The organism is Nitratireductor sp. J20-h4, assembly GCF_056780505.1.
On the sequence record NZ_CM165557.1, the window covers coordinates 3,260,513 to 3,316,683 of the forward strand.

Sequence of the window (56,171 nt, forward strand, 5' to 3'; positions counted from 1 at the left end):
TCGACTGCTCGGTCGACCAACAGCGCGCAATCTATGATCGCATGTGCCGTGAATTCCATGCCGGCTATCCCGACGGTATCAGCGCGCAGACGGCCGCGATTGCGACCCCGTCCCACGCCATCCCGATCCGCCTCTATCGCGCCGCCACGCCCGATCCATCCGCGATGGTGCTCTATTTTCACGGCGGCGGCTTCATCCTCGGCGGGCTGGAAAGCCATGACGATGTCTGCGCCGAACTGTGTCAGCGCACCGGCTACGACGTCGTCTCGGTCGACTACCGGCTTTCGCCCGAGCATCTCTACCCGGCTTCGCACGAGGACGGTTATTCCGCCTTCGAATGGGCCGCGCGCGGCTATCGATGCCCGATCCTGCTCGCCGGCGATTCGGCCGGCGGCAATATCGCCGCCGCCGTCGCCGGGCGATACCGCCACCATCCGCGCGCGCCGGCCGGTCAGGTGCTGATCTATCCCGGCTTCGGCGGGGACCACACCAGGGGCTCCTACATCACCCACGCAAACGCGCCGATGCTGTCGACGCGCGACATGGCGTTCTACCAAAAGATGCGCACCGGCGGCGCCGACGTCTCGCGCGATGCCAGCTTCGCGCCGCTGCGCGACACCGACTTTTCCGGCCTGCCGCCGACCGTGATCGTGACGGCCGAATGCGACCCGCTCGCCTCCGACGGACCCGATTACCGCGACCGCATCGTTGAAGCCGGCGGCAGGGCCTGGTGCCACGAGGAAAAGGGCCTGGTGCACGGCTATCTGCGCGGCCGCCATATCGTCGACCGGGCGCGGCGGAGTTTCTCGCGCATCGTCGATGCCCTCAAGGCGCTCGGCAGGGGCGAATGGCCTTATTGAGGCACCACATCCAGGGCTTCACCAAAAGGCCGGCCCGTTCTAAACCGGTCCTCATGAACAGCGAATCCCTGCCCATCCTGCCGGTCGACGCCGGGGCCGAACCGGCAATGCTCGCCCTCAACAACCGACACGCCGTGGAACTGTCCTTTCTCGAACCGGAACGTCTCACCCGCCTGCTCGGCGCTGCATTCTGCGCGCGGCGGATCGGCCAGGTCGAGGCCTTCCTGATCGCCTTCGACCAGGATGCCGATTATGACAGTTCCAATTTCCAGTGGTTCAAGGCGCGCTACCCGCGCTTCGTCTATGTCGACCGGGTGGTCGTCGACCCGGCCGCGCGCGGCAAGGGCCACGCCCGGCGGCTCTACAGCCATCTGTTCGACAAGGCCGCGGCCGGCGGCTATCCGCTGGTCACCTGCGAGGTGAACGAACAACCGCCCAACCCGGCTTCCGACGCCTTTCATGCCGTGATGGGATTTGAGGCGATCGGCGCCGCCGCCCTGCCGGGCGGCGTGAAGTCGGTGCGTTATTTCGCCCGCCCGATCGGGGCGGATCCGCCCGCTTCGACCTGACGCTCAAGCCGCGCGGTCACACCCGCTCGAGCGCGATCGCGATGCCCTGACCGACGCCGATGCACATCGTCGCCAGCGCCAGCTTGGCGTTGCGTTCGCGAAGCTCCAGCGCCGCCGTGCCGGTGATCCGGGCCCCGGACATGCCGAGCGGGTGGCCGAGCGCGATCGCCCCCCCGTTCGGGTTCACGTGCTCCGCGTCCTCGGCAATACCGAGATCGCGGAGCACGGCGATGCCTTGGGAGGCAAAGGCTTCGTTGAGTTCGATTACATCGAAATCGGCGGGCTGAAGGCCGAGCCGCGCGCACAGCTTCTTGGTCGCGGGCGCCGGGCCGATGCCCATGATGCGCGGCGGCACGCCGGCGGTCGCACCGCCGAGGATACGGGCGATCGGCGTCAATCCGTATTTTTTCGCCGCCGCTTCGGAGGCCACGATCAGCGCCGCCGCGCCGTCATTGACGCCGGACGCGTTACCGGCCGTCACCGTGCCGCCTTCCTTCTTGAACGGCGTGCCCAGCTTGGCCAGCGTCTCCAGCGTGGTGCCGGCGCGCGGATGCTCGTCCTTGTCGACCACGACCGGATCGCCCTTGCGCTGAGGAATCGTCACGGGAACGATCTCCTTGGCCAGCCGGCCGTTTCCCTGCGCGGCGACGGCCTTGGCCTGGCTGCACACGGCGAACGCATCCTGATCGGCGCGCGACACGTTGAACGCCTCGGCGACGTTCTCGCCGGTCTCCGGCATGGAATCGACCCCGTACTGCTTCTTCATCAACGGGTTGATGAAACGCCAGCCAATGGTGGTGTCGTGGATTTCCGCATTGCGGGAGAAAGCAGTCGCCGCCTTCGGCATGACGAAGGGCGCGCGCGACATCGATTCCACGCCGCCGGCGATCATGATCTCCGCCTCGCCGGCCTTGATGGCGCGCGCCGCGATGGTGACGGCGTCCATGCCCGAGCCGCACAGCCGATTGACGGTCGAGCCAGGCACGTCGATCGGCAGACCGGCCAGAAGTGACGCCATCCGCGCCACGTTGCGGTTGTCCTCGCCGGCCTGGTTGGCGCAACCGTAAAACACATCGTCGATCGCCTGCCAGTCGACCGTGCCGTTGCGCTCGATCAGCGCGCGGATCGGGGCTGCGCCGAGGTCGTCGGCGCGTACGGAAGAAAGTGCCCCGCCGAAGCGGCCGATCGGTGTGCGGATATAGTCGCAGATAAAGGCTTCAGCCATCTTTCGATCCATTCTTCGCGCCGGAACCGGACGTCCCCTTATGGGCCGCCTCGGTGCGCGCCTTCAAGTCGCGCAACGTCTTCAGTTCCAGTGCGGTCGGCGCGGGCGTCTCGTCAAGCCTGTCGGCGAATTTCACCGTCCAGCCGCAGGTTTCCTGAACCTGCTCGCGGCTGACGCCGGGGTGCAGCGAGACGACGGTGAACTCCTTGGTCTCGGGGTCGGGTTCCCAGATCGCCAGATCGGTGATCAGCAGTGCCGGCCCCTCCGTGTCGATGCCGATGCGGCGGCGATGGTCGCCGCCCTCGCCATGTCCGAAGGAGGTGTAGAAATCGATCTTGTCGACCATGCCGCGCTTCGACTGGGCCATGGTGATGTAGATCTTCTGCGCCGAACTCGCGATCTCCGGCGCGCCGCCGCCGCCGGGAAGCCGGGTCTTGGGATGGTCGTAATCGCCGATCACCGTGGTGTTGATATTGCCGAACCGGTCGAGCTGGGCCGCGCCCAGGAAGCCGATGGTGATGCGCCCGCCCTGCAGCCAGTAGCGAAACATCTCCGGTACCGAGACCGTCGTCACCGCCGTCTCGCACAATTCCCCGTCGCCGATCGACAGCGGCAGAACGTCGGGCGCGGTTCCAATGGTTCCGGATTCATAGATCAGCGTGATGTCCGGCGCGTGGGTGAGACGCGCCACGTTGCAGGCGGCCGACGGCGCGCCGATGCCCACGAAGCAAACGTCGTCGCCCTTCAGGGCGCGGCTCGCCGCGATCGTCATCATCTCGTTGGGAGTGAAGTCTCGGTCGCTCATCACACCGCCCTCAGCGTTGCGACGCGGGCGGCGAAATCCTCCGCCGTCGCCTTGATCACGTTTTCGTCCATCCACGCGCGAAACAGCTCGCGGTCGGCGGCGATCCTGTCCCATTCCAGATAGCTGGCATTGTCGCGGGCATAATAGCCATGCGTATAGGACGGGTGCGCGCCGCCCGGCACCACCGCGATCGCCGTCACCGTCCAATGGGGCAGGATGGTCAGGTTTGGATGCAGGTCGGAAAAATCCTCCACCACCTCCTCGACCGTCACCACCGCGCGCTTGGCCGCCAGCACCGCTTCCTTCTGGATGCCGATAATGCCTTCGATCAGCACGTTGCCTTTGCGGTCGGCCTTCTGGGCGTGGATGAAGGTGACGTCGGGCCGCACCGCGGGGACCGCGGCCAGCGTCTCGCCGGAAAAAGGACAGGTCACCTGCTTGATATTGGCATTGACGCGGGAAAGCTCGGCGCCGAGATATCCGCGAAAGATCGCGCAGGGCAGCCCGGCCGCGCCGGCCTCGTAGGCATTGGCCATTGCCGCGTGCGAATGCTCTTCCAGCTCGATCGGGCGCGGATAGGCGTTCTCGACCGCATCGCGCATGCGCCTAAGAAGCCCGACGCCCGGATTGCCGGCATAGGAAAACACCAGCTTCCTGGCCAAACCCATTCCGATCATCTGGTCGTAGACGACATCGGGCGTCATGCGCACCAATGTCAGGTCCTTGACCCCCTGCCGGATCGCCTCGTGCGCGGCAGCGGTCGGAATGAGGTGCGTAAAACCTTCGAATGCGGCAATATCGCCGTCACGCAGATTGTCGGCCACCGCCTGCTTCAAAGGCACAAAAGTCGCCATGTCGCATCCTTAGCAAAGTTCGTATTGCGAACCTTTGTTTTGTGTGCGATACTGGTTATATGGATGCCTCGCCTGAGTCAATGCTCTCGGACCCCCAGTCGCGCGACCTCGTCGGCTCGCTTGGGCGCGGTCTGGCGGTGATGGAAATCCTGGCCGCGCACCCGGCCGGCATGACCCTGACCGAGATGGCCGAAAAGGCCGGCATAACCCGTGCCGGCGCGCGCCGCTTCCTGCACACGCTGGTGGCCGCCGGTTATGCGACCCAGGATGGCCGCACGTTCCGGCTGTCCTCGCGGCTGATCTCGGTCGCGCGCACCTGGCTCGGCAACGCGTCGCTGTGGTCCTTCGCCGAGCCCTTCATGCGCGCCGTCTCGCACCGTTTTGGCGAGGCCTGCTCGGCCGCCGTGCTGTCGGGCGAAAACGTGGTCTATGTCGCGCGCGTGCCCGGCCGCCATATTCTCAGCGTCGGCCTGCAGGTCGGCACCCGCCTGCCCGCCTTTTGCACCTCGATGGGGCGGGTTTTGCTGTCCAGCCTGCCCGACGACGAACTCGACCGGTTCCTGGCCGGCGCCGAGCTCAAGCCGCTGACGCCGAAAACCCGAACCGACCCGAAAACGCTCGCCGCGTTGATCCGTGCCGCCAAAGACGAGGGTTATACGCTCATCGACGAGGAACTCGAGCCGGGACTGCGCTCGATCGCCGTTCCCGTGCGCGACGGCAACGGCGCTATCGTCGCCGCGATCAACGTCTCCACCCAGACCGCCCGGCTGTCGGTCGCCGAGCTGAAAAGCGAAGTTCTGCCCGCGCTCAACGACGCGACGGCGAAGATCCGCGACTTTTTCGCGGTTCAGTAGGCCGCTTGCCGCAGATCGGCGTTCAGAGTGCGGTCTCGACCTCCAGGCGCCGCCCGTCCAATCCGCGCCCGACAAAACCGAGTTCCGGCCGGCCCCTGCCGCTCCAATTTTCCTCGACTGCCAGGCGGACGCGGTCGCGATCCCAGATGCCCCGGCACGATAACAGCGAGGCGTCGCGGTCGCGATAGCCCCAGCCGAGCCCATCGTCGAAAAACAGCGCCCGCTCCGTCGCGCCCGCGCCGGAACCGGCGAACAGGGTCAGTTCGACCCGAGTGAAATCGTGCGGCGCCTGCTCCGGCCAGTCGGTTGCAAGCGGCAGGATCGCGCCCGAGCGCACCAGCACCGGCAGCCGGCCGAGCGGCGCATCGATAGAGACGCGCCGCCCGCCGGCATGAACCGTCTCGCCGTGCAATTCGTGCCAGCCGCCCTCGACCCTCGGCAGATAGACATCCACCGCCCGCGCGCCTTCCTCGACCGCCGGCGCGACCAGGACGTCCGGCCCCAGCATGAAGCAGTCCGCCTCGGCCCGGCATTCCGGCTCGTCGAAATGATAAAACAGCGGCGTTATCAACGGCGTGCCATCGCGATGGGCGGCGTGGGCGAGGTGGTAGAGATAAGGCAGGAACCGGTAGCGCAACCTCAGCGCCTCGCGCACCGCGTCCGTCACCTCGGCGTGCATCCACGGCAGCGTCGCCGGATCGTCGAGCTGCGGCTTCCATGAATTCATCACCGCGCGCGGATGCAGCGACATCATCTCCACGAAACGCACCAGAAGCTCGGGACCGGGTCGCGGCCCGTCGAAACCACCGATATCATGGCCGGTGAACGGCATGCCCGACAGGCTCATCGACAGGCCCTGGCGCAGATTCCATTTCAGCGTATGCCAGCTCGTGCGATTGTCGCCGGTCCAGGTTTCGCCGTAACGCGCGATCCCGATCGGCCCGGCCCGGCTGATCGTGTAGGGGCGTTCGACCGGCCGGTGCTCGCGCGTCGCCTCGAAGGTTGCGCGTGTCATCAACAGCGCATGCACCGGCCGCATGTCGATCGCCGGCAGGCGATGCCCGAATCCGTCGACAGTGGCGGTCTCGTCCCACAATTCGCACTCGTTGTTGTCGTTCCAGCCGGCGCCGAAGCCGGCGTCCAGAACCTGCGCGGTGATGCCGGCCTTCCACCACGCGACGGTCGCGGGGTTGGTGAAGTCGAGGCTCGAGCCGTCGCCGCCCCAGAACATCTCGACGGCGGGCTGGCCGTCGCTGCGCCGCACGAACCAGCCCTCGCCCGCCGCCCTCGGATAGGCCGGGTGTTCGGTCAGCAATACCGGCTTCACATTGGCCGCCGTGCGGAACCCCAGCGCGCCGAGACTTGCGAAGAAGCCGTCGCGGTCGGGAAATTTCTGCGCGTTCCAGGTGAAGACGTAGCGCCGTCCGTCAGCGCGCGTCGTGTAGCCCGAGCCGCAATGGATGGCGCTGATTGGGATAGCATCCGCGCGGCAGCGTTCGGCGAACCCGGTGATGACGGCCTGCGCGTCGGGCGCGTCGGCGTGATGCATGGTGGTGAAGGCGAAGCCCATCGACCAGCGCGGCGGAAAATGTGGCTGGCCGGTCAGCGCCATCAGCCTGGGAACGATGTCGCGCACTTTCGGGCCGGCGACGACGTACACCACCATGCCCTTCTCCTGCAGATCCACATGCCGGTAGTGCGGGTGGTAGTTTGAATGTTCGGCACCCAGGTCGAAGGTCGCCTCGGCGAGCGTATCGTAGAGCAGTCCCGCCGCCGCGCCGCCCGGCTTCTCGGCGATCACGAATGGAACATGTTTGTAGAGCGGGTCGGAGGTCTCGGCATTGTAGCCGAGCGAATCCGTCTGCAGGCATCTGAGCCGGCGCCCGGTCCGGTCGAGCGGGCCGGTCTTGTCGCCGAGGCCGTAATGCCGCTCGTCGAGCATCCGGGCCTGGACATGGCGAAAGACGCCGCGCCCGGCAAACCATTGATAGGCGCCGGTCGGGCGATCGGCAACGACGCATTGCCAGCCTTCGGCCACGCGCCGTTCGACCGTCAGCGCAAGCGGCGCCGGCTGGACGACGACACGCCAGTCCCGCCCGAAATACGTCGTTTCGCTTTGCGCATCATGACGCGCTTCGAGCGGCGCGAAGCCTTCGACGGACAGTCGGTCTCGCCCCGGCCAGGGCACGTCGCCGCCGGGCGCGATCATCCAGGTGCGGTCGACGGCAAACCCGTTCTCGGGAATGACGGCGATCCGCAGCAGCCAGTCCGACAAGGCCTCCACGCGCAGCGAAAACCCGGCATCGAGCGGAGCGACGAGACCCGAGGCGGTCGCAAGGGCGGGCCCGGTCGTGGTGAGAAAACTCATGGCGCAAACATATCCTGGGTGAAGGAAAGCCCGAACGGGCGCTACGGGCGACGGCGACGGTGCTTGCCGGCCTCTCCGCTTTGGCGGCGCGCCGGCATCGCCCCGCCTGCACGACAGGGCGCAACGCTGCCCATCACACCGCTTCTCCGACCACCAGCCGTTTCATGCCGAGCCCGTCCGACGTGCGAAACAGGTGGGTATAGTCCGGCCTGAACACGACATGGGTGGTCTCGCCCCGCCGGATCCCGGTCTGGCCGGCCAGATGCACGGTCAGCGGCGTTCCCGCGCCGGTCTCGCAATAAAGATAGGACTCGCCGCCGAGCTGCTCGACCGACTGCACGGTGACCGCATGGCCGGCCGCGTCGCCGACGATCAGATGATCCGGCCGGATACCGAGCTCGGCCGCATCGCCCGGCTTCAGCCCGTCGGCGTTCACCGCGGCCCGGTAGTCGTTGCCGGCCGCGTCCGACACCATCACCCCGTCAGCGCGGATCTCGCGGACGGTGACGTCGACGAAATTCATCCGCGGCGAGCCGATGAAGCCGGCGACGAAGCTGTTGGCCGGCTGGTTGTAGAGCTCCAGCGGCGTGCCGGCCTGTTCGATGCGCCCGTCGCGCAAAACCACGATCTTGTCGGCCATCGTCATCGCCTCGACCTGGTCGTGGGTGACATAGATCATCGTGTTGCCGAGCCGTCGGTGCAGCGCTGCGATCTCGCCGCGCATGGTGACCCGCAATTCAGCGTCGAGATTGGACAGCGGCTCGTCGAACAGGAACACGCGCGGCTCGCGCACCACCGCCCGCCCGATCGCGACGCGTTGCCGTTGCCCGCCCGAAAGCTGTTTCGGCCGCCGCTCGAGATAGGGACCGATCTGCAGCATGGTCGCCGCCGCCTCGACGCGACGCGCGATCTCCGGCCTGGGCGTGCGGATATTCTCCAGGCCGAAGGCCAGGTTCTGGCGCACGGTCATATGCGGGTAGAGCGCATAGGTCTGAAATACCATCGCCAGCCCGCGTTCCGACGCCCGCTGCTCGTTGACGCGTTCCCCGTCGATGCGCAGCACGCCGCCGGAAATCTCCTCCAGCCCCGCGATCATGCGCAGCAGCGTGGATTTCCCGCATCCCGACGGGCCGACGAAGACGCAGAACTCGCCATTGTCGATCGTCAGATCGACACCGTGAATGGCGCGGACGTCACCGTAATCCTTGATCAGTCCGTCAAGTTCGAGAACCGCCATCGTTCACACCTCTTTCCCGGACGTCGGCATCATTTCACCCCGGACTGGGCGATGCCGGTGGTGATGTATTTCTGCAGGAAGGCAAACACGATCGTGATCGGCAGCAGGGTCAGCACCGTCATCGCCAGGAGGTTCGACCAGCTGGTCTGCAGGTCGCCCTGGAAGGAATTCAACGCAAGCTGCAGCGTGAACTGCTCGGAGCGGGTCAGCACGATCAGCGGCCACAGAAAATCGTTCCAGCGCCACATCACCGAAAAGATCACCAAAACGGCGAGCGCCGGCGCCGATAGCGGCAGCACGATGCGCCAGTAGACCCGCCATTCGGACGCATGGTCCATGCGCGCGGCGTCGAGCAGATCGTCGGGGATGGTCAGCATATATTGGCGCAGCAGAAAGACCCCGGTCGGCGTCGCCACCGCCGGCCAGATCACCCCCCACGGCGAATTGACCATGCCCAGTTCCGACACGACGAGATAGATCGGCACGAGATTGATCGTCGGCGGGATCATCAGCGTGGCGATGATCAGGATGAAGACGAAGGTCCGCCCCCGGAACCGGTATTTCGACAGCGCGAACGCCGCCATCGAATTGAACAGGATGGTGATGACCGTTGCGATCACGGTGATGAAGACCGAGTTCCAGAAATAGAGCGCGAAATTGAACCGCTCGAACAGGGCGGAATAGTTTTCCACCGCCAGCGCGAACTCGCGCTCCGGCACGCGGTCGTTGATGTTGACCTGCAACCGCTCGCCCGGATTTTGCGGGTCGACCATCTGGCTCATCAGCCCGATGCGACGCACCTGCGCCAGAAGCTTGCCTTCGTGCTCGCCGCCCGTCACCCGAAAAAGCTGCAACGGCTCCTCGTACCCTTCGACCTCGACATGGATCGGCGCCAGCGGCAGCAGCGAGGGCGGATATTCCTGCAACGCGGATTCGGTCTTGAACGACGACAGCGCCATCCAGGCGACCGGCCCGAACATCAGGACGCCGGCGAGCGCCAGATAGCCGAAGGTCAGCCAGTCGGTGAGGTCGAGCCGGCCGCGGCCGCGCGTGCGTGTCAGGAAGGAGCGCAACATCGCCTAGTCCTCCCCGCGGCCGCGCGCGGCGCGCAATTGCAACAGCGTCAGCACCATCAGTACCGCCGCCATCAAAAGCGAGGCCGCAGCCGCCAGACCGTAAAGCTGCGGCCGGAAGGCGAAGCCGGTCTCGTAGATGAACTGCAAAAGCAATAGCGTCGCCGAGCCGGGACCGCCGCCGGTCAGAACGAAAATCTCGTCAAAGGCCTGCACGGCGCGGATCAGCGACAGCACCAGCACCACAACCATGGTCGGCATCAAAAGCGGCATGGTGATCTTCGAAAACACCCGCCATTTCGACGCGCCGTCCATTTCCGCCGCCTCGTAGACATCGGCCGGTATCGCCTGCAGACCGGCAAGCAGGATCAGCGTGTAGAAACCCATATGCGCCCAGATCGACACGAACACGATCCAGAAAAACGCCCAGTCGGCCTCGACCAGCCAGTTGACGATCGGCAGGCCTTGCGCCTCCAGCCCGGCATTGAGCACGCCGTAGCGCTGCAGCACCCATTTCCAGATCAGCGCCACCACGACCGGCGACAACAGCACCGGGTAGAAGAACACGCTGCGGAAAAAGCCGCGCAGCGGAATGTTGCGGTTCAGCACGAGCGCCGTGACCAGCGAGAACAGGATCATGAACCCGACCTGCAGCACCACAAACCAGCTCGTATTGTGCACGGCGCGCCAGAAAATGTCGCGCTGGCAGCTATTGGGGTCGAGATAGTTTTCGCAGGCAAGCAGCGAGGAAAAATTCTCCAGCCCGACATAAGGCCGCTCGGACAAGAGGATGCGGTCGCTGCCGGAGGTGGCGTAGAAGAAGTTCAGGAAGATCGGCAAAAAGGTGAACAGGCCGAAAATCAGGAGATTGGGCAGCAGGAACACCCACGCGATCTTCTGCGCGCCGGTCATCTTTTGAATGGCCAGCATCGGTCGTTCGAACAGCTCGAAGGCTGCCCGGTAGAGGTAGGATGCTGCCGTCGTCACAGGTGCGAGCATCGCGTACGCCTCGTGGCATGGGTTCTCGGGCGCCGCCGCCCGCCCGCTTTTCCGGGCGGACGAGACGTTCCGTCGCCGGCCTCACCCAAGACGGGGCAAAGGTCGGCGAACGGACCGGGCGATCGGGTTACTGGGCTGCCGCGACCGCTTCCTTCACGTCGGCGTCGATGCGGTCCAGCGCTTCGTCCAAGGACAGTTCACCGACGATCGCCTGGGTGATGCGGGTCACCGTGGCGTTCATGATCGCGCGGTTGTTCTTGTAGCCCTGGAACTGGAAGGCGACCGGCGAAAACCCGGCAAGCGCGTTGCCGAACGCGGTCAGGGCCGCCTTTTCGGCGTCGGTGGCGTTTTCGTAGTCGATGCCCTTGACCTGCAGCGCCTGGTTGGCGGGAATGTTTTTGGTCTTGGCCAAAACCTTGGCCTGCACGTCCTCGCGCGCGATGAAATCGAGCAGCTTGCCCAGTTCCTCCGGCGCCTTGGTATGCTTGAAGGCGGCGATCGCCGCGCCGCCGGGAATGCCGGTGCAACCGCCGGGACCGCAAGGCGCCGGCACGGCCACCCAGTCGAAGGCGTCACCGATATCGCGCCCGAAACGGCCGATCTGCCAGGAACCGGACAGATACATCACCAGCGAACCGTTGGTGAATTCCTTGGCGGCGTCCTGATAGGTCGCGCCGCCCGCGCCGGCCCACACTTCCTTGGCCACGGTGCCGTCCTCGTTCCAGGCAACGAACTGCTCGGAAAAGGCGCGGAACCCGTCATCGACCGTGATCGGATCGCCCTTGTCGTCGAACAGCTTCGCCCCGTAGGAAATCGCCGGTCCGGCGTAGCGGTGGCCCGAGCGGTCGAGCGCCATCGGATAGGGGGTCTGGGTCGCCTCGGCCACCTTCTTGGCCGCCGCCGCCCACTCCTCATAGGTCGCGCCCTCGCCCGGCATGTCGACGCCGGCCTGATCGAATAGCGTCTTGTTGACGAAGGGCCCGGTCGCTGTCTGCTGGTCCATGATGGCATAGATGCCCTTGTCGTCTGGCCCGTTGACGCGGGTCCAGGCGAGCGTCTTGCCGTATTGCTCTTCCAGCTTGGCGGCGTCGGCGACATAGGGCGTCACGTCGAGCATATATTTGGCCAGTCCGCCGAGATCGGTCACGCGGGCGAGGTCCGGGCCTTCGCCCGAAGCGAGCTGCAGCGGCAGGCTCTCCACGATCGACTTGTAGGGCACCACGTCGACGGCGACGGTCGTGCCGGGATTTTCGGCCTCGAACGCCTTGAATTGTTCGGCCCAGGCGTCGCATTCCACGCCATCCTGATAGCAGGCGAAGCGCAGTTCGGCCGCCGAGGCGGACGACGCAGCGACAAGCGCCGCGAAGGCAATTCCGGAAAGCAGATGTCTCGATTTCATGACTTCCTCCCTGATCGATGCACGCTGAGTTGGACGGTCGGGGTCGCATGCTGCGATGCGTCGAGATTGTACTCTTATATCTTATATAAGATACAATCTGAGCACCTACCCCGTGCCGCTGTCAAGGTCCCGACGCGTTCAGGACCGTCTCGATATGGCCGACCATTTCGGCCTCCGCTCGATCGGCATCCTGGGAGCGGATCGCCGCCAGTATACGCATATGATCGTCGAAGGCGCGCTGTGAGCGGCCATGGATGGATGACATCAAGATGAAGCGCTCGCGATCGACATGCGCCTTGACCGTCTGGGCGAGTTGCCAGGCGCCGGGCACCCCGGCCATGTCGGCCAGAACTTCGTGAAACAGTTCGTCGGCCTCGAAAAAGGTGACGTAGTCGTCGACGCGTGCCGCCGCTTCCTGGCGCGCCAGGACCGGCGCCAGGCGGTTTTCGTCGAGACCGGTCTGCGCCAGCCGCCGCGCGATCCGTCCTTCGATTGCCGCGCGGATGAAAAGCGCCTCCAGAAATCGGGCGCGGTCGCGCTCGGCCACGATCGAGCCGACCTGCGGACGGGTCACGACCAGCCCTTCGCTGGCGAGTTGCTGCAGGGCGGCGCGCAAGGGTGTGCGCGAGACCAGGCACAAGGCTGCGATATCGCTCTCGTGGATCGGCGTTCCGGCGGGAAGCCGGCTGTCGACGATGCGCTGGCGCAGGGCCAGATAGAGCTGCCTGGCGATCGGTTGCGCGCGATCGATCTCGATGCCGGCCAGCGCCGCGGCGAGATCGAAGCCGTGCGGGACATGTTTCACGCGCGGCATGGCATCGCCTCTCGCTCTATCGCCGCTGCGATCCCTTCTTCCACAACACGCGCCAGCTTGGTCGCGACCGCGTCGCGAAAGGGACGGGCCTGCGCCAGCCGCGTCGGCATGAGCCCGTCGAGCCCGACGACGGCATCGACGAGCGCGCCTGCATCGCCGGTTTCGCCGTCGGTCGCCGCCGCCAGCGCCGGCGCGCGCGGGTCGCGCAGCGCATAGGCCAGGCCATCTTCGGTGCGGCCGCGCGCAAAGGCGATCCACATCGCCGTGGCGAAGGCGTAGCTGTCGAGCGACCAGCCCGCCTCGTAGGCCGCGAGCGCCGGCTCGAAAATACGCTGCGGCAGTTTTTGCGTGCCGTCCATGGCAATCTGCTCCGTGCGGTGCGCGATCGCGGGATTGGCGAAACGTTCCATCAGCCGCGCGGCATAGTCGGGCAACACGATCCCGGGAACCGGCTCCAGCGTGCGCGCGGCATCGCGCAAATGCCGTTCGACCAGCACTCGCATCGCACCGTCCGCCATCGCGTCGCGCACATCCACGTGGCCGGCGAGAAAACCGGCATAGGCGATCATCGAATGCGCGCCGTTGAGCATGCGCAGCTTCATCTTTTCGTAGGGCGCGACCGATGCCACGAACAAAGCCCCGCCGGCTTCCCAATCGGGACGACCGGCAGCGAAATCGTCCTCGATCACCCATTGCGAAAATGGTTCGGTCTCCACCGCGGCCTTGTCGACGCGCCCCGTCGCCCGCTCCGCCTCGGCCAGGGTTTCCACGCTGCTCGCCGGCGTGATCCGGTCGACCATGGTCGAGGGAAACCGCACCGTCTCGGCGATCCAATCGGCCAGGTCGCGATCCAATTCCCGCGCGAACTCGAGCACCAGCCGTCGCACCAGCTCGCCATTGCCCGGCAAATTGTCGCAGGACAGCACGGTCAGACCGGGCGCGCCGCGCGCCCGGCGCCGGACGAGCCCGGCGACCAGATAGCCGACGACGCTCGTTGGCCGGGCTGGCGTGGCAAGATCGGCGATAATCTCCGGCCGGGTGCGGTCGAGCCCTCCGCTCGCGGGATCGAAGCCATAACCCTTTTCGGTGACGGTCAGGCTGACGATGCGGGTCGACGGCGCGGCCAACGCGTCGATCACCGCGGCAGGTTCGCGCGGCGCGGCCAGCACCGTGGCGATCGACCCGACGACACGCGCCGAAATCCCCTCGCCCGCGCGCACCAGCACGGTATAAAGACCCGATTGCGGATTGATCGAATCGGCGACATCGCACGAACGTAGGCTGACGCCGGTAATCATCCACTCGCCGCCCGAGCGGGCCAGCGCGTCGTCGGTATAGACCGCCTGGTGGGCGCGGTGGAAGGCGCCGACGCCGAGATGGACGATGCCCGCGCCGCGCTCCCGGCGCTCGAAGCCCGGCATGCGGACCGTGGCCGGAAGATCGTCAAGCGTGGTCAGCCGCGCGCTCATATACGTTGCCGGTGACGACCGAGAACCGCCATCACGCCGCGCAGTTCCGCCAGCCCCTTGAGACGCCCGATTGCCGGATAGCCCGGCTGCGCGCCGCGCGTAAGGTCGTCGAGGATTTCCTGGCCGTGATCGGGCCGCATCGGGATCTCGGCGTCCGCCCGCCCCTCCTTGCGACGTCGGCTCTCCTCGGCAAGCAGCGCCGCGACGACCGCCACCATGTCGGTCTGGCCGGCGAGGTGTTCGTCCTCGAGGAAGGAGCACGGCACCGTCTCGGTGTCGCGCCGTACGTTGCGCAGATGGGTGAAATGGATGCGCGGACCGAGCCGGGCCGCCATCGCCGGCAGGTCGTTGTCGGGTCGCGCGCCCAGAGACCCCGCGCAGAAGGTGACGCCGTTGGCGGGCAGGTCGACCGCATCGAGAACGACGCGGTAATCCGCCTCGGTCGACATCACCCGCGGCAGGCCGAGCAGCGGGAACGGCGGGTCGTCGGGGTGACAGCACAGCCGCAGCCCGAGCTGCTGCGCCAGCGGCGCCACCTCCGACAGGAAATCGATCAGGTTCTGCCGCAGCCGCGCGGCGTCGATGCCGGCGTAAAGGGCGAGATGGCGCGACAGCCCTTCCAGGGACCAGTGCTCGACCGCGCCGGGTAGTCCGGCGGTGATGTTGGCGGCCAGACGCTCCGCACCGGCCTCGTCGAGCGCGCTGAACCGCGCCTTCGCGGTCTCCACGGTCTGGGCATCATAGTCGGCGGCAGCGTCCCGGCGTTTCAGCACATGGATGTCGAACGCCGCGAAATCGGCAAGGTCGAACCGCATCGTCGTGCCGCCATTTTCGAGCGGCCAGGCAAGTTCGGTGCGGGTCCAGTCGAGCACCGGCATGAAATTGTAGCAGATCGTCGGGATGCCGGCGCGAGCCAGGTTTTCCAGGCTGCGCTTGTAGTGAACGAGTTCGGCGCGCCAGTCGCCCGTCTGCGTCTTGATCGCCTCCGAAACCGGCAGGCTTTCCACCACCTCCCAAGCGAGATGGGTCATGCTGCCGTCGGGATGGAACGCCACCTCGCGCTGGCGCGCCTCGATCTCCTCGGCGTGCCAGACCGCTCCGGCCGGAATGTGGTGCAACGCCGTCACGACGCACGACGCCCCCGCCTGGCGCGCATCCGCCAGCGAAACCTTGTCCTGTGGACCGAACCACCGCCAGGCTTGACGCACGCGCCTGCCTCCGTTTTTTGGTACACTAGTATCCCAGTTTATCGCGCTCGGATCAAGCCGCGATTTGGCCACATCCGGAAAGGCCCGGTCTCTCCTGACAGAGTGCTGTCGGGCGTGCATGCTAGGAGGGGCCGAACCCCGCTTCCAAGGACACACCGACACCGATGACGGAACCCAGCGCGCCACTGCTCAAGGACATTCTGGACCACGAGCGCATGCACGGGATCGCGCGGCGCATGGCGACGCTTTGCCCGGATTTCGCGACCGACCGCTTCATCGCCCATGTCACGGACGGGCTCGACCAGCGCGGCATCATGCAGCGCGTGCGGCGGATCGCGACCGGCCTGCACGCTGCCCTGCCCGGCGGCTTCGAGAACAATGTCAGGCTTCTTCTGGCCTTCGCGCCCGACGCCGGCCATCCCTTCGTCGCGATCGCCCTGTCGGACTATGTCGCGCTCCACGGCGCCGACCGCTTCGAGCAATCGATGGCGGCACTGAAGGAGCTGACCCGCTACGGCTCGTCGGAATTCGCCGTCCGGCCGTTTCTCGACCGCGACTTGCACCGCACCTTGGCCGTGATGGCGCGATGGGCGCGCGATCCGGACGCGCATGTGCGCCGCCTTGCCAGCGAGGGCTGCCGGCCGCGCCTGCCCTGGTCGTTCCGGCTCAAGGCGCTGATCGCCGATCCGGCGCCCGTCGCCGCGATCCTCGACACTCTGAAGGCCGATCCGAGCCTCTATGTGCGCAAATCGGTCGCCAACCATCTAAACGACATCGCCAAGGACCATCCAGACTGGGTGCTCGATTTGGTCGCGACATGGCCGCGCGACGATCCCCGCACCGCCTGGATCGTCAGGCACGGCCTGCGCACGCTGATCAAGCAAGGCAACAAGCGCGCCCTCGCCCTGATCGGCGCCGGCGCCGCGCCGGTAATCGCTGTCGAGCGCTTCGCCGTCACGCCGGCCGCGATCGTGCTTGGCGCGCCCGTCACGATCGAAGCGCGGCTGGTGTCGCGCGCTGACACCGGCCAGCGCCTCGTCGTCGACTATGCGATCCACTACGTCAAAAAGAGTGGCGCAACGTCCCGAAAAGTCTTCAAGCTCAAACAAGTCGAACTCGCGCCCGGCGACCGCGCCGAGATGGCAGCCGTCCGGATGGTGCGCGACTTCACCACCCGCAAACACCATACCGGCCGCCACCGGGTCGAGCTTCTGGTCAATGGCCGGTCGCTCGCCGAGACGGTTTTCGACCTCGCGCTGACAGCCGGCTGAACCGCGACATCGCTGCGCCCGCGCTCACACGTAGCGGTTGACGACATTCTCCAGATATTCCTGGCGTCCGGAATGCGGGGCCGGCTCAATGCTGTCCTTCACCACCCGGTCGGCGATCGCCTCCAGCGTGCGCTCACCGGCAAGCATCGCGCGCGCCTCGGCCCGGTTCCAGCCGGCATAACGCTCTTCAAGTGGCCCGGCGAGCGCCTCGTCCTCGATCATCGCCGCCGCCGCCATGAGCCCGCGCGCGCAACAATCCATCCCGCCAATATGCGCATGCAGCAGGTCGGCGGGGTCGAGCGACTGACGCCGGAGCTTGGCGTCGAAATTGGTGCCGCCGCTGGTAAACCCGCCCCCCAGCAGGATCTGGTAATAGGCAAGCGCCATTTCCGGCACATTGTTGGGGAACTGGTCGGTATCCCACCCTGACTGGTAGTCGTTGCGGTTCATGTCGATCGAGCCGAAAATGCCGAGCGCGTTGGCGAGCGCCAGCTCGTGTTCGAAGGAATGGCCGGCCAGAATGGCGTGGCCCTGTTCGATATTGACCTTGACCTCGTTCTCCAGCCCGTAGCGTTTCAGGAACCCGTAGACGGTGGCGACATCGTAGTCGTATTGATGCTTGGTCGGCTCCTGCGGTTTCGGCTCGATCAGGATCGCGCCCTTGAAGCCGATCCGGTGCTTGTAGTCGACGACCATCGCCAGAAAACGCCCGAGCTGGTCGAGCTCGCGCCGCATGTCGGTGTTGAGCAGCGTCTCGTAGCCCTCGCGCCCGCCCCACAGCACGTAGTTTTCACCACCGAGCTTCCGGGTCGCGTCGATGCAGGCCTTCACGGTCGCCGCCGCATAAGCAAACACGTCCGGATCGGGATTGGTCGCCGCGCCGGCCATGTAGCGCCGGTTGGAAAACAGATTGGCCGTCCCCCAGAGCAGCTTCACCCCGGTCTCGTCCATCTTGCCGGCCAGGTAGTCGGTGATCTCGTCGAGCCGCGCCACGCTTTCGCCAAGCGTGGCGCCTTCCGGTCGTATGTCGTGATCGTGGAAGCAGAAATAGGGCGCGCCGAGAATGGAGAACATCTCGAAGGCGACGTCGGCCTTGAGACGCGCCTGCGCCATCGAATCTGCCGGGAACCAGGGCCGCTCGAAGGTTTCGCCGCCGAACGGGTCGTTGCCGGGCCAGACGAAATTATGCCAGTAGCAGACCGCGAAACGCAGATGGTCCTCCAGCCGCTTGCCCATCACCACCCGGTCGGGATCGTAGAACCGATAGGCAAGCGGATTGGTGCTGTCCGGCCCTTCGTACCCGACCTTGCCGATATCGCCGAAAAACCCGGTGCTCATGTCGTTGCTCCTTTCGATTTGACGCCGGCGCGGTTCACATCGTCCCCCGGATCGCCGGATAAAGCGCCCGGAAACGCGCATAGGCCTCGTCGAAGGCGCCGCGCAGCCGGCTTTCCGGCTCGATCGTCGCGACGGTCGGCGGGGGCGCGCACACCGCATGGGGATCGGCCCCCTCGGTCGCGATCAGTCCCAGCCGCGCGGCGCCGAACGCAGCCCCGAAATCGCCCTCGGCGGGCAGGTCGACCGGCAGGCCGAGCGCAGTCGCGATCGCCTTCAGCCAATAGACCGAGCGCGATCCGCCGCCGATCGCCGTCACCTGCGAAAGATGCGTACCGGCCGCCTCGAGCGCTTCGAGACTGTCGCGCAGCGCGAACGCCACGCCCTCCAGTACGGCCCGCGTCAGCGCCGCGCGGTCGCTCTCATGGCCGAGGCCGCAAAAGACGCCGCGGATGGCGGCATCGTTATGCGGTGTGCGCTCGCCCGACAGATAAGGCAGAAAGGACACGCTGCCCGGCGCCTGCAGCGTTTCGCCGAGTTCGCCCGTCAGATCGCTGGCCTGCCGGCCGGTGATCCCGGCCAGCCAGTTGAGCGAATCCGTCGCCGACAGGATCACGCCCATCTGGTGCCAGGCGGCCGGCAGCGCGTGGCAGAACGTGTGGACCGCGCTTTCGGGATTGGGCAAATACCGCTCATTGGCCGCGAACAGGACGCCCGACGTGCCGAGCGAGACGAAGGCCTGTCCCGCCCGCACCGCGCCCATGCCGCAGGCCGAGGCGGCATTGTCGCCCGCCCCGCCGGCAACGATCACGTCCGCGCCCATGCCCCATTCCGCCGCCAGTTCCGCGCGCAGCGTGGCGGTGGGCTCGGTGCCCTCCACCAGGGCCGGCATGTGAGCGGCGTCGAGCCCGGTGGCCGCCAGCAACGTATCCGACCAGCGCCTGTTCCCGACGTCGAGCCAGGCCGTGCCGGCCGCATCCGACATCTCGGAACAATAAGCGCCGGTCAGCCACAGACGCAAATAGTCCTTCGGCAACAGCACCTTGCGCACGCGCTCGAACAGCGCCGGCTCATTGTCCCGCATCCAGGCGAGCTTCGGCGCGGTGAAACCGGGAAAGACGATATTGCCGCTGATCCTGCGAAAGCGCGGATCGGCGTCGAGCACGGCCGCCTGCCGATGGCTGCGCGTGTCGTTCCACAGGATCGCAGGCCGCAACGGCCGGTCGTCCGCGCCGAGCGCGGTTGCCCCGTGCATCTGGCCCGAAAGGCCGATGCCGCGCACGGCGGCAAGCGCGGTCGCATGGTCCGATTTGAGCCTGCCCAGCGCCGCCCGCGTCGCCGCGATCCACCAGTCCGGCTCCTGCTCCGACCAGCCCGGGTGCGGTCGCGACACCTGAAGCCCTCCGGTCGCCGACGCGATAACGGCCTGGCTCTCGTCGATCAGCAGCGCCTTGACCCCCGACGTGCCGAGGTCGAGCCCGAGATACATGCGTCCGTCCTCCCGCCGACGCCGTGCCCGATGGCGCGAACGTCGTTTTCGCGCGCCTATCTGGTCCGACCAATTGCGCCCCGCACAGTCATAGCAAATCTGCCAGCGATGAAAACTGGTCAAACGTCGATTCGCGCTATTTTTTTCGTGTCTCGGAAAAAATCAAGGGCCCGCTGCCGGCAAAGCCTGGGCGCGACGCAGCAGAAGATCGGAAAACGGGCTTTGCGGCCGGAGCGCCTGTCGTTCCACCGCCAGGGCGCTAGCAAGCGCGCGCTCCCCGCCGCGCAGAGCCGCCTCCACCAGCGTCAGGTCGAGCACGTCGCGCTGGGCGTGGCTGCCGCCGAAGCGGTGGGCGATCGCCCGGATCGGTTTCAGGAGGCCGATCGCGGTCAGGTAGTCGCCGTCGGCGAAGGCCTTGATCGCCAGGCTGGCGGGATGGCCGACATCGCGCGTGAAGGCGGCATTGTCGCCGCCGCCTTCGATCGCCGCGCGCTGCGCCTCGAGCAGGTTTGCGGCCAGGTCGCCGCGCCCGGCGCCGGCAAAGGCCATCATCGCATGCACGTCGTTGAAAGCGTAATTGGCCGCGCCGGCGAACGGCGCCCACAATTCGGCCAACCGCGTCCAGCGTTCGCCGAGTTCGACTCCGCGCAGGTGAAGCCGCCACAGGATCGCCGAGGCGTCGACCATGTTGAGCGCAACCGCGCTTTCGCCACCATGGATCGGTCCGTCGTAAAGCGTCAGCACCGCGTCGATCTCGCCGAGATCGAAATGAAACAACGCCAGATGCCACCAATTATGGACCTGGAAAAAGCTCTCCGCCGTCCAGTTGTCGGGATTGGCCCGCATCCAGGCGATCCCGTCGGCCTGGCGGCTTTGCATCTCCATGACATGCGCCACCGCGTGCTGGCCCCAGCCGTCGCGCGGTTCCAGCTCCACCGCGTGACGCCCGCTCGCCTCCGCGCGCGCGTAATCGCCGGTTTCCTCCAGCCCGAACGCATACGCGCTCAACAGGGCGTGATAGCCGGGCATCGCCGCATCCCAGGCCGGCAGGGCGCGGGCGATGCGGTCGCGCAGCATGCGCGCATTGCCGGTGAAGAAGTCGATCTGATGCCCGGCCTGGAGCGCCAGCGCGTCGCGCGGCATGTCGATGCTCAGATCCTCCAAGAGAAGCCCTGCCCGATGCCATCGGCCCTCCGACAAAGCGCCAAGCGCGGCGACGTGACCAGCCTCGCGCGCCGTCATAGGCAGGACGCGCGCCGCCTCGAAGCAGCGCTGCGCGACCCTCGTGGCGTCCGGCTCGGTGGCAAGACCGTAGAGCCAGCCCTTCAGCACATGCGCCATGACGAAACCCGGACTGGCGGCAAGCGCGCGCTCGACCGCGCCGATCGGATCGCCGGCGAAGCGCTGCAGCGCCGCCAGTCCCGTCTCATAATCCTCGGCGCTGTCGGCGCTCGCACCCGACAGCGCGAAACCGAGCCGGTCGTGCACGGTCATCGCCGGCACCTTACTGACCCGACCGCGACACCGCCGTGGCAATGCCGGCCCCGACCAGCAACGTCCCGCCGGTCCGGTTGAAGATCGACACGATGCGCGGGTTTCTGACCGCGGCACGCGCCCGCGAGGCGGCGAGCGCATAACCGAGCGCATTGGCGAAGGCCAGCGCCAGGAACGTCGCCTCGAAAACAGCCATCTGCAGCCAGAAATCGCCCTGCCGGTCGAGAAACTGCGGCAGGAAGGCGACGAAAAACGTGATGCTTTTGGGATTGAGCGCCGTGACCAGCCAGGCATGACCGAGCATTTTGCCAGCAGCCACCGCATCACGGCGCGGCTGCGCATCAAGACTGGCGCCGGCGCGAAACAGCTTGACGCCGAGATAAACCAGATAGGCCGCGCCGGCCCACTTCACGACCGTGAACACGGTGGCCGATGCCATCAGCAATGCGCCGATGCCCAGCATCGACAGCGTCATCGCCGTGAAATCGCCAAGCGCCACGCCGAACGCCATCGGCAGCGCCGCCCGCCACCCCTGGCCGAGCGCATAGGAGACAACCAGCAGGATTGTCGGTCCGGGAATGATGAGCAGCACCGCCGAAGCGGCCGCAAACGCAAGCCATGTTTCGAAGACCACTGTTTGCTCCTGTGCTGATCGCGATACCAATTCACGGCTTTGCGCCGCTGTAAAGGGCAATGCGCCGCCTTGGTGCGGCCCGGATACCAAGGATCCGTAGCACGGCGTCTTGCCCCTGCGAATGCCCCAAGGCGCCGTCGCGGCTGGACCACCCGATTTCGGAATTCAACACTTGTCGGCCGATCGCATCGTAGGCATATTAGCTATCGCTCATTGGGCCTTTCTTTCCCGTTTGACCCGATAAGTGTTGTGCTCCTGAGATGCGTCCGATGGGCGTATCGACGCTTCGGGCCGGATCGCGAGATCCGGCCCTTTTTCCGCCCGCACGGCCGCATGCCTCCGGCAATGGCCGGCAACTCACCGCGGGGCTTGGCAATCGGTATCATTTCCCGCACCCTGAACGCGGTCACGGGAGAAACCGACAATGTTCCGGGATCGGCAGGAAGCGGGCCGTCTGCTCGCCGCCGAAATCGCAATGACGGCGCCGGATCGGCCCGTGGTGCTGGCTCTGCCACGCGGCGGGCTTCCGGTTGCGGCGGAAATCGCCCGCGCCCTGAACGCCCCCCTCAACACGCTCGTCGTCCGTAAGGTCGGCGCCCCCGACAATCCGGAGCTGGCGCTGGCCGCGCTGGTCGACGGCGACCCGCCCGAGCTCGTGGCCAATGACGAGATTGTCGCGGCCTACGGGCTCGACCCGGCCGGCCTCGACGCGCTCGCCCGAAACGAACGGCCGGAGTTCGAGCGTCGGCGGCGCGCCTATCGCGGCCCGCGCGAGCCGGTCGACGTCGCCGGACGCACGGTGATCCTCGTCGATGACGGCGTGGCCACCGGCACCACGGCAAAGGCCGCGCTCCGCGCCCTGGCTCGCCGCCGCGCCGCGCGTGTGATCCTGGCCGTTCCCGTCGCCCCGCCGGAGGTGATCGCTGCGCTGACGCGCGAGGCCGATATGGTGGTGTGTCCGCGCCAGCCCGAGCACTTTCGGGCCTTGAGCTTGCATTATCGCGATTTTCCGCAGCTCAGCGACCGCGAAGTGCTGGAGATTCTGGCCGCGGCAGGGCCGACGGACACGACGCGATAGCCCGGTCTCGCGCGTTGCAATTGCGACCGGAGCTGGCTACGCTGATAGCGCGTCCATGAAAGGCATTGCGCATGCCGGTGACCCACGAACCCCTTGGCGGCCAACGCCTTCTGTTCGCACGGACGACACTGAAAGACCTGTTGGCGCTGCTCAAGCCGCGCGTGATGGCTCTTGCCGTTTTCACCGCGCTGGTCGGATTTGTCGTGGCGCCCGACGCGCTGCCGCCCGGCCGGGCACTGGTCGCGATTGTCGCCATCGCCATCGGCGCCGGCGGCGCGGGCGCCCTCAACATGTGGTACGACGCCGACATCGACGCGGCCATGGCGCGCACGCGCCAACGCCCGGTGCCGCGCGGACGGGTCACACCAGCCTCGGCATTGGTCTTCGGCCTGGTCCTGTCCGTCTGCGGCACCCTCCTTCTGGGCGCGGCCGCCAACGGGCTTGCAGCGCTATTGCTTGCTTTCACGATCTTCTTCTACGCCGTCATTTACACGATCTGGCTCAAGCGCCGGACGCCGCAGAACATCGTCATCGGCGGCGCGGCCGGTGCCCTGCCGCCGGTGATCGGCTGGGCGGCCGCCACCGGCTCGCTCGGCGTGGAGGCGGTTGTGCTGTTCCTGATTATCTTCTTGTGGACCCCGCCGCATTTCTGGGCGCTGGCGCTGCTGCGCGAGCACGATTATGCGCGGGCCGGCATCCCGATGATGCCGAACGTCGCCGGATCGTCATCCACCCGCCGGCAGATTCTGGCTTATGCGGCGGCGACCGCTCTGACAGGCGTCATGCCCTGGCCCCTCGGGCTCGCCGGCCCCGTGTTCGGCCTCGGCGCGATCGTGCTCGGCGCCGGTTTCGTCGGCCAGGCATACCTGACGCTCGCGCCGCCCCGCACGTCGGGCCCGGCGCGGCCCGAACGCCGGCTTTTTGTCTACTCGATCGTCTATTTGTTCGCGGTGTTCGCCCTGCTTCTGGCGGACACGGTCGCGACCCGCGCCCTGATGGCGAACTGAGGCCGGATTGGGCGCGAGCACCGTTCGCAAGCCCCGGCCGGGCGTTTGCGCCCGGCCGAAAAGCGGTCGAAAAGAGTTCCGTCAGGGTTTCGGATCGGCCTGCAGATAGGCAATGACATTGGCGATGTCCTCGTCCTTCTTCAGGCCGGGAAACGCCATCTTGCCCTTGGGAATCACATCCTTCGGGTTGCGCAGATAGGCGGTGAGATTTTCCTCGTCCCAGACGAGGCCGTCGGCGCCGGCTTCCTTGATATTGGCTGAATAGCGCGGCTGGAAATCCTCCAGCGAACCGGCGATGCGGCCGACAACCCCCACAAGGTGCGGCCCGACCTTGTTCTTCTCATTCTCGGCATCGTGGCACGCCCTGCATTTGTTGAACACTTTCTTTCCGGCCGCCGCGTCGGCCGCGATCGCCGCCGGCGACATGGCCAGGGCAAGGCCGAAACAGGTTCCGGTGAGCAGAAGCTTCAAGGTCATGGCGGGCAGTCCTCCAAAATTGGTTCTCAGTTCGGCCGGCCCCGGCAATGCACCGGCACGCAATATCGTCCGGCACCGTGGTCGCCGGCCAGGTCCGTACGATGGCGCGGACACGTCAGACGACGCACGGCAGGTCGGTTCACAGCCCTCCCATGCCAAACCCGATCAGGAGAAGGATTGCCAAGCCGATCCCGATCAACAGCAAAAGCCTGCGATCCATCGCCAAACTCCCGAGCCGTCGTCGTGTCCGGCAAGGTTAGCCAAGAACGGGGAACCGCGCTAGCGCAACCGCGCGCTTGACGGCACAAAAGACAGCGACAAATTGCCCGTACGCGGGTATGCTGCGTGCGGTAGGTCGCGGATTTCGCGTGACCAGACCCGTCAGAAGGCGGCACCGCGAACCGCACCCCCCAGGACACGATCCAGGAGGAGTGGTCATGGCGAGCTTTCACGTCTTTGCAGGATCCCAAAAAACGATCGCGCACCCCAAGGTGCGGCACATGAGCGTCGGAGACGTGTTCGACGCCTTGCGTCTCGGCTTCGAGGATTTTTGGGAAAAGCCGTCGCATTATGTCTTTCTGTGCCTGATCTATCCCGTCACCGGCATCATCCTGTTGACCTGGGCGTCGGGCGGCAACGCGCTGCAATTACTGTTTCCGCTGATGTCCGGCTTCGCGCTTCTGGGGCCCTTCGCCGCGATCGGGCTCTACGAGATAAGCCGTCGCCGCGAGCTTGGGCTCGACACATCATGGTCGCATGCGCTGCAGGTGCGCAAGTCGCCCGCAATACCGGCCATCATCGCCGTCGGCGCGCTGCTCGTGGTCCTGTTCCTGATCTGGCTCTATACCGCGCAATCGCTTTACGTATGGCTGTTCGGCACGGCCGAGCCCGCCTCGGTGCCGGCCTTCCTGACCGGTCTCTTGACCACCCAGCAAGGCTGGACGCTGATCATCGTCGGCAATCTCGTCGGCTTTTTGTTCGCGCTTGTGGTATTGAGCACCACGGTCATCGCCTTCCCGCTTCTGCTCGACCGCGATGTCGGCGCCTATGTGGCGATCGAAACCTCCGCGCGCGCGGTACTGGCCAATCCGGTTCCCATGATGTTGTGGGGTCTGATCGTGACGATCGGGCTGCTCGCCGGCTCGCTGCCGCTTCTTGCCGGCCTGGCGGTCACCATTCCCGTGCTCGGCCACGCTACCTGGCACATCTACCGCAAGGCGATCGTGCCGGCCGGAACGCGCCGGACCGCGGCCTCGTCCACGAAATAGCGTGAGGGTCAACGCCCCTGCCCCGCCGGCCGCCCGATGCATGCGGGCGACCGCTCCTCGCTCGGCTGCAACAGGACCGGCGGCGTTGCCGGCGGCGCCGCGCCTGTGCCGGCTCTGCGCCGGACCGCCCTTTGAGCCCAACCCCGGCGGCGGGTTTCCAACGGTCCGGTCTCCGCACCTTGCGGGACGCTATCCGCCGCCGAAAAAGGTCATTCTGGTGAGGACTGTATGATCTGATTCGATCACCATGATGGCCACGAACACCAGCACGGCGATCGGCGGCAGGATGATCGCCCAGGACAGGGCGGCCCGTTCCCACATCATATGCATGAACACCGCCATGATCAGTCCCGCTTTCAAGACCATGAAGATCAGGATCAGGCTCCAGCGCAACAGGCCTTCGAGATGGACATAATCGACCATGTAGGAACAGGCGCTCAGAACGAACAGCCAGCCCCAGACGATCAGATAGAGGCGGATCGGATGCTGCTGGCCTTCGCCATGGCCGGCGACGGCCGCCTCGCCCGGTTGTGCTTGATGCGTATCCGCGGATGACGAAGACATGAGCGTGCCTCACCACAAATAGAAGAATGCGAAAATGAAAACCCAGACCAGATCGACGAAGTGCCAGTAAAGCCCCATGATCTCGACCTGTTCGTAGTCGCCGCGCCGACTGGTGAAGAAGCCGCGCTGGCCGCGATCATAATCGCCGCGCCACACCTTTCTGGCGACGATCAGCAGGAAGATGACGCCGATCGTGACATGGGTGCCGTGAAAGCCGGTGATCATGAAGAAGGACGAACCGAACTGCGCCGCCCCCCACGGATTGCCCCACGGCCGCACGCCTTCCTGGATCAGCTTGGTCCATTCAAACGCCTGCATGCCGACGAAGGTCGCGCCCATCAGCGCGGTAAAAAGCATCAAGATCACGGTCATGCGCCGGTTGCGCCGATAGGCGAAATTGACGGCCATCGCCATCGTGCCGCTCGACGAAATCAGCACGAAGGTCATGATCGCGATCAGGATCAGCGGAATATCGGCGCCGAACATGTGCAGCGCGAACACCTCGCTCGAATTCGGCCACGCCACCGTCGTCGACATGCGCGCCGTCATGTAGGACAGCAGGAAACAGCCGAACACGAACGTGTCGGACAACAGGAAAATCCACATCATCGCCTTGCCCCAGCTCGCGCTCTTGAAGGCGCGCTGATCGGAGGCCCAGTCCGCGGCGATCCCTTTGAGGCCGTCGGGCCGGTCGGGTGCGGTTTGTGCGATATCGGCCATAGTCCACTCCTCAGATCAGGAACTGGCGGCACACGGCGATGAAGGCGTTCGCCCATCCGGCAAGCAGCACGAACACGCCAAGCCAGACCAGAAGCAGGAAGTGCCAGTACATGGCGCACAGCTCGATGCCCAGGCGGGTGTTATCGTCGTTGCTGCCCCGCATGCTGCGCGCGCCAACGCGCACGAGGCCGACAATCCCGCCGACGATGTGCAGCCCGTGCATGCCGGTGATCAGGTAGAAAAAACTGCTGGCGGGATTGCCGTCGAGCAGATAGCCGTCCGCCGTCAGGTCGCGCCAGGCCATCCACTGGCCGGCGAGAAAGGCGATCGTGGTCAGACCGGCTGTAACCAGCGCCAGCCGTACCGTGTCGCCGTGGCCCCTGCGCGAGGCGATCACCGCGATCTGCAGCGCGACGCTCGCCAGCACCAGGATCGCGGTGTTGAGCCACAGGATCGAGGGCAGCGGCGTGGCCTGCCAGTCGGCATAGTCCATGCGCATGAAATAGGCGCTGGCAAACAGCGCGAAGAGCGCGCCGACCACGGCCAGGAAGATACCGAGCGCGATCTTCGCCGTCGGCATCCCGGTCACGTCGGTGTCGGGAAACGCCGCCGGCACGCCCTGCTCCAGCCAGGGTTTCGACATCAGCCGCTGATGCGACAGCCACCAGCCGGCAACGCCGAGAACCACGAGCAGGAAGACCAGGATGACGCTCATGCCGGCCCCGCCGCTTGCCCGGCATACGGCCCGGGGTCGTTCTGGGCGATAAAATCCTCCGGCGCGCCGGGCACGGAATAGTCATAGGCCCAGCGATAGACCACCGGCAGCGTATCGCCCCAATTGCCGTGCGGCGGCGGCGTGGTCGGTGTCTGCCATTCCAGCGACGTCGCCCGCCAGGGATTGCCGCCGGCGTCGCGGCCGAATTTCAGGCTCCAGAACAAATTGAACAGGAAGACGAGCTGGGCGAAGCCGACGACCAGCGCGGCAACGGTGATGAAGGCGTTCAGCGTGTGCACGGAGTCGGGAATGAAGCTCGTGCCGCCGATGTCGGGATAGCGCCGTGGCACGCCGACCAGCCCGACATAATGCATCGGAAAGAAGATCGCGTAGGCGCCCAGGAAGGTGACCCAGAAATGGAACTGGCCCATCGCCTCGTTGAGCATCCGGCCGGTGATCTTCGGGTACCAGTGATAGATCGCGCCGAAAATCACCAGGATCGGCGCCACGCCCATCACCATGTGGAAATGCGCGACCACGAACATCGTATCGGACAGGGGCACGTCGACGACGACATTGCCGAGGAACAGGCCGGTCAGCCCGCCATTGACGAAGGTGACGATGAAGGCGAGCGCGAACAGCATGGGAAGGGTGAGATGGATGTCGCCGCGCCACAATGTCAGCACCCAGTTATAGACCTTGAGCGCGGTCGGAACGGCGATGATCAGCGTGGTGGTGGCGAAGAAGAAGCCGAACCAGGGATGCATGCCCGACACGTACATGTGGTGCGCCCACACGACGAAGGACAAGGCACCGATGATGACGATCGCCCACACCATCATCCGGTAGCCGAAAATATTCTTCCTTGCATGGGTGCTGATCAGGTCGGAGACGATGCCGAAGGCCGGCAGCGCGACGATATAGACTTCCGGATGGCCGAAGAACCAGAACAGGTGCTGGAACAGGATCGGGCTGCCGCCGCCGTACTCGAGTTGCTGGCCGAGCTCGACCAGCGCCGGCATGAAGAAGCTGGTGCCCAGGAGCCGGTCGAACAGCATCATCACGCAGGCCACGAACAGGGCCGGAAAGGCCAGCAGCGCCATCACGGTGGCGGTGAAGATGCCCCACACCGTCAGCGGCATGCGCATCAGCGTCATGCCGCGCGCGCGCCCCTGCAGCACGGTGACGACATAGTTGAGCCCGCCCATGGTGAACCCGATGATGAACAGGATCAGCGAGACCAGCATAAGGATGATGCCCCAGGCCTGGCCGCCCGGCGTGCCCGACAGGATCGCCTGCGGCGGATAAAGCGTCCAGCCGGCGCCGGTCGGCCCGCCCGGCGCGAAGAAGCTCGCGACCAGAACGAGCACTGCCAGCAGGTAGATCCAGTAGGACAGCATGTTGGCGTAGGGAAACACCATATCGCGCGCGCCGACCATCAGCGGGATCAGGTAATTGCCGAACCCGCCGAGAAACAGCGCCGTCAAAAGATAGATCACCATGATCATGCCGTGCATGGTGATGAACTGGTAATAGGCTTCCGGGGTGATGAAGTCGAACGTGCCGGGAAAGCCGAGCTGCAGGCGCATCAGCCACGACAGCACCAACGCCACCATGCCGATCGCGATCGCGGTGCCGGAATACTGGATGGCGATGACCTTGGCGTCCTGCGAGAACACATAGGTCGTCCACCAGCTCTTCGGATGGTAGAGCTCGACATCGGCGACTTCCGCGGCCGGGACGGTATTGTTGGCATGCGGCGTGACATCGACCATTCATCCACCTCCCGTCGCTGCGGCGCCCGCCCCCCGGCGGGATCGCCGCGCACTGCTATGCGGCCGCCTCCCCGCTCACCGCGGCGCCTCGCCGGCGGCGCTGACTTGTTCCGGCGCCGTTAATTGCGCGAAGGTCGACTGCTCCTGCAGCCAGACCTGATAGTCTTCCTCGGTGTCGACCATGACGGTGCCGCGCATGTAGCCGTGGCCGGTGCCGCACAGTTCCGCGCACAACACGTCGAATGTTCCCGTACGGGTCGGCGTGAACCAGAAGAAGGTGACCGTGCCCGGCACCATGTCCATCTTGGCGCGGAATTCCGGCACGTAGAAATCGTGCAGCACGTCGATCGAGCGCAACAGCATCTTGACCGGCTTGCCGATCGGCAGGTGCAGATCACCCGCCTCGACCACGACGTCGTCCTGGCCGTTCGGATCGTCGGGATTGATGCCGAGCGGATTGTCGAAATCGATCAGCCGGCTGTTCGACGTGCCGAGCTTGCCGTCTGCGCCCGGCAGGCGATAGCTCCACTGCCATTGCTGGCCGACGACCTCGACCTCGACGGCGTCGTCGGGCACCGTGACGAATTGGTACCAGACGAACAGCCCGGGCGCGAGCATCGCCGCCACGCCCAGAGAGGTGGCGACCGTCAGCCAGGTCTCCAGCTTTCTGCTTTCGGGCTCGTATTCGGCCTTGCGGCCTTCCTTGTGGCGGAAGCGGAACACACAATAGGCCATGAACAGCACCACGGCCGCGAAGACGACGCCGGTGATCCAGAACGTGATGACGAGCGTGGTGTCGATGTAACCCCAGTTCGAGGCAATAGGGGTCCACCACCACGGGCTCAGGATGTGAAACAGGACCGAGCCGGCGACAATAAGAACGAGTACAAGCGCAACCGCCATTCACCGTTCCTCCCGGCATCCCTTCGGCGTCGACGCGCCAAAACCGGATGTCACTTTACCATAACCTGATATTTTGAGCCGAGGCCACAGCGTTGCGGCACGCGGCAGCGCGAAACCGCTTCCGCGGTGCCCTGCCTGCCATGGCATCGACGACATGACCTTACGTCAACCTATTGATCGGCAATAAGGAACCTCTCGCGGCCAGGGCGCGGCATTTCAGCATGCGTCAAAATGTCATCCCTGGGGAAAATCGCCCGACACAGGCCGCAAAGCCGGCGAACACCGACGAAACGCATCGAGCGGCCGATCCACGTCGCTCAGGAAACCAGCGGCAGCAGTTTCAGCGCCAGATGATAATGAAGCCGCAATTTCGGTTGCAGCGCTTTTCCGCCGGTCATCTCGATGATCTGGGAAATCCGGTAGCGCACCGTATTGTGATGCATGTTGAGCAGCCGCGCCGTCTCCCGGTAATTGCCGTTGCAGTCAAGAAAAACCCGGAACGTCTCGATCAGATCGATCCGGTGCGTCTCGTCATGCTCGATCAGCGTGCCCAGCCACTCGTGGACGAAGCGGTGCACGTCCGGCTGCATCGCGCTCTTGGAAAACAGCCTGTAAAAGCCGGTTTCGTCGTAAAGATGCACGCCGCCTGCTTTGCTGGTGTTGCGACCATGCTCGAGCGCCTGTTCGGCCTGCTCGTAGGCGCGGTAGAAATGCTCGAGCGCTGTCGCCTGACTGACACCCGCCGACCACACCACCTCCTGCGCGCCGATCTTCATCAACCGGGTGTCGACCTGTTCCTTGAAGACCTCCGGCTGGCATAGCCGCTCGTCGTCCTCGGGAACCAGGATGACGACACGGTTGTTGCGGATGACCCCGGTGATTGTCTCGCCATGTTTGGAGAAATGGACGCGCAAGGCGTTGGAAAGCGCGCGGAAACGATCGGCGTCGATATCGTGGAAGGCGACCACGACGCCGACATACCGCGCATGCAGTGGCTTGCCGGTTGCGCTGTAGCGCGCCGCCAGCGCCGCACGGGTCTGGCTGCCCGTGCTGCGGTCGATCAACGACAGGACGAATTCATTCTGGCGCTCGAAAATGACGCTTTGATCGGCCCGGATCTGACGGACTTTGAGCGAAATCAGGACTTTCGCATAGCTCAGATGGTCCAGGTCCTCATCGCGCAGCCTGCGGTTGCGCTCCACGACGACCAGCGTACCGGTCATGCCGTTCGCCTGCTCGTAGGGCGTAAACACGATGCTCGTGCGCCGGCCCGTCCGGCGGGTGAACGCGTTCTTGGCGTCGATCGTCTCGCCGGCCCAGCCCTCCTCCTCCAGAAGCGCCAGCGCATCCTGCATGTCCGGCTCGGGATGGGCCGGCGCACTCAGCGCCAGACCGTCCATCGGGCTGATCACCATAACGGGATTGGCCAGCAGCGCGTTGAGGTCGCCGAGCAGGTCCTGGAGCGCTGAATCCGCCAGCATCGCCTGATTCAGGCGACCGCCGAACAGTTCCGGCTGCAGCACCTTGCCGGCTTTCGCCTCGAAGAATTTCGACATCACCGGCGTGATGATCTCCACCCACGCCACACCCTCGGGTACCACGATAATGGGAAAATCGAGCGCGTCGGCACAGTCGATCATCTTTTGCGGCACGCGCTTCATGTACCGGTTCAGCTTGAGCCCGAGTCCCGACGCGCCGTGCTCAACCAGTTCGTGGACGAACCGGTCGAGCCGGTGGCGCAATTGAAGCAGCGGATAGGTCGACGTCAGGGCCAATTCCTGGCCGCGCAGCCAGCGCACGGCGTCTGGCGCGTCGAGCACCGTCGCGGTTTCCACGACGCGATCGAGACCCTTGCTGCCGGCGAGCAACGATCCGTCCTGCATTGCGGGCAGCGTCAGAATCTGCCCGACGGTCAACGCCATGGTCTGCGCCCCTTCCGCTTTCTGCGCATCGATTCGGTCGATCTTATCGGCTTATATTTGTATTTTAGATACAAAAAAATTAGCTACCGATTCATGCCCGTGGTCAATAGTTTTTCGCCCCCGAGCCGATAGGCTTCCCGTCGGTTTCAGGGAGAGTGGACTGGTGAAGACCAACGACTTTGCGGTGGCGGAGACGCCATGTGACGCGCTCGCCTTTCTTCAACAGGTCGTTGGCTGCAACACCGTTTCACCGCCCGGCAACGAGATCGCGCTGGCCCGTATCATCGAGGCGCGACTGGCCGAATCCGGCATTCCGGCCCGGATCTTCCAGGAGAACGAACACCAGGCGAACCTGGTCGCGACGCTGAAAGGCGGCGCGCCGGGCCCACGTCTTGTCCTGAGCGGACATCTCGACACGGTGCCGATCGGCGACGCGGCCTGGAAACACGATCCCTTTTCCGCGACCGTCGAAGACGGTCGCGTCTACGGCCGCGGTACGGCCGACATGAAAGGCGGCCTGCTGGCGCTGCTTTACGCCTTCATGCAGCAAAAGGAAATCGCGCCCGACCGGTGGCGCGGCGAACTGGTCTTCGCCGCCACCTATGCCGAGGAGGTCGGCGCGCTCGGCGCGGCCACCATGGTGCGCGAACGCCAGATCCCCGAATTCGACGCCATGATCATCGCCGAGCCGACAAGCAACGGACTGGTGATCGCGCACAAGGGCGTTTTGTGGCTGCGCGTGACCAGCTTCGGCAGGACCGCGCATGGCTCGATGCCGGCGGCCGGCACCAATGCCGTCGACAAGCTGCATCTGTTTTACGAGCGCCTCAAATCGCTCGAGCTCGGCGTCTCCACCACGCCGCTTCTGTCGGATCCGACCTTTGCCGTCACCACCTTCAACGGCGGCAGCAACACCAATGTCATTCCCGACCTGTGCCGGATGACGATCGACATCCGCACCGTGCCGGGACAGGACCATCGCGCCATCGTCGCCCGCATCGAGGCCATGGCCGCCGCGCTCGCCGCGGAGGACCCGGACGCGCGTTTCGCAATCGAATCCACGCTCGACCTGCCCGGCCTGCTGACCGAGGAGAATTCCCGGATCGTCGCCGACTGCCGGTCGGTGTTGGCCGAACGGGCGCCCGGTACGGACACGGTGCGCGGCGCGCAATATTTCACCGATGCCTCCGCATTCGCCGCCCATGGCGGCGACATCGTCATTCTCGGTCCCGGCGCGCCGGAGCAGGCGCACCAGACCGACGAACACCTCGCCATCGACGCCTATTTCGGCGCGATCGAGATCTACCGCCGGATCATCGGGCGGTTTTTGAGCAAGCGTTAACAGGAGGAAAGGGAGACCATGACCTGTATTGCAAAGACCAAGGCCGCACTCGCCGCGGCATTGCTGAGCGCCGGAACCATGCTCGGGGCCGGGATCGCCCACGCCGAAACCACCTTGAAGGTGGGGCACGTTTTCGCCGCCGACCATCCCTGGCAGATCGCGCTTGAGGGCCTGTCCAAGGACGTGGCCGCTGCAACCGACGGCGAAGTCGTTATCCAGGTCTATCCGAGCTCGCAGCTCGGCGGCGACCGTGAAGTCGCCGAGGGGCTTCAGCTCGGCACCGTCGAGATGGGTCTGTTCGGCACCGGCGCGCTGCAGGTGCTCGACAAGCGGCTGATCATCGAGGAGCTGCCCTATGCCTGGCCGACCCGCGAGAAGGCCTATGCCGCCGTCGACGGCGAGCTCGGCGACGCGCTGGCCGAGATCCTGGCGACCAAGAACATCAACACACTCAGCTGGTGGGAAAGCGGCTACCGCCACATCACCAACTCGGCCCGTCCGATCGAAACGCCGGCGGATCTGAAGGGCATCAAGCTGCGCGTGCCCGAAGCCGAACTGCGCCTCGACACCTTCCGCGAGCTCGGCGCGCTGCCGACGCCGATGGCGTTCTCGGAGGTGTTCACCTCGCTGCAGCAGAACGTCGTCGACGGCCAGGAGAACCCGCTGGCGACGATCTACGCCTCGAAATTCTACGAGGTGCAGGAAAACCTGGCGCTGTCGGGCCATATCTGGGGCTCGGCGATCCTGACGATTTCCAAGCAGGCCTGGGACAAGCTCACCGACGAGCAGCAGACCATCCTGCGAGAGAAGGCGGAAATCTGGAAGGAGAAGGAACGCGAGATGATCCGCAAGAGTGACGAGGAAGTTCTCGCCAAGCTCGAAACCGAAGGCATGAAGGTCACGCGTCCGGACCCCGCCGCTTTCCAGGAAATGGTTCAGCCGGTCTGGGACAAGTACGAGAGCGTCTTCGGTGAAGACCTGCTCGCAATCGTCCGCAAATACTCGAACTGATCGATCGATCACGCGGGCCGGCTGCACACGCCGGCCCGCGAACTCCGGGGTGATAGAGGCGATGACGCAAGCCTTGCATGCCGCCAAGCGGCTTCTGGTCAAGATTGTCCAATGGCTGCTTATGCTGATGCTGTTGGCGACGACCGGCGTGATGTTCGCCCAGGTCGTCTGGCGCTACCTTTTGCAGTCGCCTCTGGTCTGGTCCGAGGAACTGGCCCTTCTCCTGATGGTCTGGATGACGTTCCTGGGCTCGGCGCTGATGCTGGAGCGCAAAGAACACGTCGCCATCGACCTGTTCGTTGAATGGCTGCCGCCGGCTCTCAATCGCCTGGCGCAGATCGTCGGCGCGCTGGTGGTGCTGGCCTTCAATTGCGCGCTGACCTACGGCGCCTTCGTGATCGCCGAGACGGCCAGCGAATCGATCATGCCCGGCCTGAAGATCTCCAGCGCCTGGCAATATATCGGCGTCCTGATCGGCGGCGGCCTGCTGGTGCTGGTTTCCGTCGAGGCCCTGGTGGGGGCGCTCCGCGGCGGCGCGGCAGGGGAGAAACACGCATGAGCATCGTCCTGTTCGTCCTGTTGCTCGGACTGATCGTCATCAATGTCCCGATCGCCTTCGCGATCGGCTTCGCCTGCCTGGCCTACGTACTGGTCAAGGACATCAACGTCGCCCTGGTCGCGCAGCGCGCGGCGACCGGCATCTATTCCTACCCGTTCCTGGCGCTTCCCATGTTCGTGTTCGCCGGCGTGCTGATGGAGCACGGTGGCATCACCCAGCGCATGATGCGGCTCGCCAACGCCGTCATCGGACATATTTCGGGCGGGCTCGCCGCGGTCACGGTCGCCGGCAGCGCGCTGTTCGGCGCCCTGTCGGGTTCGGCGATCGGCGACACCGCCGCGATCGGCTCGATCATGATCCCGGCCATGAAGGCCAAGCGCTACGCGGCCGGTTTCGCCGCCGCGCTTCAGGGCTGCAGCGGCGTGCTCGCCTCGCTCATTCCGCCGAGCCTGACCATGGTCATCCTCGGCGCGACCGGCAATATCTCGATCGCCGGCCTGCTGATCGGCGGGCTGGTTCCCGGCCTGCTGATGGCGTTCCTGCTGATCATGGTCTCGCTGCTCATCAGCCGCCGCCGCGGCTACGGCAAGGGCGAGCGCGCCACCTGGCGCGAATTCGTCGCCGCGGTTTCGGACTCCGTCCTGCCGCTGCTTTTGCCGGTGATCATACTCGGCGGCATCTTGGGCGGCATTGTCACCGTCACCGAGGCCGCCGTACTTGCCGTCGTCTACGCCTTTTTCCTCTCGGCGGTGGTCTATCGCGAGGTCAAGCTCACCGATCTGCCCGAAATCAGCATGCAGGTGCTGCGCATCGCGGTGCCGGTGCAGCTCATCGTCGCGATCTCGCATCTGTTCGCCTGGATCGTGACCACGGAGCAGATCCCGCAGCAATTGACCGCGTTCTTCGCCGCGGTCGCGCCCGATCCGCTCACCTTCCTGATCATGCTCAACTTCCTGCTTTTGTTGCTGGGCACGTTCATGGAGAGCAACGCGCTGATCATCATCCTGATTCCGATCCTGATGCCGGTGGTTCAGCAATACGGCATCGACCCGCTGCATTTCGGCGTCATGTTCGTGGTAAATCTGTGCATCGGCGCCAACACGCCGCCGCTGGGTGTCACGCTGATGACGGCGGCCAAGATCGCCGAAGTCCGCTTCGCCGAGGCCTCGCGCGCCGTGCTCCCGTTCCTTGCGGCGATGATCGTGGTACTGATCCTGACGATCCTGTTCCCGCAATTGTCGACCTTCTTGCCGAGCCTCTTCCTCTAGGTCGGGCCCGGCGAGCCATCCAGGAGTGTGATGTTGGAAAAGACAGCCATCCAGATCAAGGAAAGCGACCATGTCGCGACCGCAACGGTCGAGCTTTTGCCGTCCGAGACGGTGATCGTGTCGGGCATCGGCAACGGCCGGCCGCTGAAGGTGGAAGAGCGCATTCCGCGCGGCCACAAGATCGCGCTGCGCGATATCGCCGCCCAGGAGGAAATCCACAAATACGGCGAGGTGATCGGCATCGCCACAAAGCCGATCTCCGCCGGCCATTGGGTGCACGTGCACAATTGCCGCGGCGCCAAAGGCCGTCGCTTCGACGCATCCCATGCGCAACAGCAAGGTGACTGACATGAAATTCAAGGGCTATCGCCGCGCCGACGGCTCGATCGGCATCCGCAATCATATTCTCGTCATCCCGACCGTCTCCTGCGTCAATCGGGTCGCGCTCGACATCGCCTCCAAGACCGGGGCGGTGACCTTCATGCATCCCTATGGCTGCACCTTCGACGCGGAGGAAAACACCACCACCGAGGATACCTTTATCGGCCATGGCCGCCACCAGAATGTCGGCGCCGTGCTGGTGGTCAGCCTCGGCTGTGAAACCGCCTCCGCCCGGCGCATCGCCGACGCGATCGCACCGACCGGCAAGCCGGTCGAGATGCTGATCGTCCAGAAGCAGGGCGGCGCGCGCTCCACGCGCGACACCGGCATCGAGATCGTCGAGCGCCTTAAGGGCGAAATCGCCGCCGAGCCCCGCGACGAGGGCGACGTCAGCGAACTGATCGTGGCGCTGGAATGCGGTTCCTCGGACGCGTTTTCCGGGCTGACGGCCAATCCCGCCGTCGGCGAGGCCGCCGACATCCTGGTCGGCGCCGGCGGCACGGTGGTGCTGTCGGAAATCACCGAGATGGTCGGTGCCGAACGGGTCCTGTGGCGACGCGGCAAGACCGACAGGATCAAGCAGGACCTGATGACGCTGATCAAGGAATACGAGATCGAGCTGTCGATGACCACGCAGGACGACAGCGGTGTCTTCATCTCCCCGGGCAATATCGAGGGTGGCCTGACCACGATCGAGGAAAAATCGCTCGGCTGCATCTACAAGGCCGGCACCCAGCCGATCGTCCAGATCGTCAAATATGGCGAGCGGCCGACCGAAAAGGGCGTGGTGATCATGGACACGCCCGGTTTCGACATCGCCTCGGTGACCGGCAAGGTCGCCGGCGGCGCCCATATGGTGCTGTTCACCACCGGCAAGGGCACGCCGACCGGCTCGTGCATCGCACCGGTGCTCAAGATCAGCTCCAACAACGACACCTACAAGGCGATGCGCGAGGACATCGACCTGAGCGCCGGCGACGTGCTCGAAGGCACCAAATCGCTCAAGCAGGTCGGCGAGGAAATCGTCGAGCTGGTGCTCGACGTCGCCAACGGCAAGGAGGCGAAGGCTGAGTATTTCAACATTCAGGAATTCGCCATCCCCAATGTCAGCGTGGTGCGCAAGGAAGTGATCCACCAGAAGCTGGCCGAGCAGAACGACTTCCGGTTCCAGCAGCCATGAAGCTCGCCTACATGTACGCCACGCCCGACGTGGCGCCCGCCAAAGTGACCGCCGTCCAGGGCCCGGTCGAGGCGACGATGCACACCATCGCCGCGGCCGGTTACAGCGGCGTCGAGCTTTTGGTGTGCGATCCCGGCCGGATCGACCGGCGCGCGCTCGCCGGCGCGATCCGCGCCGCCGGTCTCGACATGCCGGCCGTATGCACCGGCGAGGTCTACGGCCAGGACGGTCTCTCCTTCGCCGACCCCGACCCGGCCCGTCGCCGGGAGGCGATCGAGCGCATGATAGCGTCGATGGATCTTGCCGCCGAATATGGCGCCATGGTCAATGTCGGCCGGCTGCGCGGGCGCTACACGGACGATGTCGAGCCGCGCCAGACCCTGGAGTGGATCGGCAGCGCAATCGAGGAATGCGCCGGCGCCTTCGCCGACGTGCCGATCGTTTTGGAGCCGGTGAACCGTCACTATGCCAACTGCCTGCTGACCACGCGCGAGACCTGCGACTTCGTGCGCGCGCTTGGCGTGCCGAGCCTCGCCGTCATGCTCGACACCGCCCATATCCTGACCGAGCTGGAAACGGTGGCCGACGCGGTCCGCGAGGCGGGCGCGCTGTTCCGGCATTTCCACATCACCGATTCCGACCGGCTCCCGGTCGGTGACGGGGCCTACGACATCGAGGCCGCGATGCGGGCCGTGATCGACAGCGGCTTTGACGGCTATGTCACGGTCGAGACCTTCCAGGTGCCCGATGCCGCACACGCGATCGGGGCCAGCTTCGAGGCGATGCGCCCCTATTTTCCCGCTCGCGCCTGACGCGACCCCTAAAGAGGTGACTTTATGAAGATCGTTCGTTTTTCCCACCAGGGCAGCGCGTCCTACGGGCTGCTTGAAGGCGATTCGGTCGCCGTCCTGTCAAAACCGCCCTTCGACGGCATCGACAGGACCGGCCAGGTGCTGCCGCTCGAAGCGGTGCGCCTGCTGGCGCCGGTGACGCCGAGCAAGCTCGTCTGCGTGGGCCTCAACTACACGCTGCACGCCGAGGAGTCGGGCGTGCCGGTTCCCGACGAACCGATGCTGTTCATGTGCGCGCCGTCCGCGATCATCGCCGACGGCGAGGAAATCCGGCTCGACAATGCCGGCGACCGGATCGATTTCGAGGCCGAGATCGGCATCGTCGTCGGCACCAAGGCCCGCAACGTCGCGGCCGGCGACGCCGCCAAGCATATTCTCGGCTACACATGCGCCAACGACGTGTCGAACCGCGTCCTGCAGAAGAAGGACGGCCAGTTCACGCGCGCCAAGTCCTTCGACACCTACAAGCCGGTCGGCCCCTGCATTGCCACCGATCTCGACCCGGACAATGTCGACATCAAGCTGTGGCAGAACGGTGAACTGCGCCAGTCGTCCAACACCAACGACATGATTTTCCCGATCGGGCGGATCTTCGAATTCGTGTCGGGCATCATGACCCTGTTCCCGGGCGACCTGATCATCACCGGCACGCCCTCCGGCGTCGGGCCGATGGCGTCCGGCGACGAGATCGTCGTCGAAATCGACAAGATCGGCCGGCTGCGCAACACCGTCGCCTGAATAGGCGTCATAGCGCCGGGCGTGTCCGGCGTCCCGCGCCTCAGGCCAGCGAGCCCCCTTCTCGACGCCCCGCCGCCTGCGGGGCGTTTTTTGTTGCCGGCCACGAGCCGCCGGTGCCCGGCCTATCGCAGCAAGGCGGTCGGGTAGAGCGCGAGCGCGGGGATGTAGGTGATCGCCAGCAGCGCGATGATTAACGCGACCAGAAACGGTTTTATCGCGCGCATGAACTGGCCGATGCTGGTTCCCGATATGCCGCAGGTCACATACATCAGCACCCCCAGCGGCGGCGTCAGCTGGCCGATGACCAGGTTGATGATCATCACGATACCGAAATGGACGGGGTCGATGCCCAGGGTCTCGATCAGCGGCAGCAGGATCGGCACCAGGATGATGATCAGCACCAGCGTCTCCATGAACGTGCCGAGCACGAGCAAGATGATGTTGATCAAAAGCAGGATGAGCATCGGATTGTCCGAAAAGCCCGACAGGAACGACAGGAGCTGCTGCGGCGCCTGGCCGATCGACAGGATCCAGCCGAACGGCGCCGCCGTGGCCGCAATCACCAGGATCGACGACGTGTCGCGGGCCGCGCTGGCGAACACGCGTGGCAGTTCCAGAACCTTCAGCGTGCGATAGACGAACACACCCACCAGGAACGCGTAGGCGGCGGCGATCGCCGCGACCTCGGTCGCGGTAAAAATGCCCATGCGGAAGCCGACGATGATGAGGACCGGCATCAGCAGCGCCCACGAGGCGTCGAAGAAGGCGTCCCGCAGCTTGCCGGCAGAAAAGGCCGCGCCGCGCCCGAACCCGCGCAGCCGCGTCATCACTGCCACGGTCACGACCAGCGCGGTCGCGATCACCAGCCCCGGCGCGATGCCGGCGACGAACAGGTCGCCGATCGACACATTGGCCTGCCAGCCATAGATGACCAGCAGGATCGACGGCGGGATGATCGGCGCGAGCACGGCCGCCGACGCCGTCAGCCCGACGCTGAACCCCTTGTCGTAGCCGTGCTTGATCATCTGCGGCACGAACACCCGGGTGGTGGCGGCGCAGTCGGCGAGCGACGATCCGGAAATCCCCGACATGAAGACGTTGGTCAGCACGTTCACATAGGCCATGCCCCCGCGAATATGGCCAACCAGCGCGCCGGTCAGGGCGAACAGCCGCTCCGAAATGCCCGACGCGTTCATCAAGGTGCCGGCGAGGATGAAAAGCGGAATGGCAAGCAGCGGGAAGGACTGGACGCCGGCCGTCATGCGCTGCACGGCGATCGTCAGCGGAATGCCTTCCAGCCAGATCACGGCGATCGCCGAGGCGGCGAGCGCATAGGCCGTCGGCACGCCGACCAGCAGGAGTAGAAGAAGCAGAAGCAGCAACGTCGCGATCATGCCTCATCCCCCTCGCCGGCCTGGGCCTCGATGGTGCTCATCAAAGCCGTGCGCACCCCGTCGTCCACGCAAGCGCGGATCACGTGCAGCGCCGCGCACATGCTGGTGACGGGCAGGGCGAGCGTATAGAAACCGAAGGTGACGCCCATCATCGGCGTCAGGTCGCCCCAGGTGGTCCGCGCATATTTGAGACCGTAATGAATGGTCACCCAAAACACGGCCAGGCAGGTGAGAACCGCCACGATCGACGCGGCCAGCGCGTAGCGCGGCGGCAACAGGCGCAGCACGATGTCGATACGGATATGCTGGTGGGTCGACAGCGCCGAACTGGCCCCGATGAAGACCATCCAGGTAAACAGCATGGTCAAGAACTCTTCCGTCCAGGTGATCGGCGAGCCGAGCACATAGCGGAAGAAGACGGTGGCGGTCAGGATGATGAAAATCGCGGCCAGCAACAGCCACAGCGCATGATACTCGATCTCCCTGACCCGGTCGTCGAGCCACAGAACCAGCGTTTTCAACCGGACCTCCGCGGATAGGCGAGGAATGCCGGACCGCCTACGCGGTCCGGCGCCAAAGGCGGCTTATTGCCCGCGGATCGTCTCAATGGCGTCGCGCACAGCGGCGATCCGGTCTTCGCCCCAGCGTTCGGCAAGCGCGGTAAAGACGGCTTCCGTCGACCTTTCGGCGAAGGCGGCCCTGTCGGGATCGTCGATGATGGTGATCTCGGTCGTGGCGGCGATCTCCTTGAGCATGTTCTCCTCGGCCCGCTGCTGAAGCAGCGTCATCTTTGCCGAGGCCGCGCCGACCTCTTCCAGGATGATGCGCTGATGGCGCGGATCGAGGCGAGCCATGGAGTCCTTGTTCATCAGGATCATATTGTTCTGCAGCATGTGCCGCGACATCACGATGTAACCCTGAACCTCGTAGAACTTGCGGGCATAGATCGTCGGAATCGGGTTTTCCTGGCCATCGACCGTGCCCTGCTGCAGCGCCGTATAGACGTCGCTGAACGGGATCGGCGTCGGCGCCGCGCCGATGCCGCGGATCATCTCGACCCAGACCGGCGATTCCGGCACCCGGATCTTCAGGCCCGCCATGTCGTCGGGCGTGCGCACCGGCTTTTCCGACAGCGTGAAATTGCGCCAGCCCCAATACCAGATCTTGGTCAGCGGGATGATGTTGTGCTTTTCCTCCAGCTCGTCGAAGGCCGGCTGCATCGCGGCGCCGGAAATCACCGCCTCGGCCTCGAGCCAGTTCTGCCACAGGAACGGCGCGCTCGGAATCTCCATCGCCGGAACCAGTGTGCTGGTGGCGGCCATCGAGGCGGCGGTCATGTCGAGCACGCCGTCGCGCAGCTGCTGCACCATCTCGGTTTCCTTGCCGAGCTGCTCGCCCGGGAAGACCTGGATCGTCACCTCGCCATTCGTGCGTTCAGCAATCCGCGCGACGAACTCGTCATAGAGTTTGCTCGACATTTCGCCGACGACATTGGGATGGCCGAACCGCAGCACGGTCTCGGCTTGCGCGCCGGTCGCCAGCAACAGCGCCGCCGCGGCCACACAGACGTGGAACGTTTTTTTCAAGATCATCTACCCCTCCCGGATTGAGAATTGTTCGTGAGAACCAACTGGCCGGAAAGCTCCTTATCCGGACTTGTCGTGCTCGATCCTATGCAAAGGGCGCCCGAAAACTATTGACCAGCGGAATGAAATGCCGGCGCGGTTGTTGTGTCGCCGATACAATTGTGGTCCGCCAGCCGGATCAGCCGGTCTGGTCCTTGCGCGCCAGCGCCACCGCCGCGACGATCTCGTCGGCGCCAAGCGCGCGACGATAAAGCCGCCTGCCGATCAGGAAGGCCGGCGTTCCGGCGAGCGCGAAAGCCTCGGCATGCGTGCGGTTGCGGGCAATCAGCGCGTCGATCGCCCCCAGGCGCTGGTCGAGCCTGTCGCGCACCGCGCCGGCATCGGCGCCGGCGCTGCGCAGCGCATCGTCGATACGGCCATGCGTCAGCGCGCCGTCGAGCGCCATCACCGCGTCATGCGCGGCCGGATAGAAACCGAGCGCCGCCGAGGCGTGCACCATGCGCGAGGCATACCAGGCGATGTCGCCGTTGATCGGCCAGTCCTTCATCACCAGCCGGATAGCGCCGTCGCTCCGCACGATCTCCTTCAACTGCGGATGAAGCGCCTTGCAGGACGGACACAGATAATCGAAGAACTCGGCGATCGTGACGTCGCCCGCTTGATTGCCGAGCACCGGCAGGGCCGGATCGAACACCACCTCGTTGAGGGTCGGCGCCGCGCGGCTTCGCTGAACGGGCCACATCAATGCGGCCGCCACGCCGCCAAGCAGGCTTCGCCGCGACATCATCACGGCGCCTCAACGCCCGGCACCGACAGGCTCGCCCGCAGACCGCCCTCGTCCCGGTTCTCAAGCGTCAATCTGCCGCCGATCCGCGCCATCGCCGCCTTAGCGATCGCCAGCCCGAGGCCGCTACCGGTGGCCGACCGGGTGCGCCCGCGTACGAATTTCTGCACCACCAGCGCCATCTCCGCTTCCGGAATGCCAGGCCCCTCATCTTCTACGACGAAACGCACCGCCCGATCGCCGCCCGCCTCGATCCGGCAGGTCACCGGCGTGTCGGCAGGCGCATGGTTGAGCGCGTTCTCGATCAGGTTCCTGAGCGCCAGCGCCAGGAATTGCGGCTCCACGCGCACCGTCCGCTCCGCCCCGGCATCGGCGTCCACGACCACCCGGCCGCCGTCGGCGGGCAGCGACAATTCGGCCACCGCCCCCTCCAGCAGATCGGCCGCGCGCGCCTCCACCGGCGCCGGTTCGGCGTCGTTGGCTTCGAGCGCGGCAAGGTCCAGAAGCTGCTTCACCAGCCTGGCGGTGCGGTCGACGCCCAAGGTGATCTGTCTCAGAGCGTTGGCGTGCACGGCCGGGTCGTCGCTCGCCAGCGCGATCTGCGCCTGAGTCTTCACCCCGGCAAGCGGCGTCTTCAGTTCGTGCGCGGCAAAGGCGGTGAAGCTGCGCTCGCGCTCGCGCGCCTCCTGCACGCGGCGAAACAGCCCGTTCAGCGCGCCGATCGCAGGTGCGATCTCGCTCGGCAGGTCGACGCTCGCCAGCGGCCGCAAATCGTTCGCCGGCCGCGCCGACAAGGTTTGCGCCATGTCGCTCAGCGGCGACAGGCCGCGCCTGACGCTGATCAGGATCACCCCGGCCAGGAAGGGCAGGATCAACAGAGCCGGCACGACCAGCCCCTTGATGACGTCGCCGACCAGCCGATCGCGGATCTGCAGGTTGTCGCCGACCATGACGCGCACACCGAGCGCCTGGTTTTCGACCGTGAACACCCGCCATTGTTCCCCGCCCACCTCGGCGTCGGCAAAACCCACGCTGGCCCCGGCCAAGCGCGTGTCGGGCGCGTTTTGCGACCGGCCGACAAGCGTGCCCTCCAGCGACCAGATCTGGCACGAAAGCTGGCGCTCGTAGGAGCTGTGATCGACCTCGAACGCGCCCAGTGCCTGGCGTGCGGCCGCATTGTCCAGCCCCGCTTCGATCCGGTGGTCGGACAACAGCGAATTCACCATCCGCGCGGCCTCCATCAGCCGCGCGTCCAGCACCCGCTCGACCTCGGCCTGGGTGCTCAGATAGATCCAGCCCACCGCCAGAAGCCAGACCAGCCCGGTCGACCCGATCAGAACAGCGATCAGCCGCGCGCGAATGGAGTTCATGCCGCGCGCTCCGTCAGCCGGTAGCCGACGCCACGAACCGTCTTGATGAAATCCGCGCCCAGCTTGGCGCGCAATTTGTGGACATGCACCTCCACCGCGTTGCTTTCGAGCTCCTCCTGCCAGCCATAGATCGTCTCCTCCAGGGCCGATTTGGACAGGATGCTTTCCGGCCGCTGCATCAGCGCCTCCAGCACCGCGAATTCGCGTCTGGTCAGGCTCACCGGCGCGCCGTCGCGATGCGCCGTGCGGCTGGCGGGGTCGAGCACCACCCCGCACCAGTTCAGGGTCGGACTGGGCCGCCCCTTGCCGCGGCGCACCGCCGCGCGCACCCGCGCGGCCAGTTCGTCGAGATCGAACGGCTTGCCGACATAGTCGTCGGCGCCGGCATCGAGTCCGGCGATCCGGTCCGCGACCTGGTCGCGCGCCGTCAGGAGCACCACCGGCGTGGCGTCGTCGCGCCGGCGCAGATCGGCCAGCACGTCGAGCCCGGACCCGTCCGGCAGCATCAGGTCGAGCACAACGCAGTCGTAACGCTGCGTTTTGACGGCCGCGCAGGCATCCTCGCGCGTGCCCACGGCGTCAACCGTGAAACCGGCAAGCCCCAGCCCCACCGTCAACCCGTCGAGCAGCAGCGGATCGTCCTCAACCACCAGAATGCGCATCGCCTTCGTCCATATTGTCCGCGGACCGCTTTGCGGCGCGGTCCGTTTTCGGCCTTAAGCCACCAAAAGATGTTTCATTTTAGGATCGGGGATGACGAGGATCGGACTGCCGTCCCGTACCTGGCCGTGAAGATGGATGACATCCTGGTTGATCAGGCGGATGCAGCCCGACGACACCGCCTTGCCGATGCTCCACGTCTCGGGCGTACCGTGAATCCTGTATAACGTGTCCTTGCCGTTCAGGTGAATATAGAGCGCGCGGGCGCCGAGCGGGTTGAGCAGGCCGGGAGGCATGCCGCCATTGGCGATGCTGTAGGGCTCGAGCGACGGCTTTCGCGCCACCATCTCGTCGGGTGGGGTCCAGCGCGGCCATTCGCGACGATAGGCCATGATGGCGCGGCCGGCCCAGGAAAACCCGTCGCGGCCGACCCCGATCCCGTAGCGCATGGCGCGATTGCCCGCCTTGACGTGATAGAGAAATTTTCGCGGCGTATCGACGATCAGCGTGCCGGGTTTCTCGTCGCTCGGATAATCCACTTCCTGGCGCCAGAAGCGACGCTCGAGCTGGGTGATATCCACCTCGGGAATTGGAAACCGCTCGCCGGGCATGGCGTAGTACATCGGCGGCACGACCGGCTTCGGCGCCGCCTCGACGCGTTTCGGCGCTGCCGGCTCGGGCGTGCTGACACAGCCTGAAACGACAAGCCCGCTCAGACCGGCGAGAAAGGCCCGCCGGCCCATCGTGCCCGTAGCCGTGCGGGGCCGCGCCCCGTCGTCGCTCGCCGCCGCTGCGACGCGTTTACCCATGCGCCTGTGCGCCATCGTGAAACTCCTTCTGTCTCGATGGCGGCCCAAAACCGCACCCAGCTTAAGGCTGCCTTAAGTTGGGCCCGACACCTCGAATGTCGAACCGGCCCACCGCAACGGCGGGCGCAAGGGATCCGCGCGCAATGAAGACGATCGTTTTCGCCTTGTTGGCAATGTTCACGGCGGCCATGCCCGCGCCCGCTGCGGCCCAGCCCGGCACGCCGCTGCCGGTCGACGCGGCGTTCGGCCTCGACGTGACACGGGAACCGGACGGCCGGCTGACCCTCAAATGGGAAATCGCGCCGGGTTATTATCTTTATCGCGAGCAGATCGCCGTCAGCGCCGCCGGCCAGGCCGTCGCCGTCGACACGGTGCCCGGCACCCGCAAAAACGACCCTACTTTCGGTCCCTCCGAGGTCTATTACGGCCAGGCGACCGCCCGCCTCGCCGAGCCGGTTTTCGGCACGATCGAGGTCACCTATCAGGGCTGCCAGGACGACGGCATCTGCTATGCGCCGGAAAAACGCCGGGTCGACGCGCTCACGCTCGCCGTGTCCGCGTCGCCGCGCGCAATGCCGGGCGCGGACGTGGCCTGGCTGACGGAAGAGGCGAGTACAGGCGACGGCGCGCTGCAGACCGGGGCCGGTTTCGCGCTCGCCACCGATGACGGGCTGATCGACACGCTGCTCGGCCAGGGCGGCGTCCTGCTCGTAGTTCTGAGCTTCCCGCTGTTCGGTCTCCTGCTCGCCTTCACCCCGTGCGTCTTTCCCATGTATCCCATCCTCGCCGGCGCCCTGGCGCGCGAAGGCGACAAGCTCACCGCACGGCGCGGCTTCGTCCTGTCGACGATCTACGTCCTGTCGCTCGCCCTGGCCTTCGCGTTTCTGGGCGCGGCGGCGGGCTGGTCGGGGCAGAACCTGCAACTCGTGCTGCAGTCGCCCATCACCATCGGCCTGCTGGCGCTCCTGTTCGCCGTGCTGGCGCTGTCAATGTTCGGGCTTTACGAGTTGCAACTGCCCGGCACGTGGACACGCTGGATCGCCCGCCGCACCGGCGGTCTCGGCGGGTCGAAACGCTCGGCCGCGCTGCTCGGCTTTTCCTCGGTGCTGATCGTCGGTCCCTGCGTGACGGTTCCGCTCGCCGGCGCGCTGCTCTACATCGCCCAGACCGCCGACGTCGCGCTCGGTGCGGCGGCGCTGTTCGGCCTCGGGATCGGCAAGGGCCTGCCGCTGATCGTGCTCGGCACACTGGGCGGGCGGGCGCTGCCGCGCGCCGGCGCGTGGATGGACAGCGTCAAGCGCGTCTTCGGCTTCGGTTTCCTGGCCACCGCGATCTGGACCGCGACCCCGCTCCTGCCGGCCGGCCTTGACCTGGTGCTGTGGGCGGCGCTGCTGATAACGATCGCCAGTTTCGCCTTCAGCGCCAGGCTGGCCGCGCCGACGCCGCTTGCCGCCGCGCGCGCGCTCGGCGCCGTCGCGCTTGTTTCCGGCATCATCTTGATGCTGGGCGCCGCGTCCGGCGGCACCGATCCGCTCAGGCCGCTGGCGCAGCTCGCCCAGCGGTCCACGCAGGCCGGGCCGGGCCGCGAGCTCGTCTTCGCCAGGATCGGTTCCGCGCCCGAACTCAAAACCAGGCTGGCCGCCGCCGGCGGCCGTCCCACCCTGGTCTATTTCACCGCCGACTGGTGTGTGACCTGCCGCGTCATCGAGCGCTCGGTCCTTCCCGACCCGGCCGTGACCGAAGGGCTCGCAAACCTTCAGCTCGTCAAGGCGGACCTGTCGGATTTCAACGACGACAACGCGGCCCTGATGCGGGCGATGCGCGTCGCCGGGCCGCCGACCATGGTGTTTTTCAACGCCGAAGGACGCGAGGTCGCCAAGACCCGCCTGATCGGCTCCGTCACCGTCGACAGCCTGACCCGCTCCGCCGCCGCGGCGCGGGAGCCGTGACATGAACGCCGTCTCGCTCGGGCCGCTCGTGCTCGCCGCCGACCGCTTCGCCGTCGTGCTCGGCCTGTTCGTGTTCATGATCGTCACCGGCATCATGAGCCGGCGCGTCGATCCGCGCTTCAATGGCTGGTCGTGGTGGGCGGTTCTCGGCGGCCTCGCCGCCGCCCGTCTCGGCCACGTTCTCCTGCATCTGCAAAGCTTCCAGGCCGATCCGCTGCGCGTCTTCGCCCTCTGGCAGGGCGGGTTCTACTGGCCGACCGGCGCCGCCGCCGTCGTGGTCAGCCTGTTCGTTGTCCTCACCGGCGCCAGGCAACGTCTGTGGGCGCTGCTGCCGCTGGCGCTCGCCGTCATCGTCTGGAACACGAGCTGGCAGCTCACCGGCGGCACACGGCCGCTCGCCGTGCCCGAACGCGCCTTCGAGACGCTGGCCGGCGCCTCCCACCGGCTCGGCGAACGCGACGGCATGCCGCGTGTGGTCAATCTGTGGGCGACATGGTGCCCGCCCTGTCGCCGCGAGATGCCGATGATGGCCGAACTCGCCGCCGGCACCGAGGGCGTGGCGTTCGTCTTCGCCAACCAGGGCGAAGGCAAGCAGGCCGTCCGGCGCTATCTGGCGTCGGCCGGCCTGTCGCTGGAAACCATCCTGATCGATCCGTTCAGCGAACTGTCGCGCTTTTACGGCGCGCCGGGACTGCCGGCCACCCTGTTCATCGACGCTGAGGGCATTCTTCGCCACGCCCATCTGGGCGAAATTTCGCGCGAGGTGCTCCAGTCCAATATCGAACGCCTGGCGACCCGCTGAGGCAAATCATCAAAACAGGAGAACTCCGAAATGATCGACCGTCGAAGCGTGCTCGTGGCGGGCGCGGCCGCCGCCACCGCTCTCGTCCTGCCGGCAGGCGCGGCAAAGGCGCAAAACTACCCCTCTTTGGAGGAGGTGCTTTTCGATCCGGAGATCCCGGTGATCGGCAACCCGAAGGGCGACGTGACCATCGTCGAATTCTTCGACTATCAATGCCCCTATTGCAAACGCGGCCATCCCGATCTCGTCGAGGTGGTGCGGGCGGACACAAAGGTGCGGCTGGTGATGAAGGACTGGCCGATCTTCGGCGCGCCCTCCGTCCACGCCGCCAGTCTCGTTCTGGCCGCCGGCGAGGCCTATGAAAGCGCCCACATGGCCTTGATGGCGACAAAAGCCCGGCTGAGCAGGCAGGAGATCGACCGCACGCTCCAAAACGCCGGCCACGATCCCGAACGCCTGCTCGCCCGGTCAAGGCAGGATGCGGCGCGCATCGACGGCATTTTGGCCCGCAACATGGACCAGGCCAACGCCTTCGGCTTCCGCGGCACGCCGTCCTTCCTGTTCAACACCGCCATCCAGTACGGCGCCATGAGCCGACAGGCGATCGTCGACGCGATCGCGCAGGCGCGTTCTGGCTAACGGCCCCGTTTCAGGCCGAACCGGGTTTTTCGGGAACGGGCACCGCCACGCCATAGGCGCTCTGCGCGGCCTCGCGCGACAGATAGCCGTCGAGCACGTCGTCGACGACCGTTTCGGGCGGCCGTCGCGCGGGATCGCCCCAGCCGCCGCCGCCGGGCATGGCGATGTGAACCCGGTCGCCCGCGCGCACGACGACATTGGCGAACTTGCTCGGCGAGACCTTGCCGTAGGTTTCACGGGCGTCGTTCCAGTCCTCGCTCCCGGCCAGTTTGAACCGTGTCGCCGCCAGCGCGGCCACCCCGCCGCCATTGAGCCCCCACGGCGCCACCTGCTGGCGGTCGCCGACATGGCTGACGACGACCTCGTCGGCACGGCACAAGATGGTCTTTTGCATGCCGAGCCCACCGCGAAACTCGCCCGCTCCGCCCGAATCGGGCACCAGCGACCAGTCCTCGACCAGCCACGGATAGCGCGTCTCGTAAACCTCGACGGGAATGGTGCGGCAATTGCCGTTCATGCTGGAGACAGCATCGTTGCCGTCGGCGCCGTTGCGTCCGCCCCAGCCCACCGTGTGCAGATCGTAGGAGGTGTAATATTCGCCGGTACGCGGATCGGTCCCGCCGAACAGGAAGTTCGACCAGGTGCCGCCATCAGCGGCCGGCACCCTGTCCGGCACAGCCTGCGCCAGCGCTCCCAGCACCGTATAGACGATTCGCGGATGACACTCCGTATTGCCGCCGACCGACGGGGCGGGAAACTCCACATTGAGCAGGCAGCCAGGCGGAACCAGCACGCGGATCGGCCGGAAGCAGCCGGCATTCTTGGGAATGGTGAAGTCGGTGATCTGCAGGAAGGCGTTGAAGGCGGCCGCCTGCGGCACGCTCAGCGGCGTGTTCATCGGCCCGCGCGCCTGCGGGGCGGTGCCGTTGAAATCGACCACCGCCTCATTGCCGCCGACATGAACGGCAGTTCTTATCGGCAGCGCGCGCGCCTCAACCCCGTCATCCTCCATCATGTCCTCGAACGCGTAGCGGCCGTCCGGGATGTCCGCGATCTCGGCGCGCATGCGCGCCTCCGAATAGTCCAGCAGATCAGCCGCGGCGCCCGCGAAACCGCTTGCGCCGTAGCGCTCGACCAGTTCTAGAAGCCGTCGTTCGCCGAGATCGACGGCGGCGATCAGCGCCCGGTAGTCGCCGTAATTGGCGCGCGGCGTGCGCACATTGGCCAACATCATCTTCCACACGTCGGGACAGTCCTGCCCGGCCCGCTTGATGCGCACCGGCGGGATCCGCAGCCCCTCGGAAAACGCCTCCGTCGCCTCGGCGAAGAAGCTGCCCGGCACCATGCCGCCGATCTCGCCGATATGGCCGATCGCGCCGGCAAAGCCAACCAGCGCGCCCTGGCGGAAAATCGGTTTCAAGAATGTGTGCTCAGGCGTGTGCATGCCGCCCCGATACGGGTCGTTGTGGACGATCACGTCGCCCTCTTCCAGCGTCTCGACGGGATATTCGTCGACGATCGCCTGGACGATCAGCGGCATGCCGCCGATCATCGAGGGGCAGAAATCGCCGACCGCGATCATCGCGCCGGAGGCGTCGAACAGGCCGCAGGTGAAGTCGAGCGATTCGCTGAAGATCGGAGAATAGGCGGTGCGCATGACGGTGACGCCCATGTCGCGGCAAATCGAGGCCAGATTGCCGTCCAGGATCTTCAGGTCGACGACGTCCGTCTTGCCGCGATAGCTGGCGCGATCGGCGGCGCCGGACGACGCGGCAACGTCCTGCGCGCCGTTTTCGGCCCATTGCAGGCACCATTCGCCGCACACGAGACCGCCCTTGTCGCGCTCGATCGCCGCGTCCCGTCGATACAACAAAACGCCGCAATTGCAGCATTTGTCGTAGGATTCGACATAAAACCCGTTGGCTGCAAAACGCATGGTCAGGCCCCCTTGTTCGCTGTCTTGCCGGCGGAGATCACCAGATTGCCGTACACGTCGACCTCCAGCCGGAATCCCGGCCGCACCACCGTCACCGAAACGTCCTCCTCCAGCAGCGCGGGGCCGTCGAAACCATGGCCGGCGGCCAGCGCGTGGCGTTTGAACACCGGCGTCGGCAGGCACCCCTCCTCGAACGTCACCATCCGCGTCGCATCGGGCTTGGCCGGCCCGGCGGCGACGGGCAGCCGGGGAAGTTCCGGCTTCGGCATGTGGGCGATCGCGGTACAGCCCATGTCCACCATCTCGATCGGCTCGTCCGGCAGATGGAAACGGTAGCGCTCCTCGAACCGGTCGTGAAAGTCGCGCCAGATCGCATCCATTCCCTCGGCCGTGAAACGATCGACCGTCAGCGGCACCTCGAGCTCGTAGTTCTGGCCGAGATAGCGCATCTGCATCGAGCGCCGCAGTTCGATGCCGCTGTCATGGCCCTGCTTGTGCAGGTCTTCCAGCACCTCGCGCGAAAGATCGGCCAAAACCGCGTTGGCGCGCGCCAGGTCGAAATCCCGCGACGACAGCAGCGTCGAGCGGCGCCGGTCGCTGCGCGCATCCGCCATCGTGAACCCGTAGGCGGAGAACTGGCCGGGATGGTTGGGCACGATGCCGAGCGGGATATTTGCCTCATGCATGAGATCGCACACATGCAGCGACCCGGCGCCGCCAAACGTCATCAGCGTGAACTGGCGCGGGTCGAACCCCTGCTCGATCAGCACCGCCCGCAGGGCGCCCACCATGTTGTTGTTCATGATGCGCAGGATCGCCAGCGCCGCCTGCTCCACGCTCCAGCCATGCGGCGCCGCCACGGTTTCGATCGCCGCGCGCGCGGCCGCCGCGTCCAGCGTCATCTTGCCGCCCAGAAACGACTGCGGATCGATCCGGCCCAGAACGAGATTGGCGTCCGTGACCGTCGGCCGTGTGCCGCCGAAACCGTAGCAGGCCGGCCCCGGATTGGCGCCGGCGCTCTCGGGACCGACATGCAGGCCGCCCACCTTGTCGATCCAGGCGATCGAGCCGCCGCCGGCTCCGATCGTGCGGATGTCGATCATGGGAACGCGCAGCGGAATGCCGAATTCAAGCTCATAATCGTCGGTGAAGCGTTCCCGTCCCTCGACCACCACGGAGACATCGGTCGAGGTTCCGCCAATATCGAGCGTGACCAGATTGTCGATGGACTTGACCGCGGCGAGATGCTTGGCCGCCGTCACCCCGCCCGTGGGCCCGGACACGGCCAGGTTGACCGGCTGCGCCTCTGCGGCCTCGGTCGACATCTCGCTGCCGTTGGATTTCATCAGCGCGATCCGGCCGGTGACGCCGGCCTCCACCACCCGCGCGCGGAAGCTGCGAACCTGCTGGCCGACCAGCGGCTTTACATACGCATCCGCCAGCGTCGTCATCGCCCTTTGATCCTCTTTCCAGCGCGGATCGATCTCGTAGGACAGCGACACCGGCAGGTCGGGCGCCTCCTCGGCGAAAATATCGCGGATTGCCAGCTCGTGGTCGGGCCGCAGGAAGGAAAACAACAAGTTGACGGCGACCGCCTCGACCTCGCCGGTCTCCGCCAGATGGCGGGCGAGCCGGCGCACGGCCTTAACGTCGAGCGGCACGATCACCGCGCCGGTGTGGTCGACGCGCTCGGTCACCTCGAAGGCGTGGCGACGCAGGCAGAACGGTTTCGGCTTCACCCACGACAGGTCGTAATGCGAGCGCCGGTTGCCGCGCTGGATAAAGGGCACGTCGCGAAAGCCGCGTGTCGCAAGATAGGCGACGCGCGCCCCGCGGCGTTCCAGAAGCGCGTTGGTGGCCACCGTGGTGCCGAGACGCACCGAACTGATCTGGCCCGGATCGGCCACCTGCTGCAATCCGGTGATGACAGCGGCGGTCGGATCGCCCGGCGTCGACAGGACCTTCCAGGCCTTCAGGCTGCGCTGCTCCTCGTCGTAGAGCATGAAGTCGGTGAACGTGCCACCGGTGTCGATTCCAAGGTGCAGACTCATTCGGTTTTCCCGCGACAATGCTTGTGCGCGCCGGTCGGCGCGTCACGGTTTGGGACGGAGAGGCGCGACGTTGTCAGCGCTTGGCGCGCCGCAACTGATCGAGCCAGACGATCACGATGATCAGGGCGCCGGTGATGATGCGCTGCCAGAACGGGTTCACGTTCAAGAGATTGGCGCCGTTGTTGATGGTGGTCAAAAGCAGCGAGCCGAGCAGGGGTCCAGGCACACTGCCCACCGCGCCGAACAGGCTGGCCCCGCCGATCACCGCCGCCGCGATCGATTGCAGCTCCCAGGCCTCGCCCGTGGTCGCCACCCCGATCGAGATGCGGCTGGCCGTCAGAATGCCGACGAAGGCCGCGCAGCTGGCCGACAGGATATAGGCCAGATAGATGGTGCGCGAGATGCTGATGCCAGACAACCGCGCCGCCTCCGAGTTGCTGCCGACGGCAAAGAGGTGGCGTCCCCAGCGGCTGTGGCTAAGAAGCACATAGGCCGGAACGGCGACCAGCACCACCATCCACGCCAGCGACGGGATGCCGAGAAAGCTCTGCCGCGAGAAGGCGGTAAAGGCGTTGGGCAGGCCGGCGATCGTCTGGCCGTCGGTGAGCAAGAGGCCGATACCGCGCAGACCGGTCATGGTCGCCAGCGTCATGATGAACGGCGGCAGGCCCATCCTGAGAATGCCGAAGGCGTGGAATGCGCCCACCACCGGGCCGATGCCCATGGTGATGAAGACAGCCAGCCAGATCGGCAGGCCCGCTTTCAGCAGCACCGAAACGACGGTGCTCGACAGGCCGACGATCGCACCCACCGAAAGGTCGATGCCGCCGGTGATGATGACGAAGGTCTGGCCGACGGCGATGATCGCCCACAGCGACGCCTGCCGCGCCAGATTGGACAGGTTCGCCGAGGTCATGAAGCTTTCCGTCATCACGCTCAGCACGAGCCAGACGAGCAGCACCAGCCCCAGAAGGGTCAGGCTTCTGACGAACGCGAAACGCGATTGGCGCTGTTCGGCTTTGGACAGCCCGGCATCCTGCGTTTCCGGTGCGGCGTCTTTCATGCGGCTTTTCCCCCGTTGGAAATCTTCTTGGCCGTCCCCATCGCGTCGGCCAGAATGGTCTCGTGATCGACGCCGCGCGCGCCATAGCTGCTGACTTGCCGCCCCTGGCGGAAGACATGCAGCGTGTCGGACAGATCGTAGACCTCCGGCAGGTAGGAGGAGATCATGATGATGCCGGCGCCCTTGCGCAGCAATTCGGCGAAGAGACGATAGATTTGAAGCTTGGTGCCGACATCCACGCCCACCGTCGGCTCGTCGACGATGAACAAGTCGGCCCCGTGATTAAGCCATTTTCCCAGAACGATCTTCTGCTGGTTGCCGCCCGAAAGCGTCCAGGTCGGCGCCTGCCGGCCGGCTGCGGAAATGTCGAGCGCGCGCATCTGCGTGCCGATCGCCTCGGCCTCGCGCCGTCGGTCGATCAGGCCGCGCGGACTGAGACGCCGGAAGATCGGCAGCGTCAGGTTGAAACCGACGTCGAGATTGAGGCACAGGCCCTGATCGCGCCGGCTTTCCGGCAACAGCACGATTCCGGCCGCGATCGCCTCGGCCTCGTTGACACCCTTCAACGCGCGGCCGCCGATCGTCACCTGGCCCGCGGAGCGGCGGCGCCTGCCGAACACGCACTCGACGAATTCGCTGCGGCCGGCGCCGATCAGCCCGTAGAGCCCGACGATCTCGCCGCGTCGTACCGACAGCGAGACGTCCGAAAATCCGGGGCCGCACAGGCCCTCGACGCTCAAAAGCGTCTCGCCGAAGGGGATGTCTTCCTTGTGATGGATCTCGCCGAGGGAACGGGCGACCATGTCGCGGATCAATTGTTCCGGCGTGGTTTCGGCGACCACGCGACTGGCGACCAGCTCACCGTCCCTGAGGACGGAAACGCGGTCGGCCAGTTCGAAAATCTCTTCCATCCTGTGACTGATATAGGCGATGGTCACGCCTTGGCTGTGCAGCCGCCTGACCAGCGCGAAGAGCTGGTCCGTCTCCGCCCGTGTGAGATAGGCCGTCGGCTCGTCGAGAATCAGGAGCTTGGTGCCGCGGATTGCCGCCCTGGCGGTGGCGACCAGCTGCTGCTGGCCGATGGTCAGCGCCGACAGCGGCGCGGCGGCCGACAGGCGGAAACCGAGATCGTCGAGAATTTCCTGCGAGCGCCGCACCATGGCGCGCTCGTTCAGCAGGCCGAGCCGCTGCTGTTCCATTCCCAGGAACATATTGGCGGCCACCGTCAGGTGTTCGCACAGAACCACTTCCTGATGCACGGCGTTGATGCCGAGATCGAGCGCTTCCTGCGGGGTAGCGAGCGCAACCTCCCGCCCCTGCCACAGAATGCTTCCCGAACTGCGCTTGTGAGCGCCGGTCAGGATCTTGATCAGGGTCGATTTGCCGGCCCCGTTCTCGCCGATGATGGCGTG

General features: G+C 65.9%; 51 protein-coding genes (2 of these 51 running past the window's edge). 18 read left to right on the forward strand and 33 right to left on the reverse strand.

Features of this window, described 5'->3' with window-relative positions; genetic code table 11:
• Together ACT2B0_RS15735 and ACT2B0_RS15740 are read left to right on the forward strand one after the other, a co-directional pair.
• On the forward strand, nt 1–860 hold the 3' portion of the coding sequence (locus ACT2B0_RS15735) for an alpha/beta hydrolase (RefSeq protein ID WP_473459052.1). Its footprint begins 82 nt before the window's first position; the window shows 860 of its 942 coding nt (coding positions 83–942); the start codon falls outside the window, past its left edge; its stop codon occupies nt 858–860.
• A 53-nt stretch (nt 861–913) separates the two neighbouring features.
• Nucleotides 914–1,429, forward strand: a complete 516-nt coding sequence (locus ACT2B0_RS15740; RefSeq protein ID WP_473459054.1) for a GNAT family N-acetyltransferase — start codon at nt 914–916, stop codon at nt 1,427–1,429.
• A gap of 16 nt (nt 1,430–1,445) precedes the next feature.
• On the opposite strand, the gene pcaF is transcribed toward ACT2B0_RS15740, so the two are convergent.
• Genes pcaF through ACT2B0_RS15755 form a run of 3 tightly spaced genes read right to left on the reverse strand, consistent with a single transcriptional unit; the run spans nt 1,446 to nt 4,313 of the window.
• Nucleotides 1,446–2,654 carry a 3-oxoadipyl-CoA thiolase gene (gene pcaF / locus ACT2B0_RS15745; RefSeq protein ID WP_473459056.1) on the reverse strand — a complete coding sequence of 403 codons (1,209 nt, stop codon included), beginning with the start codon at nt 2,652–2,654 and terminating at the stop codon, nt 1,446–1,448.
• Complete coding sequence (locus tag ACT2B0_RS15750) at nt 2,647–3,459, reverse strand: CoA-transferase subunit beta (RefSeq protein WP_473459058.1); 813 nt, start codon at nt 3,457–3,459, stop codon at nt 2,647–2,649. The genes pcaF and ACT2B0_RS15750 overlap by 8 nt, the downstream gene beginning before the upstream one ends.
• The gene (locus ACT2B0_RS15755; protein WP_473459060.1) at nt 3,459–4,313 is read right to left on the reverse strand and encodes a CoA transferase subunit A; all 855 of its coding nucleotides are present in this window, start codon (nt 4,311–4,313) and stop codon (nt 3,459–3,461) included. Before ACT2B0_RS15755 ends, ACT2B0_RS15750 begins: the two co-directional genes overlap by 1 nt.
• Before the next feature lie 80 nt (nt 4,314–4,393).
• Between ACT2B0_RS15755 and ACT2B0_RS15760 the strand changes: the two genes are divergently transcribed.
• On the forward strand, nt 4,394–5,167 hold the full coding sequence (locus tag ACT2B0_RS15760) for an IclR family transcriptional regulator domain-containing protein (protein ID WP_473459062.1): 774 nt from the start codon (nt 4,394–4,396) through the stop codon (nt 5,165–5,167).
• Nucleotides 5,168–5,189: 22 nt separating this feature from the next.
• On the opposite strand, the gene ACT2B0_RS15765 is transcribed toward ACT2B0_RS15760, so the two are convergent.
• The 8 genes from ACT2B0_RS15765 to uxuA all read right to left on the reverse strand — a co-directional run bounded on the left by ACT2B0_RS15765 (nt 5,190) and on the right by uxuA (nt 15,734).
• The gene (locus ACT2B0_RS15765; protein ID WP_473459064.1) at nt 5,190–7,535 is read right to left on the reverse strand and encodes a glycoside hydrolase family 31 protein; all 2,346 of its coding nucleotides are present in this window, start codon (nt 7,533–7,535) and stop codon (nt 5,190–5,192) included.
• Nucleotides 7,536–7,668: 133 nt separating this feature from the next.
• Nucleotides 7,669–8,772 carry an ABC transporter ATP-binding protein gene (locus tag ACT2B0_RS15770; protein ID WP_473459066.1) on the reverse strand — a complete coding sequence of 368 codons (1,104 nt, stop codon included), beginning with the start codon at nt 8,770–8,772 and terminating at the stop codon, nt 7,669–7,671.
• 29 nt (nt 8,773–8,801) lie between these two features.
• Nucleotides 8,802–9,848: a carbohydrate ABC transporter permease gene (locus ACT2B0_RS15775; RefSeq protein ID WP_473459068.1), complete on the reverse strand. Its 1,047-nt coding sequence runs from the start codon at nt 9,846–9,848 to the stop codon at nt 8,802–8,804.
• Nucleotides 9,849–9,851: 3 nt separating this feature from the next.
• Nucleotides 9,852–10,844 carry a carbohydrate ABC transporter permease gene (locus ACT2B0_RS15780; protein ID WP_473459070.1) on the reverse strand — a complete coding sequence of 331 codons (993 nt, stop codon included), beginning with the start codon at nt 10,842–10,844 and terminating at the stop codon, nt 9,852–9,854.
• A 127-nt stretch (nt 10,845–10,971) separates the two neighbouring features.
• A complete protein-coding gene (locus ACT2B0_RS15785; RefSeq protein ID WP_473459072.1) occupies nt 10,972–12,243 on the reverse strand; it encodes an ABC transporter substrate-binding protein in 1,272 nt (423 codons plus the stop codon).
• A gap of 121 nt (nt 12,244–12,364) precedes the next feature.
• Entirely contained in the window at nt 12,365–13,057 is a 693-nt protein-coding gene (locus ACT2B0_RS15790; RefSeq protein ID WP_473459074.1) for a GntR family transcriptional regulator, read from the reverse strand.
• A complete protein-coding gene (locus ACT2B0_RS15795; protein WP_473459076.1) occupies nt 13,045–14,526 on the reverse strand; it encodes a mannitol dehydrogenase family protein in 1,482 nt (493 codons plus the stop codon). The genes ACT2B0_RS15790 and ACT2B0_RS15795 overlap by 13 nt, the downstream gene beginning before the upstream one ends.
• Nucleotides 14,523–15,734: a mannonate dehydratase gene (uxuA, locus tag ACT2B0_RS15800; protein WP_473459078.1), complete on the reverse strand. Its 1,212-nt coding sequence runs from the start codon at nt 15,732–15,734 to the stop codon at nt 14,523–14,525. Before uxuA ends, ACT2B0_RS15795 begins: the two co-directional genes overlap by 4 nt.
• A 164-nt stretch (nt 15,735–15,898) precedes the next feature.
• Here uxuA and ACT2B0_RS15805 point away from each other — a divergent pair, with 164 nt between their 5' ends.
• Nucleotides 15,899–17,005: a DNA alkylation repair protein gene (locus ACT2B0_RS15805; RefSeq protein ID WP_473459080.1), complete on the forward strand. Its 1,107-nt coding sequence runs from the start codon at nt 15,899–15,901 to the stop codon at nt 17,003–17,005.
• Between the two features lie 24 nt (nt 17,006–17,029).
• On the opposite strand, the gene xylA is transcribed toward ACT2B0_RS15805, so the two are convergent.
• The 4 genes from xylA to ACT2B0_RS15825 all read right to left on the reverse strand — a co-directional run bounded on the left by xylA (nt 17,030) and on the right by ACT2B0_RS15825 (nt 21,957).
• On the reverse strand, nt 17,030–18,343 hold the full coding sequence (xylA, locus tag ACT2B0_RS15810) for a xylose isomerase (RefSeq protein WP_473459082.1): 1,314 nt from the start codon (nt 18,341–18,343) through the stop codon (nt 17,030–17,032).
• Between the two features lie 34 nt (nt 18,344–18,377).
• Nucleotides 18,378–19,829 (reverse strand): xylulokinase, encoded by a 1,452-nt coding sequence (gene xylB, locus ACT2B0_RS15815; protein WP_473459084.1) that lies wholly within the window; start codon nt 19,827–19,829, stop codon nt 18,378–18,380.
• Between the two features lie 162 nt (nt 19,830–19,991).
• On the reverse strand, nt 19,992–21,323 hold the full coding sequence (locus ACT2B0_RS15820) for a tetratricopeptide repeat protein (RefSeq protein ID WP_473459086.1): 1,332 nt from the start codon (nt 21,321–21,323) through the stop codon (nt 19,992–19,994).
• 10 nt (nt 21,324–21,333) lie between these two features.
• On the reverse strand, nt 21,334–21,957 hold the full coding sequence (locus tag ACT2B0_RS15825; RefSeq protein ID WP_473459088.1) for a LysE family translocator: 624 nt from the start codon (nt 21,955–21,957) through the stop codon (nt 21,334–21,336).
• Nucleotides 21,958–22,381: 424 nt separating this feature from the next.
• On the opposite strand from ACT2B0_RS15825, the gene ACT2B0_RS15830 reads away from it, so the two are divergent.
• Nucleotides 22,382–23,035 (forward strand): phosphoribosyltransferase, encoded by a 654-nt coding sequence (locus ACT2B0_RS15830; protein ID WP_473459090.1) that lies wholly within the window; start codon nt 22,382–22,384, stop codon nt 23,033–23,035.
• A gap of 71 nt (nt 23,036–23,106) precedes the next feature.
• Nucleotides 23,107–24,042: a heme o synthase gene (locus tag ACT2B0_RS15835; protein ID WP_473459092.1), complete on the forward strand. Its 936-nt coding sequence runs from the start codon at nt 23,107–23,109 to the stop codon at nt 24,040–24,042.
• A gap of 81 nt (nt 24,043–24,123) precedes the next feature.
• On the opposite strand, the gene ACT2B0_RS15840 is transcribed toward ACT2B0_RS15835, so the two are convergent.
• Nucleotides 24,124–24,513, reverse strand: coding sequence for a c-type cytochrome (locus tag ACT2B0_RS15840; RefSeq protein WP_473466031.1), 390 nt, complete (start codon nt 24,511–24,513; stop codon nt 24,124–24,126).
• A gap of 443 nt (nt 24,514–24,956) precedes the next feature.
• Between ACT2B0_RS15840 and ACT2B0_RS15845 the strand changes: the two genes are divergently transcribed.
• Entirely contained in the window at nt 24,957–25,787 is an 831-nt protein-coding gene (locus ACT2B0_RS15845; RefSeq protein WP_473459094.1) for a DUF2189 domain-containing protein, read from the forward strand.
• Nucleotides 25,788–25,976: 189 nt separating this feature from the next.
• Here ACT2B0_RS15845 and ACT2B0_RS15850 read toward each other — a convergent pair whose 3' ends face one another.
• The 6 genes from ACT2B0_RS15850 to ACT2B0_RS15875 all read right to left on the reverse strand — a co-directional run bounded on the left by ACT2B0_RS15850 (nt 25,977) and on the right by ACT2B0_RS15875 (nt 32,386).
• Nucleotides 25,977–26,351, reverse strand: coding sequence for a cytochrome C oxidase subunit IV family protein (locus ACT2B0_RS15850; RefSeq protein ID WP_473459096.1), 375 nt, complete (start codon nt 26,349–26,351; stop codon nt 25,977–25,979).
• A 9-nt stretch (nt 26,352–26,360) separates the two neighbouring features.
• Nucleotides 26,361–27,071, reverse strand: coding sequence for a heme-copper oxidase subunit III family protein (locus ACT2B0_RS15855; protein ID WP_473459098.1), 711 nt, complete (start codon nt 27,069–27,071; stop codon nt 26,361–26,363).
• A 10-nt stretch (nt 27,072–27,081) separates the two neighbouring features.
• The gene (locus tag ACT2B0_RS15860) at nt 27,082–27,786 is read right to left on the reverse strand and encodes a cytochrome c oxidase subunit 3 (protein ID WP_473459100.1); all 705 of its coding nucleotides are present in this window, start codon (nt 27,784–27,786) and stop codon (nt 27,082–27,084) included.
• Entirely contained in the window at nt 27,783–29,561 is a 1,779-nt protein-coding gene (locus tag ACT2B0_RS15865) for a cytochrome c oxidase subunit I (protein WP_473459102.1), read from the reverse strand. Before ACT2B0_RS15865 ends, ACT2B0_RS15860 begins: the two co-directional genes overlap by 4 nt.
• A 75-nt stretch (nt 29,562–29,636) precedes the next feature.
• Nucleotides 29,637–30,464 (reverse strand): cytochrome c oxidase subunit II, encoded by an 828-nt coding sequence (gene coxB / locus ACT2B0_RS15870; protein ID WP_473459104.1) that lies wholly within the window; start codon nt 30,462–30,464, stop codon nt 29,637–29,639.
• A 317-nt stretch (nt 30,465–30,781) separates the two neighbouring features.
• The gene (locus ACT2B0_RS15875; RefSeq protein WP_473459106.1) at nt 30,782–32,386 is read right to left on the reverse strand and encodes a PucR family transcriptional regulator; all 1,605 of its coding nucleotides are present in this window, start codon (nt 32,384–32,386) and stop codon (nt 30,782–30,784) included.
• A 163-nt stretch (nt 32,387–32,549) separates the two neighbouring features.
• Here ACT2B0_RS15875 and ACT2B0_RS15880 point away from each other — a divergent pair, with 163 nt between their 5' ends.
• From ACT2B0_RS15880 to ACT2B0_RS15915, 8 genes are all read left to right on the forward strand, one after another.
• Complete coding sequence (locus ACT2B0_RS15880; RefSeq protein WP_473459108.1) at nt 32,550–33,728, forward strand: M20 family metallopeptidase; 1,179 nt, start codon at nt 32,550–32,552, stop codon at nt 33,726–33,728.
• Between the two features lie 18 nt (nt 33,729–33,746).
• Complete coding sequence (locus ACT2B0_RS15885) at nt 33,747–34,739, forward strand: TRAP transporter substrate-binding protein (protein WP_473459110.1); 993 nt, start codon at nt 33,747–33,749, stop codon at nt 34,737–34,739.
• Nucleotides 34,740–34,800: 61 nt separating this feature from the next.
• Nucleotides 34,801–35,298, forward strand: coding sequence for a TRAP transporter small permease (locus ACT2B0_RS15890; protein WP_473459112.1), 498 nt, complete (start codon nt 34,801–34,803; stop codon nt 35,296–35,298).
• Nucleotides 35,295–36,566, forward strand: a complete 1,272-nt coding sequence (locus ACT2B0_RS15895; RefSeq protein WP_473459114.1) for a TRAP transporter large permease — start codon at nt 35,295–35,297, stop codon at nt 36,564–36,566. The genes ACT2B0_RS15890 and ACT2B0_RS15895 overlap by 4 nt, the downstream gene beginning before the upstream one ends.
• 30 nt (nt 36,567–36,596) lie before the next feature.
• Complete coding sequence (locus ACT2B0_RS15900) at nt 36,597–36,914, forward strand: UxaA family hydrolase (protein WP_156710852.1); 318 nt, start codon at nt 36,597–36,599, stop codon at nt 36,912–36,914.
• 1 nt (nt 36,915) lies between these two features.
• Nucleotides 36,916–38,127, forward strand: coding sequence for a UxaA family hydrolase (locus tag ACT2B0_RS15905; RefSeq protein WP_473459116.1), 1,212 nt, complete (start codon nt 36,916–36,918; stop codon nt 38,125–38,127).
• Nucleotides 38,124–38,939 carry a sugar phosphate isomerase/epimerase family protein gene (locus ACT2B0_RS15910; RefSeq protein WP_473459118.1) on the forward strand — a complete coding sequence of 272 codons (816 nt, stop codon included), beginning with the start codon at nt 38,124–38,126 and terminating at the stop codon, nt 38,937–38,939. The genes ACT2B0_RS15905 and ACT2B0_RS15910 overlap by 4 nt, the downstream gene beginning before the upstream one ends.
• A gap of 24 nt (nt 38,940–38,963) precedes the next feature.
• Nucleotides 38,964–39,716 carry a fumarylacetoacetate hydrolase family protein gene (locus ACT2B0_RS15915; protein WP_473459120.1) on the forward strand — a complete coding sequence of 251 codons (753 nt, stop codon included), beginning with the start codon at nt 38,964–38,966 and terminating at the stop codon, nt 39,714–39,716.
• Nucleotides 39,717–39,838: 122 nt separating this feature from the next.
• Here ACT2B0_RS15915 and ACT2B0_RS15920 read toward each other — a convergent pair whose 3' ends face one another.
• From ACT2B0_RS15920 to ACT2B0_RS15950, 7 genes are all read right to left on the reverse strand, one after another.
• Nucleotides 39,839–41,110 carry a TRAP transporter large permease gene (locus ACT2B0_RS15920; RefSeq protein WP_473459122.1) on the reverse strand — a complete coding sequence of 424 codons (1,272 nt, stop codon included), beginning with the start codon at nt 41,108–41,110 and terminating at the stop codon, nt 39,839–39,841.
• On the reverse strand, nt 41,107–41,631 hold the full coding sequence (locus tag ACT2B0_RS15925; protein ID WP_473459124.1) for a TRAP transporter small permease: 525 nt from the start codon (nt 41,629–41,631) through the stop codon (nt 41,107–41,109). The genes ACT2B0_RS15920 and ACT2B0_RS15925 overlap by 4 nt, the downstream gene beginning before the upstream one ends.
• Nucleotides 41,632–41,694: 63 nt before the next feature.
• Nucleotides 41,695–42,702 carry a TRAP transporter substrate-binding protein gene (locus ACT2B0_RS15930; protein WP_473459126.1) on the reverse strand — a complete coding sequence of 336 codons (1,008 nt, stop codon included), beginning with the start codon at nt 42,700–42,702 and terminating at the stop codon, nt 41,695–41,697.
• 172 nt (nt 42,703–42,874) lie between these two features.
• Nucleotides 42,875–43,483 (reverse strand): DsbA family protein, encoded by a 609-nt coding sequence (locus tag ACT2B0_RS15935; protein WP_473459128.1) that lies wholly within the window; start codon nt 43,481–43,483, stop codon nt 42,875–42,877.
• The gene (locus tag ACT2B0_RS15940; protein ID WP_473459130.1) at nt 43,483–44,850 is read right to left on the reverse strand and encodes an ATP-binding protein; all 1,368 of its coding nucleotides are present in this window, start codon (nt 44,848–44,850) and stop codon (nt 43,483–43,485) included. The genes ACT2B0_RS15935 and ACT2B0_RS15940 overlap by 1 nt, the downstream gene beginning before the upstream one ends.
• The gene (locus tag ACT2B0_RS15945) at nt 44,847–45,512 is read right to left on the reverse strand and encodes a response regulator (protein ID WP_473459132.1); all 666 of its coding nucleotides are present in this window, start codon (nt 45,510–45,512) and stop codon (nt 44,847–44,849) included. Before ACT2B0_RS15945 ends, ACT2B0_RS15940 begins: the two co-directional genes overlap by 4 nt.
• Before the next feature lie 54 nt (nt 45,513–45,566).
• Entirely contained in the window at nt 45,567–46,253 is a 687-nt protein-coding gene (locus ACT2B0_RS15950; protein WP_473466034.1) for a L,D-transpeptidase, read from the reverse strand.
• A gap of 209 nt (nt 46,254–46,462) precedes the next feature.
• Here ACT2B0_RS15950 and dsbD point away from each other — a divergent pair, with 209 nt between their 5' ends.
• Genes dsbD through ACT2B0_RS15965 form a run of 3 tightly spaced genes read left to right on the forward strand, consistent with a single transcriptional unit; the run spans nt 46,463 to nt 49,709 of the window.
• Nucleotides 46,463–48,268: a protein-disulfide reductase DsbD gene (dsbD, locus tag ACT2B0_RS15955; protein ID WP_473459134.1), complete on the forward strand. Its 1,806-nt coding sequence runs from the start codon at nt 46,463–46,465 to the stop codon at nt 48,266–48,268.
• 1 nt (nt 48,269) lies between these two features.
• Nucleotides 48,270–49,070 (forward strand): prolipoprotein diacylglyceryl transferase family protein, encoded by an 801-nt coding sequence (locus ACT2B0_RS15960; RefSeq protein WP_473459136.1) that lies wholly within the window; start codon nt 48,270–48,272, stop codon nt 49,068–49,070.
• A gap of 30 nt (nt 49,071–49,100) precedes the next feature.
• Nucleotides 49,101–49,709 carry a DsbA family protein gene (locus ACT2B0_RS15965; RefSeq protein ID WP_473459138.1) on the forward strand — a complete coding sequence of 203 codons (609 nt, stop codon included), beginning with the start codon at nt 49,101–49,103 and terminating at the stop codon, nt 49,707–49,709.
• Nucleotides 49,710–49,719: 10 nt separating this feature from the next.
• Here the strand turns inward: ACT2B0_RS15965 and ACT2B0_RS15970 are convergent, their stop codons facing one another.
• The 4 genes from ACT2B0_RS15970 to ACT2B0_RS15985 form a co-directional block, all read right to left on the reverse strand.
• Nucleotides 49,720–51,645 carry a hydantoinase B/oxoprolinase family protein gene (locus ACT2B0_RS15970; protein WP_473459140.1) on the reverse strand — a complete coding sequence of 642 codons (1,926 nt, stop codon included), beginning with the start codon at nt 51,643–51,645 and terminating at the stop codon, nt 49,720–49,722.
• A gap of 2 nt (nt 51,646–51,647) precedes the next feature.
• Nucleotides 51,648–53,696: a hydantoinase/oxoprolinase family protein gene (locus ACT2B0_RS15975; RefSeq protein ID WP_473459142.1), complete on the reverse strand. Its 2,049-nt coding sequence runs from the start codon at nt 53,694–53,696 to the stop codon at nt 51,648–51,650.
• 73 nt (nt 53,697–53,769) lie between these two features.
• Entirely contained in the window at nt 53,770–54,759 is a 990-nt protein-coding gene (locus tag ACT2B0_RS15980) for an ABC transporter permease (RefSeq protein ID WP_473459144.1), read from the reverse strand.
• Nucleotides 54,756–56,171, reverse strand: the 3' portion of a protein-coding gene (locus tag ACT2B0_RS15985; RefSeq protein ID WP_473459146.1) for a sugar ABC transporter ATP-binding protein. The gene runs 144 nt beyond the window's last position; the window shows 1,416 of its 1,560 coding nt (coding positions 145–1,560); its start codon lies off the right edge, out of view; it ends in the stop codon at nt 54,756–54,758. The genes ACT2B0_RS15980 and ACT2B0_RS15985 overlap by 4 nt, the downstream gene beginning before the upstream one ends.

What these genes read in the sequence shown, in the direction of transcription:
- ACT2B0_RS15835 (WP_473459092.1), top strand. Translation starts at nt 23,107, where the DNA reads ATGCCGGTGACCCACGAACCCCTTGGCGGCCAACGCCTTCTGTTCGCA.
- ACT2B0_RS15935 (WP_473459128.1), bottom strand. Translation starts at nt 43,483, where the DNA reads ATGATGTCGCGGCGAAGCCTGCTTGGCGGCGTGGCGGCCGCATTGATG.
- ACT2B0_RS15850 (WP_473459096.1), bottom strand. Translation starts at nt 26,351, where the DNA reads ATGTCTTCGTCATCCGCGGATACGCATCAAGCACAACCGGGCGAGGCG.
- ACT2B0_RS15905 (WP_473459116.1), top strand. Translation starts at nt 36,916, where the DNA reads ATGAAATTCAAGGGCTATCGCCGCGCCGACGGCTCGATCGGCATCCGC.
- ACT2B0_RS15830 (WP_473459090.1), top strand. Translation starts at nt 22,382, where the DNA reads ATGTTCCGGGATCGGCAGGAAGCGGGCCGTCTGCTCGCCGCCGAAATC.
- ACT2B0_RS15930 (WP_473459126.1), bottom strand. Translation starts at nt 42,702, where the DNA reads ATGATCTTGAAAAAAACGTTCCACGTCTGTGTGGCCGCGGCGGCGCTG.
- ACT2B0_RS15770 (WP_473459066.1), bottom strand. Translation starts at nt 8,772, where the DNA reads ATGGCGGTTCTCGAACTTGACGGACTGATCAAGGATTACGGTGACGTC.
- ACT2B0_RS15775 (WP_473459068.1), bottom strand. Translation starts at nt 9,848, where the DNA reads ATGTTGCGCTCCTTCCTGACACGCACGCGCGGCCGCGGCCGGCTCGAC.
- ACT2B0_RS15860 (WP_473459100.1), bottom strand. Translation starts at nt 27,786, where the DNA reads ATGAGCGTCATCCTGGTCTTCCTGCTCGTGGTTCTCGGCGTTGCCGGC.
- ACT2B0_RS15980 (WP_473459144.1), bottom strand. Translation starts at nt 54,759, where the DNA reads ATGAAAGACGCCGCACCGGAAACGCAGGATGCCGGGCTGTCCAAAGCC.
- ACT2B0_RS15975 (WP_473459142.1), bottom strand. Translation starts at nt 53,696, where the DNA reads ATGAGTCTGCACCTTGGAATCGACACCGGTGGCACGTTCACCGACTTC.
- ACT2B0_RS15940 (WP_473459130.1), bottom strand. Translation starts at nt 44,850, where the DNA reads ATGAACTCCATTCGCGCGCGGCTGATCGCTGTTCTGATCGGGTCGACC.
- ACT2B0_RS15750 (WP_473459058.1), bottom strand. Translation starts at nt 3,459, where the DNA reads ATGAGCGACCGAGACTTCACTCCCAACGAGATGATGACGATCGCGGCG.
- ACT2B0_RS15865 (WP_473459102.1), bottom strand. Translation starts at nt 29,561, where the DNA reads ATGGTCGATGTCACGCCGCATGCCAACAATACCGTCCCGGCCGCGGAA.
- ACT2B0_RS15820 (WP_473459086.1), bottom strand. Translation starts at nt 21,323, where the DNA reads ATGACCGTGCACGACCGGCTCGGTTTCGCGCTGTCGGGTGCGAGCGCC.
- ACT2B0_RS15740 (WP_473459054.1), top strand. Translation starts at nt 914, where the DNA reads ATGAACAGCGAATCCCTGCCCATCCTGCCGGTCGACGCCGGGGCCGAA.
- ACT2B0_RS15910 (WP_473459118.1), top strand. Translation starts at nt 38,124, where the DNA reads ATGAAGCTCGCCTACATGTACGCCACGCCCGACGTGGCGCCCGCCAAA.
- xylB (WP_473459084.1), bottom strand. Translation starts at nt 19,829, where the DNA reads ATGTATCTCGGGCTCGACCTCGGCACGTCGGGGGTCAAGGCGCTGCTG.
- ACT2B0_RS15760 (WP_473459062.1), top strand. Translation starts at nt 4,394, where the DNA reads ATGCTCTCGGACCCCCAGTCGCGCGACCTCGTCGGCTCGCTTGGGCGC.
- ACT2B0_RS15795 (WP_473459076.1), bottom strand. Translation starts at nt 14,526, where the DNA reads ATGAGCGCGCGGCTGACCACGCTTGACGATCTTCCGGCCACGGTCCGC.
- ACT2B0_RS15755 (WP_473459060.1), bottom strand. Translation starts at nt 4,313, where the DNA reads ATGGCGACTTTTGTGCCTTTGAAGCAGGCGGTGGCCGACAATCTGCGT.
- ACT2B0_RS15845 (WP_473459094.1), top strand. Translation starts at nt 24,957, where the DNA reads ATGGCGAGCTTTCACGTCTTTGCAGGATCCCAAAAAACGATCGCGCAC.
- ACT2B0_RS15920 (WP_473459122.1), bottom strand. Translation starts at nt 41,110, where the DNA reads ATGATCGCGACGTTGCTGCTTCTGCTTCTTCTACTCCTGCTGGTCGGC.
- ACT2B0_RS15965 (WP_473459138.1), top strand. Translation starts at nt 49,101, where the DNA reads ATGATCGACCGTCGAAGCGTGCTCGTGGCGGGCGCGGCCGCCGCCACC.
- ACT2B0_RS15890 (WP_473459112.1), top strand. Translation starts at nt 34,801, where the DNA reads ATGACGCAAGCCTTGCATGCCGCCAAGCGGCTTCTGGTCAAGATTGTC.
- ACT2B0_RS15885 (WP_473459110.1), top strand. Translation starts at nt 33,747, where the DNA reads ATGACCTGTATTGCAAAGACCAAGGCCGCACTCGCCGCGGCATTGCTG.
- ACT2B0_RS15950 (WP_473466034.1), bottom strand. Translation starts at nt 46,253, where the DNA reads ATGGGCCGGCGGGCCTTTCTCGCCGGTCTGAGCGGGCTTGTCGTTTCA.
- dsbD (WP_473459134.1), top strand. Translation starts at nt 46,463, where the DNA reads ATGAAGACGATCGTTTTCGCCTTGTTGGCAATGTTCACGGCGGCCATG.
- ACT2B0_RS15790 (WP_473459074.1), bottom strand. Translation starts at nt 13,057, where the DNA reads ATGCCGCGCGTGAAACATGTCCCGCACGGCTTCGATCTCGCCGCGGCG.
- ACT2B0_RS15855 (WP_473459098.1), bottom strand. Translation starts at nt 27,071, where the DNA reads ATGGCCGATATCGCACAAACCGCACCCGACCGGCCCGACGGCCTCAAA.
- ACT2B0_RS15900 (WP_156710852.1), top strand. Translation starts at nt 36,597, where the DNA reads ATGTTGGAAAAGACAGCCATCCAGATCAAGGAAAGCGACCATGTCGCG.
- ACT2B0_RS15915 (WP_473459120.1), top strand. Translation starts at nt 38,964, where the DNA reads ATGAAGATCGTTCGTTTTTCCCACCAGGGCAGCGCGTCCTACGGGCTG.
- pcaF (WP_473459056.1), bottom strand. Translation starts at nt 2,654, where the DNA reads ATGGCTGAAGCCTTTATCTGCGACTATATCCGCACACCGATCGGCCGC.
- ACT2B0_RS15785 (WP_473459072.1), bottom strand. Translation starts at nt 12,243, where the DNA reads ATGAAATCGAGACATCTGCTTTCCGGAATTGCCTTCGCGGCGCTTGTC.
- ACT2B0_RS15960 (WP_473459136.1), top strand. Translation starts at nt 48,270, where the DNA reads ATGAACGCCGTCTCGCTCGGGCCGCTCGTGCTCGCCGCCGACCGCTTC.
- coxB (WP_473459104.1), bottom strand. Translation starts at nt 30,464, where the DNA reads ATGGCGGTTGCGCTTGTACTCGTTCTTATTGTCGCCGGCTCGGTCCTG.
- ACT2B0_RS15805 (WP_473459080.1), top strand. Translation starts at nt 15,899, where the DNA reads ATGACGGAACCCAGCGCGCCACTGCTCAAGGACATTCTGGACCACGAG.
- ACT2B0_RS15895 (WP_473459114.1), top strand. Translation starts at nt 35,295, where the DNA reads ATGAGCATCGTCCTGTTCGTCCTGTTGCTCGGACTGATCGTCATCAAT.
- ACT2B0_RS15945 (WP_473459132.1), bottom strand. Translation starts at nt 45,512, where the DNA reads ATGCGCATTCTGGTGGTTGAGGACGATCCGCTGCTGCTCGACGGGTTG.
- ACT2B0_RS15765 (WP_473459064.1), bottom strand. Translation starts at nt 7,535, where the DNA reads ATGAGTTTTCTCACCACGACCGGGCCCGCCCTTGCGACCGCCTCGGGT.
- xylA (WP_473459082.1), bottom strand. Translation starts at nt 18,343, where the DNA reads ATGAGCACCGGGTTTTTCGGCGATATCGGCAAGGTCGGGTACGAAGGG.
- ACT2B0_RS15780 (WP_473459070.1), bottom strand. Translation starts at nt 10,844, where the DNA reads ATGCTCGCACCTGTGACGACGGCAGCATCCTACCTCTACCGGGCAGCC.
- ACT2B0_RS15875 (WP_473459106.1), bottom strand. Translation starts at nt 32,386, where the DNA reads ATGGCGTTGACCGTCGGGCAGATTCTGACGCTGCCCGCAATGCAGGAC.
- ACT2B0_RS15970 (WP_473459140.1), bottom strand. Translation starts at nt 51,645, where the DNA reads ATGCGTTTTGCAGCCAACGGGTTTTATGTCGAATCCTACGACAAATGC.